The organism is Halalkalibacter kiskunsagensis, assembly GCF_037027555.1.
Taxonomy (GTDB): domain Bacteria; phylum Bacillota; class Bacilli; order Bacillales; family Bacillaceae_D; genus Halalkalibacter; species Halalkalibacter kiskunsagensis.
This window is the reverse complement of sequence record NZ_JAXBLX010000040.1, coordinates 1-41800: the sequence shown is the minus strand read 5'-3', so window position 1 is coordinate 41800 and position 41800 is coordinate 1. Positions and strand designations below refer to the sequence as shown.

General features: G+C 37.7%; 35 protein-coding genes, 2 pseudogenes and 2 riboswitches. Of the genes and pseudogenes, 32 read left to right on the top strand and 5 right to left on the bottom strand.

The features are described 5' to 3' along the window. Positions 1–1030: 1030 nt before the first annotated feature. From SLH51_RS19080 to SLH51_RS19015, 14 genes and pseudogenes are all read left to right on the top strand, one after another. Positions 1031–1180: pseudogene (locus SLH51_RS19080) on the top strand (NAD-dependent malic enzyme); the annotation flags it as partial. 123 nt (positions 1181–1303) lie between these two features. After that, positions 1304–2635, top strand: coding sequence for a 2-hydroxycarboxylate transporter family protein (locus tag SLH51_RS19075; RefSeq protein WP_335963069.1), 1332 nt, complete (start codon positions 1304–1306; stop codon positions 2633–2635). A 27-nt stretch (positions 2636–2662) separates the two neighbouring features. After that, positions 2663–2845: a YolD-like family protein gene (locus SLH51_RS19070; protein WP_335963068.1), complete on the top strand. Its 183-nt coding sequence runs from the start codon at positions 2663–2665 to the stop codon at positions 2843–2845. 91 nt (positions 2846–2936) lie between these two features. Next, the gene (locus SLH51_RS19065; RefSeq protein WP_335963067.1) at positions 2937–4136 is read left to right on the top strand and encodes an acetate kinase; all 1200 of its coding nucleotides are present in this window, start codon (positions 2937–2939) and stop codon (positions 4134–4136) included. A gap of 181 nt (positions 4137–4317) precedes the next feature. Continuing rightward, the gene (locus SLH51_RS19060; protein ID WP_335963066.1) at positions 4318–5346 is read left to right on the top strand and encodes a glyceraldehyde-3-phosphate dehydrogenase; all 1029 of its coding nucleotides are present in this window, start codon (positions 4318–4320) and stop codon (positions 5344–5346) included. A gap of 154 nt (positions 5347–5500) precedes the next feature. Continuing rightward, complete coding sequence (pckA, locus tag SLH51_RS19055; protein ID WP_335963065.1) at positions 5501–7087, top strand: phosphoenolpyruvate carboxykinase (ATP); 1587 nt, start codon at positions 5501–5503, stop codon at positions 7085–7087. A gap of 302 nt (positions 7088–7389) precedes the next feature. Further along, positions 7390–8892 (top strand): malate dehydrogenase (quinone), encoded by a 1503-nt coding sequence (mqo, locus tag SLH51_RS19050; RefSeq protein WP_335963064.1) that lies wholly within the window; start codon positions 7390–7392, stop codon positions 8890–8892. A 299-nt stretch (positions 8893–9191) separates the two neighbouring features. Beyond that, entirely contained in the window at positions 9192–10415 is a 1224-nt protein-coding gene (ystJ, locus tag SLH51_RS19045) for an NADP-dependent malic enzyme (RefSeq protein WP_335963063.1), read from the top strand. A 538-nt stretch (positions 10416–10953) separates the two neighbouring features. Next, complete coding sequence (gene dcuS / locus SLH51_RS19040) at positions 10954–12558, top strand: DcuS/MalK family sensor histidine kinase (RefSeq protein ID WP_390184032.1); 1605 nt, start codon at positions 10954–10956, stop codon at positions 12556–12558. After that, entirely contained in the window at positions 12551–13267 is a 717-nt protein-coding gene (locus SLH51_RS19035; protein ID WP_335963061.1) for a response regulator, read from the top strand. The genes dcuS and SLH51_RS19035 overlap by 8 nt, the downstream gene beginning before the upstream one ends. Before the next feature lie 193 nt (positions 13268–13460). Continuing rightward, positions 13461–14429, top strand: a pseudogene (locus SLH51_RS19030) (sugar ABC transporter substrate-binding protein). Positions 14430–14970: 541 nt separating this feature from the next. Next, entirely contained in the window at positions 14971–15675 is a 705-nt protein-coding gene (locus SLH51_RS19025; protein ID WP_335963060.1) for a response regulator, read from the top strand. A gap of 417 nt (positions 15676–16092) precedes the next feature. Further along, entirely contained in the window at positions 16093–17172 is a 1080-nt protein-coding gene (locus tag SLH51_RS19020; protein WP_335963058.1) for a TAXI family TRAP transporter solute-binding subunit, read from the top strand. 166 nt (positions 17173–17338) lie between these two features. After that, entirely contained in the window at positions 17339–19318 is a 1980-nt protein-coding gene (locus tag SLH51_RS19015; protein ID WP_335963057.1) for a TRAP transporter permease, read from the top strand. A gap of 329 nt (positions 19319–19647) precedes the next feature. Here SLH51_RS19015 and SLH51_RS19010 read toward each other — a convergent pair whose 3' ends face one another. Both SLH51_RS19010 and SLH51_RS19005 read right to left on the bottom strand, forming a co-directional pair. Next, on the bottom strand, positions 19648–20109 hold the full coding sequence (locus SLH51_RS19010; RefSeq protein WP_335963055.1) for a hypothetical protein: 462 nt from the start codon (positions 20107–20109) through the stop codon (positions 19648–19650). Between the two features lie 213 nt (positions 20110–20322). Next, complete coding sequence (locus tag SLH51_RS19005; protein WP_335963054.1) at positions 20323–20841, bottom strand: undecaprenyl-diphosphatase; 519 nt, start codon at positions 20839–20841, stop codon at positions 20323–20325. Positions 20842–21021: 180 nt separating this feature from the next. On the opposite strand from SLH51_RS19005, the gene SLH51_RS19000 reads away from it, so the two are divergent. From SLH51_RS19000 to SLH51_RS18960, 9 genes are all read left to right on the top strand, one after another. Further along, positions 21022–22506 carry an alkaline phosphatase family protein gene (locus tag SLH51_RS19000; RefSeq protein WP_390184033.1) on the top strand — a complete coding sequence of 495 codons (1485 nt, stop codon included), beginning with the start codon at positions 21022–21024 and terminating at the stop codon, positions 22504–22506. Between the two features lie 160 nt (positions 22507–22666). Then, positions 22667–22782: riboswitch (SAM riboswitch) on the top strand. A gap of 91 nt (positions 22783–22873) precedes the next feature. Further along, positions 22874–23251: a peptide-methionine (S)-S-oxide reductase gene (locus SLH51_RS18995; protein ID WP_335963052.1), complete on the top strand. Its 378-nt coding sequence runs from the start codon at positions 22874–22876 to the stop codon at positions 23249–23251. A gap of 130 nt (positions 23252–23381) precedes the next feature. After that, positions 23382–23494: riboswitch (TPP riboswitch) on the top strand. Positions 23495–23556: 62 nt separating this feature from the next. Further along, positions 23557–24336, top strand: coding sequence for an ABC transporter permease (locus SLH51_RS18990; protein ID WP_335963051.1), 780 nt, complete (start codon positions 23557–23559; stop codon positions 24334–24336). 17 nt (positions 24337–24353) lie between these two features. Then, positions 24354–25397, top strand: a complete 1044-nt coding sequence (locus tag SLH51_RS18985; RefSeq protein WP_335963050.1) for an ABC transporter substrate-binding protein — start codon at positions 24354–24356, stop codon at positions 25395–25397. 19 nt (positions 25398–25416) lie between these two features. Continuing rightward, positions 25417–26163 (top strand): ABC transporter ATP-binding protein, encoded by a 747-nt coding sequence (locus SLH51_RS18980; RefSeq protein WP_335963049.1) that lies wholly within the window; start codon positions 25417–25419, stop codon positions 26161–26163. Between the two features lie 55 nt (positions 26164–26218). After that, positions 26219–26887 carry a thiaminase II gene (gene tenA / locus SLH51_RS18975; protein WP_335963048.1) on the top strand — a complete coding sequence of 223 codons (669 nt, stop codon included), beginning with the start codon at positions 26219–26221 and terminating at the stop codon, positions 26885–26887. Further along, positions 26875–27042 carry a hypothetical protein gene (locus SLH51_RS18970; protein WP_335963047.1) on the top strand — a complete coding sequence of 56 codons (168 nt, stop codon included), beginning with the start codon at positions 26875–26877 and terminating at the stop codon, positions 27040–27042. Before tenA ends, SLH51_RS18970 begins: the two co-directional genes overlap by 13 nt. Positions 27043–27478: 436 nt before the next feature. Further along, positions 27479–27661, top strand: a complete 183-nt coding sequence (locus SLH51_RS18965; protein ID WP_332697872.1) for a hypothetical protein — start codon at positions 27479–27481, stop codon at positions 27659–27661. Positions 27662–28030: 369 nt separating this feature from the next. Beyond that, on the top strand, positions 28031–28525 hold the full coding sequence (locus SLH51_RS18960) for a fasciclin domain-containing protein (RefSeq protein ID WP_335963046.1): 495 nt from the start codon (positions 28031–28033) through the stop codon (positions 28523–28525). Between the two features lie 105 nt (positions 28526–28630). Here SLH51_RS18960 and SLH51_RS18955 read toward each other — a convergent pair whose 3' ends face one another. Continuing rightward, positions 28631–29197 (bottom strand): TetR/AcrR family transcriptional regulator, encoded by a 567-nt coding sequence (locus tag SLH51_RS18955; protein WP_335963045.1) that lies wholly within the window; start codon positions 29195–29197, stop codon positions 28631–28633. A gap of 146 nt (positions 29198–29343) precedes the next feature. On the opposite strand from SLH51_RS18955, the gene SLH51_RS24520 reads away from it, so the two are divergent. After that, positions 29344–29610 carry a hypothetical protein gene (locus SLH51_RS24520; protein ID WP_418770307.1) on the top strand — a complete coding sequence of 89 codons (267 nt, stop codon included), beginning with the start codon at positions 29344–29346 and terminating at the stop codon, positions 29608–29610. 519 nt (positions 29611–30129) lie between these two features. Next, complete coding sequence (locus SLH51_RS18950) at positions 30130–31629, top strand: malate:quinone oxidoreductase (protein WP_335963044.1); 1500 nt, start codon at positions 30130–30132, stop codon at positions 31627–31629. Between the two features lie 218 nt (positions 31630–31847). Here SLH51_RS18950 and SLH51_RS18945 read toward each other — a convergent pair whose 3' ends face one another. After that, positions 31848–32117 (bottom strand): hypothetical protein, encoded by a 270-nt coding sequence (locus tag SLH51_RS18945; RefSeq protein ID WP_335963043.1) that lies wholly within the window; start codon positions 32115–32117, stop codon positions 31848–31850. Between the two features lie 125 nt (positions 32118–32242). Here SLH51_RS18945 and larA point away from each other — a divergent pair, with 125 nt between their 5' ends. The 7 genes from larA to SLH51_RS18910 all read left to right on the top strand — a co-directional run bounded on the left by larA (position 32243) and on the right by SLH51_RS18910 (position 40896). Continuing rightward, positions 32243–33505 carry a nickel-dependent lactate racemase gene (gene larA / locus SLH51_RS18940; protein WP_335963042.1) on the top strand — a complete coding sequence of 421 codons (1263 nt, stop codon included), beginning with the start codon at positions 32243–32245 and terminating at the stop codon, positions 33503–33505. Between the two features lie 481 nt (positions 33506–33986). Beyond that, entirely contained in the window at positions 33987–34877 is an 891-nt protein-coding gene (locus SLH51_RS18935) for a nitrilase-related carbon-nitrogen hydrolase (protein WP_335963041.1), read from the top strand. Positions 34878–34930: 53 nt separating this feature from the next. After that, positions 34931–36301, top strand: a complete 1371-nt coding sequence (locus tag SLH51_RS18930; RefSeq protein ID WP_335963040.1) for an NAD(P)-dependent oxidoreductase — start codon at positions 34931–34933, stop codon at positions 36299–36301. A 26-nt stretch (positions 36302–36327) separates the two neighbouring features. Continuing rightward, the gene (gene preA, locus SLH51_RS18925; RefSeq protein WP_335963039.1) at positions 36328–37614 is read left to right on the top strand and encodes an NAD-dependent dihydropyrimidine dehydrogenase subunit PreA; all 1287 of its coding nucleotides are present in this window, start codon (positions 36328–36330) and stop codon (positions 37612–37614) included. Positions 37615–37631: 17 nt separating this feature from the next. Then, positions 37632–39053, top strand: coding sequence for a dihydropyrimidinase (gene hydA / locus SLH51_RS18920; protein ID WP_335963038.1), 1422 nt, complete (start codon positions 37632–37634; stop codon positions 39051–39053). Between the two features lie 124 nt (positions 39054–39177). Further along, positions 39178–40638: an NCS1 family transporter gene (locus SLH51_RS18915; RefSeq protein ID WP_335963037.1), complete on the top strand. Its 1461-nt coding sequence runs from the start codon at positions 39178–39180 to the stop codon at positions 40636–40638. Between the two features lie 18 nt (positions 40639–40656). Then, positions 40657–40896, top strand: coding sequence for a hypothetical protein (locus tag SLH51_RS18910; RefSeq protein WP_335963036.1), 240 nt, complete (start codon positions 40657–40659; stop codon positions 40894–40896). Between the two features lie 547 nt (positions 40897–41443). Here the strand turns inward: SLH51_RS18910 and SLH51_RS18905 are convergent. Next, a complete protein-coding gene (locus SLH51_RS18905) occupies positions 41444–41629 on the bottom strand; it encodes a hypothetical protein (protein ID WP_335963035.1) in 186 nt (61 codons plus the stop codon). Positions 41630–41800 lie beyond the last annotated feature (171 nt).

The following is a 41800-nucleotide window of genomic DNA, read 5'->3' as shown; positions in this document are numbered from 1 at the left end:
AACTACAACAATGGATTGCAGGCTTACCTAACTACATCAAGGTCTACCTGCCTATTTCAGTGTGCGAAAGTTGAGTATTTAATAAATAGAAGGGAGCATATCATCTTGCATGTGCTTCTTTTTATTTTAGTTTAAAAGTCAGAGCTCGGTATTGTTATTCGTTTATGTTTGAACTAGTGTTTGAGATTACCAAAGGAGAACAAGGATGGAAGAATATACTGGCTTTTGGTTTCAACGGCGAAGTGCCCTTATATCTGAACCCAAAAATATTTATTCCTTCGCTATTTTTCTTAATGCCCCAAATAGAGTTCATTGGGGCAGCCTCAATCGTATAAAACACCTTCTAAATCATATGAATATTATGTTCACATTATTTTGGTAGCTATTATACAGCGCCTATTGCTCCGTATCAATTTTCAAACTGGCTTGATCTGATCTTCCGAGCTCCAACTTCTGTTTTACGGAAGAGGTCAATGGAAATTAAAACAAAGGATGATATAACCCAGCAAAAATAATGAATTTAGTGGATAAACTAAATTCATTATTTTTGCTCCTGCTAGGAAAGAGACACAGGGATTAAAGTGATATGCTAATAAAGGTCGCCAATCGGTCGATGTTCTTTTTGTCGTTGTGATGGATATGAATGGGGTTCGTTATTCTCATCCGAATAGTGAGTTAGTTGGAAAGTCATTTAAAGCAAAACGGAGTTCTTGGTGAGAGAAAGACTTATGGGGCAATAGGAAAACCTGTTATATTTATACGTAAACAAATACTTAACTAACTCGACATTTTAGCGGCCTTAGGTCGCTTTTTTTAATTACAAATTGTTTATTAAGTTACATAAACTGTCGCGAATTGTCCAAATTTAATAAACTATGGATAGTTAATTTGAAAACGATTACAGCAGAAAGGGGTATGAAATGAATCATAATTATCTAAAAGAAGAAGCGATTCGCTTACATCGTCAACATATAGGAAAAATAGAGGTAGTTAGTAGTAGAGATTAATAGTGAAGCAGCAGTTGTGACGAGTTATGGAAGGGAAATGTATGTTATTTAAAAACTTTGCAGGAATCGATGCCTTTCCGATCTGGCGTGACACAAAAGATGTCGATGACATTGTCACAATTATGAAAGCGCTACAACCAACTTTCGCTGGAATAAACTTAGAGGATATTTCCTAACACACTTGATAAGGAAGTTCCGAAAGTAGTTGCGGAAGCGCTTACGAATACAGTGATGGAAAGCAAGAAGGCTTTATTAATAACGAGTTAATGCTACAAATATGAAGGAGAGTGAGAGAAATGGAACAAACAGCAAAAAAGTTCGAAAATACGGAGCCTATAAGGAATAAGGAAAAGCTGTATGAGTTAAATCAAAAAACTGAAATGAAAATCTTAGGATTGCCCATCGTTTGGTTTGCTATATTTTTAACGATAACGATTGTAACCGTTTATACGGGCAATTTACCTGCAGGAATGATTGGAAGCCTACTCGTGATGGTTGTGTTTGGGGAATTACTCGGTTGGATAGGTGACAGATTACCAATCGTCAAAACCTATTTGGGTGGAGGAGCGATTGTAGCGATTTTTGGATCGGCTTATATGGTCTATAGTGGCATTCTTCCAGAAACGGTTACGACCGGTGTCACTGATTTTATGACAACAGGTGGTTTCCTCGATTTCTACATTGCTGCATTAATTACGGGAAGTATTTTAGGAATGAATTCTAAAGTTCTTATGAAAATTGGGGTTCGGTATTTTGTTCCTATTTTTGGAGCCGTTCTCGGGGCGATGGCTATAGCCGCTTTAGTAGGATTTTTAATTGGATTCTCTATACAAGAAGCGGTTCTAGTTATTACACTTCCGATCCTAGGTGGTGGAATGGGAGCAGGAGCGATTCCAATGGCACAAGTTTACTCTGAATTCTTGGGTAACTCACCGAGTTATTACATTTCGATGCTCGTTCCTGCCTTAGCACTTGGTAATGTATTTGCCATTATCTTTGCAAGTCTTTTAAATACTCTCGGAAATAAAGTACCGTCATTATCGGGGAATGGTCAGCTTATTCCTGGATTCAAGATGGAACAACAAAAGTCGACTTTTGATATTTCGAAGATGGGGATTGGTTTACTAGCAGCTTTATTATTCTTTGCTTGTGGTCACTTACTAGGGGCAATCATTCCCCTGCACCCGTATGCAATCATGATTGTTCTCGTGGCTATAGCTAAAATTGTAAATGTCATTCCACAAAATGTAGTGGAAGGTGCGAGTCAGTGGTATCAATTTGTTGCTAAAACATGGACACTTGCTTTGCTTTTTGGAATTGGTGTAGCGTTCACCGATTTAAATGCGGTGTTAGCTGCTATGAGTGTACAATATATTCTTCTTGTTGCAGGTGTGGTATTTGGTGCGGTGATAGGAGCTGCTCTTTTGGGAAAAGCAGTCGGATTTTATCCTATTGAATCTGCTATTACAGCTGGATTGTGCATGGCAAACATGGGAGGAACAGGTGATGTAGCTGTATTGTCAGCATCAAAAAGAATGCAGTTAATGCCTTTTGCCCAAATTGCATCAAGACTGGGCGGAGCGATTATCCTTTTATTGGCAGGATTGATCATTCCACTCTTTATATAAAGGGATAGTGATTGAGGAGATAGATAGATGTTTTTAAAAGAATTAGCCAAAAATCGTTTTATTACCATTATTTATTTTCAGAATGGATCTTTAAAAACATGCAAAGGTCGAGTATATAAACTTGATTTTTACAAACAGACCGTTAATGTGAAAAACGAACAACAAAAGGCCATCTCCATTCGTTTATCTAGTATTAAGGAAATTCAATAGTACATGGAAATGTTTCATTTTTTTAAATCATTCCATTTAAATACCCATTTCTAAAACGAAATGGGTTAGACAAAAAGGAGCCGTAAATATCATGTCAAAAATAATAGCAATCAATGCAGGGAGCTCTTCTTTAAAGTTCCAATTATTTGAAATGCCAAGTGAAGAAGTACTTATAGCTGGATTAATAGAACGAATCGGTTTAGATAAGGGAGTATTCACTATTTTAGTGAACGGAGAAAAAGTAAAAGAAATAATAGACATTCCAGACCATGCTGTTGCTGTTAAGATGCTTCTTAATAAGCTTACACATTTTGGAATTGTTAAGTCTATAAATGAAATTGAAGGAATCGGTCATCGTATTGTACACGGTGGTGAGATTTTTCATAACTCTGTTTTACTTACAGATGAAACACTTCAAAAAATTGAGGAGTTATCAGATTTAGCCCCACTTCATAACCCAGCAAATGTTGTTGGAGTTAAAGCCTTCAAAGAAGTTTTGCCAAATGTAAAAGCAGTAGCTGTTTTTGATACGGCATTCCATCAAACAATGCCGGAACGATCATTCTTATATAGTTTACCTTATGAATATTATGAAAACTATGGAATTCGTAAATATGGTTTTCATGGTACCTCACATCAATATGTATCTGAAAGAGCAGCAGAATTATTAGGGCGTCCGATCGAACAATTGCGATTGATTTCTTGTCACTTAGGAAATGGAGCGAGTATAGCAGCAATTGAAGGTGGAAAATCGATTGATACTTCAATGGGCTTTACTCCACTTGCAGGTGTTGCAATGGGGACTCGCTCAGGGAATATTGACCCAGCGTTGATTCCATTCATTATGGAAAAAACAGGTCAATCAGAAATCGAAGTGTTAGATATTTTAAATAAAAAGAGTGGAATATTAGGCATTTCAGGGTTATCAAGCGATCTTCGCGACATCGAACAAGCTGCTGAAAAAGGAAATGATCGTGCAGAAACAGCTCTTGAAGTATTCTCTAGTAGAATTCATAAATATATTGGTTCATACGCAGCACAAATGTCTGGAGTAGATGCTATTATTTTTACTGCTGGAATTGGGGAAAACAGTGATATTATCCGTTCACGTGTATTACGTGGTTTGAAATTCATGGGTGTTTATTGGGATCCTGCACTTAATCAGGTCCGTGGTGAAGAAAGATGTATTAGCTATCCGCATTCTCCGGTAAAAGTGATGATTATTCCGACGAATGAAGAAGTTATGATTGCTCGTGATGTAGTAAAAATACCAGTACCCGTACATCATTAAGATAAGGACATTTAGAATACCTTAGTTTTAGTAAAACGAACTTTTAGGAATGGAATGTTAATAGAGTAATTAAATTAAAAAAAGTAAAAAAAAACGATGAAATTTTTCGTTAATGTGATACACTATTTATAGAATTTTAGTTAAATAGTATAACTTAATTGATTGAGGGGGACTTATTAATATGATTAGTGTTGCTATTAACGGGTTTGGTCGTATTGGAAGAATGGTGTTTCGTCAAGCGATAAAAGAAGGCTCATTCCGGGTCGTAGCCATTAATGCGAGCTATCCGGCAGAGACGTTAGCACACCTTATTAAGTACGACACCGTACACGGGAAGTTTGACGGTACTGTAGAAGTATCGCAAGATCATTTATTGGTGGATGGTAAGAAAGTTAAGCTTCTTAATCAACGTAATCCGCAAGAGCTGCCTTGGAAAGAGCTAGGAATAGAAGTTGTAATTGAAGCAACAGGAAAATTTAATGCAAAAGAAAAAGCAAGTCTGCACTTAGATGCTGGGGCAAAGAAGGTCATTTTAACCGCTCCAGGTAAAAATGAAGACGTTACGATAGTAGTTGGTGTAAATGATGATCAATTGGATATTACAAAACACGATGTGATCTCAAATGCCTCTTGTACAACAAATTGTCTTGCTCCAGTCGTCAAGCTGTTAGATGAACAATTCGGCATTGAGAATGGCTTAATGACTACTGTACATGCTTATACAAATGATCAAAATAACATTGATAATCCACATAAAGATTTACGTAGAGCTCGTGCTTGTGCACAATCTATTATTCCAACAACAACCGGTGCTGCTAAAGCTTTGGCAAAGGTACTACCACATTTAACTGGAAAATTACATGGAATGGCACTACGCGTTCCGACTCCAAATGTATCGCTTGTAGACCTTGTAGTAGACGTAAAAAGTGATGTGACAGTGGAACAAATTAATAATGCTTTCGAGAATGCGGCTCAAGGATCTATGAAGGGAATTATACAATTCTGTGATTCACCGCTTGTGTCAGTAGATTTCAATACAAATCCAAATTCGTCTATTATTGATGGTTTATCTACAATCGTTATGGGGACCCGTAAGGTAAAAGTTCTTGCCTGGTATGATAATGAGTGGGGCTACTCTTGTCGAGTAGTAGATCTTGTAAAGCTAGTTACAAATCAGTTAGTTAGCCCAAAAAATATACAATATATTTAAGTGGTTGATTGAATACTACCAACTTAAGGCACCAATATTTCAGAAGAATTAACAAACAAATCCTTATAAATAGTGTGAATCATTTAAATAGATGTTATGTACTATTTGCGGGGATTACGAGAAATTTCATAAAAAAGATAAAAGGATGGTACATATGAGTATTGTGGACGTTCAAATCGAATTACATGATTTACTAAATAGCAGTAATGCACAAGTTCAATTAAGTGTTTCGCAGTTAGTGGAAAAAGTAATAGAGAGAAAAGAAGGTAAATTAACTTCTACCGGTGCTGTTTCTGTTTCAACGGGTAAATACACAGGTCGTTCTCCTAAAGATAAATTCATTGTTAAGGAAGCATCTACTGCAGATAAAATTGATTGGGGTACTGTAAACAAGCCTATTTCTGAGCAGCATTTTGATAATCTGTACACAAAGGTTTTAGAATACTTAAAAGAAAAAGAAGAAATCTTCGTATTTAAAGGCTTTGCCGGAGCTGATCACAGCTCTCGTCTTTCAATTCAAGTCATAAATGAATTTGCTTGGCATAACTTATTTGCACATCAATTATTTATTCGTCCGACAGAGATTGATTCTTTGAATCATGATGAACCATTTACAATTGTATCTGCTCCAACATTCAAAGCTAATCCGGATATTGACGGTACAAATTCTGAGACGTTCATCATTGTTTCTTTTGAAAAGCGTGTTATTTTAATTGGCGGTACTGAGTATGCAGGTGAAATGAAGAAATCTATCTTCTCTATCATGAACTACTTGTTACCAGAACAAGACATTTTACCTATGCACTGTTCTGCAAACGTATCTGAAGAAAGTGATGTGGCATTGTTCTTTGGCTTATCCGGAACAGGAAAGACAACACTATCTGCAGATCCAAACCGTAAGTTAATCGGTGATGACGAGCATGGCTGGTCTGATAACGGCGTATTTAATATTGAGGGAGGTTGCTATGCAAAATGCGTGAATCTATCTCGGGAGAAGGAACCTCAAATCTTTGATGCGATTACATTCGGTTCTGTACTAGAAAATGTGGTCATTGATAAGAAGACTGGTCTAGCAAATTACGATGATGTATCTTTAACAGAAAATACACGAGCAGCATATTCAATTGACGCAATTGATAATATCATGCTTCCAAGTGTTGCTGGACACCCAAATACAATTGTGTTCTTAACAGCTGATGCATTTGGTGTTTTACCTCCAATCAGCAAGTTATCTAAAGAACAAGCCATGTACCATTTCTTAAGCGGCTATACTAGTAAGCTAGCAGGAACAGAGCGGGGGGTTACATCTCCGGAAGTAACGTTTTCTACATGCTTTGGTTCTCCATTCTTACCGCTTAACGCATTTCGTTATGCTGAAATGCTTGGAGAAAAAATTGAAAAGCACAATGCAAAAGTATTCTTAGTTAACACTGGCTGGACTGGCGGAGAATATGGTGTAGGTCAACGGATGAATCTTTCCTACACTCGCGCAATGGTGAGAGCAGCGCTTAACGGAGATTTAGACAACGTGGAAACCGAAAAGGACGAGATCTTCGGTCTGGAAATTCCACTTCATGTTCCAGGTGTTTCAGATAACGTATTAATTCCAGAAAAAACTTGGACTGACAAGGAAGCTTATAAAGCAAAAGCTGTAGACCTTGCCAGCAAGTTCAATGAAAACTTCAAAAAGTTCACCAGTGTATCAGAAGAGATTGTTAAGCTGGGCGGACCTCTAGTATAACAAAAGCGGAGCCGACTTTTTAGCTCTTACAGAGATATTTAGTTCAATGACAGCTTATGATGGAAACTCTAAACAACTTATATATGAATTTTGCATCATTTTGTACAAACTTCACCTGTTGGTGAAGTTGTCTTTTTTTATCTTATGCATCGCTTACTATAAATCAAACAAATAGGTTTATAGTATATTACTAAATTAGTTAATTGAACTTTTAAAGGAACAGACTCTCTCATTGCTTTTTCATAAATAGTTACTATATTCACTAAACCATACAGAACATTTATAAGAAAGGGGAGGTAAAAATGAGCAACAGTGAAACGAAAACAGACGTTATTTTAATTGGTGCTGGAATTATGAGTGCAACTTTGGGAACACTTCTGAAAGAATTAGCACCAGATTGGAAAATAAAGGTATTTGAAAAACTTGCAAACGCAGGAGAGGAAAGCTCTAACGAATGGAATAATGCGGGCACAGGGCATGCGGCACTGTGCGAGCTTAACTATACGGTCGAAAAACCGGATGGATCCATAGATATTAGCAAAGCGATAAATATTAATGAACAATTTCAGGTTTCAATGCAGTTTTGGACGTATCTTGTAAACAAGCTGAAACAAAACCCACATGATTTTATCATGCCATTGCCTCATATAAGTTTAGTTCAAGGGGAACAAAATGTAACATTTTTAAAGAAACGATTTGAAGCGCTATCAAAGAACCCATTATTTCATGGGATGGAATTTTCCGATGATCCTGAAAAACTAATGGAATGGATTCCGCTTATTATGCAAGATCGCGCATCGAATGAGCCTATAGCAGCAACCAAAATCGACTCTGGAACTGATGTCAATTTTGGCGCTTTAACGCGCATGATGTTTGACCATTTAGAGAGTGAAAATGTCAATACACACTTCAATCATAGTGTTAGTGACATTAAACGTACTAGTGATGGATTATGGGAATTGAAAGTGCGGAATTCGGGTAGCGCTTCGGTTGAACGTCATACTGCAAAGTTCGTCTTTGTCGGAGGCGGGGGAGGAAGCATTCATTTACTGCAAAAATCCGGTATTCCAGAAGGAAAACATATTGGAGGATTCCCGGTAAGTGGATTATTTATGGTGTGTAATAACCCTGAAGTCATAGAGCAGCATCATGCAAAAGTATACGGAAAAGCTAAGGTTGGTGCTCCCCCAATGTCTGTTCCGCATCTTGATACACGATTTATCAACAATAAAAAATCATTGCTATTTGGACCGTTTGCCGGCTTTTCACCAAAGTTTTTAAACAATGGTTCAATGTTTGATTTAGTAACTTCCGTAAAACCGGATAATCTTGTAACGATGTTGGCAGCAGGCGTAAAAAACATGTCATTGACAAAATACCTGATCCAACAAGTTATGTTATCAAAAGAACAGCGCATGGAAGAATTACGTGAATTTATCCCAAACGCCAAAAGCGAGGATTGGGATTTAGTAGTAGCAGGCCAGCGTGTACAAGTTATTAAAGATACTGAAGCTGGTAGGGGAACACTTCAATTTGGTACGGAAGTTGTTAGTGCTGCTGATGGTTCAATTGCAGCATTGCTTGGCGCTTCTCCTGGTGCTTCTACCGCCGTACACGTCATGCTTGAAGTACTAACAAAATGCTTTCCTGATTATATGATTGAGTGGGAACCAAAAATTAAAGAAATGATTCCTTCTTATGGCTTATCATTAATGGAAAATCCAGATCTTCTAAACGAAATTTATACTCAGGCAGCTCAAACACTTGGTCTAATTGAAAAAAAGCCCGAACTGGCCTTTAGTTAATTCTTTAGAGCGGTTTGACTGTAACATTCGTTGTGTATTTAGCAAAAGTATTTTTAAAGTTAAAAAATACTTAATAAAGTTACAAAAGCTATGAAGTTTTCTAAGAAACATTATAATTATTGTTAAAGAAGGAGGAGTAAAAATAAAGCAGTAAAAACAGAAAGCGCTTTTTTTCTCCTGATATATACTTTCTAAATTTCCATAGTTACCATCTAATACGATCAGTGATATACAAAGTAATATGCTAATTACCATTTTAATTTGTAATAAAAATTCAACAATGACAGGGAGATTTAGTTATGTCAACATTACGCGAAGAAGCATTAAAGATGCATAAAGAAAATCAAGGAAAACTTAGTGTCAATTCTAAAGTCAAAGTACGTGATGCGAAAGATTTAAGTCTTGCTTATTCACCTGGTGTAGCGGAGCCATGTTTGGCTATTCATGAGAATGAAAGCAAAGTATATGATTACACAATGAAGGGAAATCTTGTTGCTGTTGTTTCAAATGGAACCGCTGTCCTTGGGCTTGGAAATATCGGTCCGAAAGCAGCTATGCCGGTCATGGAAGGGAAGGCATTGTTATTTAAAGAATTTGCCAATGTCGATGCCTTTCCTCTATGCATAAATTCGACTGACACGGATAAAATTGTCGAGCACGTTAAAATGTTAGAGCCTACTTTTGGCGGAGTAAACTTAGAAGATATCGCTGCACCGCAATGCTTTGAAATTGAAGATCGTTTAAGAAAAGAGTGCGATATTCCTATTTTCCATGATGACCAACATGGAACGGCTATTGTGACAGCAGCAGGACTCATTAATGCTCTTAAACTCGTAAACAAAAACATTGAGGATATTCGTATTGTGGCAAATGGGGCTGGTGCTGCAGGGGTAGCAATTGTAAAACTGTTACTAAATATGGGTGTAGGAGATGTTATTTTATGTGATACAAAAGGAATCATTTATAAAGATCGTCCGGTTGGCATGAATAAATTTAAAGAAGAAATGGCAAGCATCACAAATAAAGAACAAAAGCAAGGGTCACTAGCAGATGCATTAGAAGGTACTGATGTTTTTGTTGGGGTTTCTGCGGCAGGATCAGTGACAAAAGAAATGGTTCGGTCGATGAATCAGGATCCAATTATTTTCGCAATGGCTAACCCGGTACCCGAAATTATGCCAGAAGAGGCAAAAGAAGCGGGAGCACTCGTAGTTGGAACAGGACGCTCTGATTTCCCGAACCAAGTTAATAATGTCCTTGCATTCCCGGGAATTTTCCGCGGTGCTTTAGATGTTCATGCGAAGGAAATTAATGAAGAAATGAAAATTGCTGCGGTTTATGCAATTTCTGGACTAATTAACAGTGAAGAGTTGCACGCTGATTATGTCATTCCAGATCCATTTGATCCAAGAGTAGCAAAACATGTAGCAGATGCTGTTGCAGCTGCAGCAATAAATACAGGGGTTGCCAGAAAGAAATTGAATGCACAAGAACCTAGTGAGGATCTACTAGTAGTTAAATAAGCTTAGTAATTTTTAATAGGGGTATAAGCTTATTAAGCCTTGAACATACTTTGATTCTATAAGGAGAGAAGGGTGTTAAAGGAAGGCAATATTTTTATCTCGATTTAAAAGGTATACACGAAAAAATGATTTCGGTTCTTTTTTCTGGTATTAACGAAATTGCTTCATCATGAATCCTGCAGATCAAATAATATTTAGTGAGAGATTTTCTATTTTTAGCCTTCCTAATAATCTGTTAGGTAAGGCTTTTTATTTTAGAGCGTGTTCAAGAAGTTGGCAATGGCTTCACTCGCTACGCGTCCGTGCGAGAACCCCACTCACACGGACTTAAGGGCATGTAGCGGCTTCGCTCATTGCTTCGAGGTTGTTCAAAAAGTGAAAAAACACCCCTTTTTGAACAACCTCTTTTACAGAAGCTGCTAAAGCTCATTATGGGTAGGATGTTGATTGGAGCGAATGATAAAGGTAAACTTACTTTATTTTCATGGTAGTGCATTAAATGAAAGAATAAGCAGAGAAATTTTTAGGAGTGGATTCATTGTCAAAACAAAAATATAAGCTGAGTACGGTTATTATTTTCTTTGTATGCTTGGTCGTTATTTTATCTTTGCTTTTTACTGATTTATTAATTAGTCATACAGTAAGTGAATCAATTCGTAACAACCAAGAAGAAAAAGCAAAGATTGTATCAAGAACAGTTGCCAAATCTGAAATCGTTAAAAATGGGCTTGAGAAAGAAGAGGATGATGGTGCAATCCAAGAATATACAGTCGATATTCAACAAGCAGCTGATGTTCTTTTTGTCGTAGTAATCGATATGAATGGAATTAGAAAATCTCATCCCGATCCAGAAAAAATTGGGAAACAATTTGCCGGAGGGGATGAAAAAACAGTACTAAATGGAAAAGAACATATCTCGATATCGAAAGGGACACTAGAGCAGTCATTACGTGCATTTACTCCTATTTATAATGAAAGTGAACAGATAGGAGCGGTTGTAGTTGGGATCTCTCTTACTAATGTTAAACAAGCACTTGAAAAAAGTCATAAAAATATTTTAATTGGATCTATCGTAGGGATATTAGTTGGTATCGTAGGAGCAGTTTTCCTAGCAAGATATATTAAAAAGGTTTTATTTGGTTTAGAGCCGTGTGCGATTGCTAAAATTCATGAAGAACGAAATACGATGCTTCATTCTGTGCATGAAGGGATTATTGCAGTTGACAAAAATTCAACAATAACACTAGTCAATAAATCAGCTTTACGAATATTTACGAATATCGGCTTATCGGATAATCCAGTAGGAATGAAACTTACCGATTATCTCTCATTTTCTAAATTGGAACGTGTGTTAAAAACAGGAAAGTCTGAAAAAGATGAAGAGATAATGGTCAATGGTGTGACCCTTTTAACGAATCGAGCTCCTTTGATTGTTAACAAAGAAATTGTTGGAGCCATTTCAACGTTTAGGGACAAAACGGAAGTTTATCAATTAGCAGAGCAATTAACAGGTGTTCGGATGTATGCTGAAGCATTGCGTGCCCAGTCACATGAGTATATGAATCGGCTCCATGTCATTCTTGGAATGGTTAAAATGGGATTTTACGATGAGTTAATGGATTTTATAAATGAAATTGTGGATCATCGTGTAAACGAAGTTAGTTATGTTACCAAAAATATTAAAGATCCGGTACTTGCTGGATTTATTATGGGAAAGCTAAGTACTGCAAGGGAAAATAAGGTAGTGATGAAAATAGATAATGAGACAATCATTCCAAAACCCATCGAAGACCATGTTACCCATGAATTAATTACCATTATCGGAAATGTAGTAGATAATGCGATAGAAGCCATGAGTGAAATGAAGGAAAAGAAGCTGCAGTTAAAGCTAAACTATAATAAAAATCAACTTCTAATTAAAGTCTGGGATTCAGGTCCGGGTCTTAAAAAGGAACAATTTACTCATATTTTTAAAAAGGGGTATTCGACAAAGGGTGAAAATCGTGGTTACGGATTCTATTTAGTGGGTAAAAGTATCGAAACTTTAGGAGGATCAATCCAACTAAACTTAAGTGTTGAAAAAGGTACAGAGTTTATCATTCAAGTTCCTTACAAGGGAGAGGAGGAGGGGGCAAATGATTAATGTTCTAATTATAGATGATGATCCGATGGTAGCAGAGTTTAATAAACGATACTTAAAAAAAATTGATGGTTTCATTTTAGTTGGTGTCGTACATTCGGTAAATGAAGCGACAAAAATCATCAATAATCAAAAAGTTGATCTAGTACTTTTAGATATCTACATGCCAGGCGAAAACGGGTTAACTTTATTAAGTAAAATAAGAAAAGAAAAAAGGAAAATAGATGTTATTCTCATTACAGCGGCCTCTAATGTAGATAAAATTCAGATAGCGTTAAGACATGGAGCTGTAGATTATTTAATTAAACCATTTGAATTTGAGCGATTCCACCAAGCACTTACTTCTTACCAGGAAAAATACGCAACTCTAAATCAACATAGTAAGATGAACCAGAAGGACTTAGACGAGCTTTTACTAGTGAAACAGGGTGAAATTGCTGTGGCTGAACCATTAAATCCTCTGCCAAAAGGATTATCTAGAAAGACTTTAAATATCGTTATTAATGCAATTAAAAAGCAAGGAAATACTTCATTTACGACAGATGAAATGGCAGAAATTACAAATATATCAAGAGTTTCCATTCGAAAGTATTTAAAGTTTTTAAATGAGATTCGTGTTATTGATGAAACATTAACCTATGGTATAGGTAGACCTCTTTATTCTTATATGTTTAATGAATCCAATCAATTTTTACTGGAACAGTATGAGTAATAAAACGCATTGAGGAGTTTTTCTCAATGCATTCTTTTTTAAAGTTTAAAACTTTAACAATAGTTACATAATCTATGAAATTTCTTTGAAAATGACTAAGATAAGGAAGAAATAATAAACGAGAAAATGATCGAAAACAACAATCTTCAAGGAATTTTACTTTTCACCTTGATCTAGTAAATAGAAAGAAAGCATGAGGAGGAAACGTATAGTGAAAAAGAAATTGATAGTTCCACTAGCCCTTTGCGTTTTTACCATGACTTTCATAAGTTTTACAGTTTGGTTTCTTAAGGAACAGGATAAGCCTAATATTATAATCGTTGCACAAAGATTGGATATTGAGTATTGGAAAATATTTGAGTCAGGGGCCAAAAAAGCCTTACAAGATTTTAAATTAGATGGTAAAGTAATAGCTCCTGAATCGTTCTTTCCTATTAGTAATAAGCCTAACATGTTAAAAGAGGTTCTTAATCAACAACCAGATGCGCTAATTGTAGCTCCTATTGACGAAGAGGTTACTATTCCTGTATTGATGGAATATAAGAAAAAAAATATTCCTGTGCTTCTTGTGTCTAGGGACATTGAATGGGAAGATAAAACCGCCTTTATCGGACCGGACCACTATGCATTGGGTGAAATGGCAGGTAAGGTGTTGGGTTCAATGCTGTAGCCAGGAGATCAAGTGGCTATCATTTTTGGGCTAGCGGATGATCAAGCTATGATTGATCGAACAAAAGGGGCAAAAAAGATGTTGGAGAATATCGGAGTAAAGGTTGTTGCAGAAAGATCAGGGTATGACGATTTGGCAAATCCAACACCAGTGATGGGAAGCATTTTGCAGTCCTATCCAAATATTAAAGGGGTAATTGCTACTTCTGATCGATTAGCTCTAGAGGTATTAGGAACGCTAGAGAAAGAAGGTGTAAAAATCCCAATTATCGGTACAGATGGGATAATAGAAATGACCGAATTTGTTGGAGTAGGAAAGGTAGACGCCACTATAGCGCAGAATCCTTATGATATGGGATATCTAAGCGTAGTACAAGCACAGAAAGCAATTAAAGGAGACAGTACCGAAAAGATAATTGATAGTGGAATTGACATCTTAACGGTGGATAATGCGCAAGATAGATTAAACTTCTTAAAAAAATTATTACGGTAAAGTAAATCTACTATTATTTATAGAATAAGTCGATTCCTATAATAAATTGCTATATTTTATTTATTACTGGCATTATATTAATAGGGTACCTTTTAAATGTAAATACCATATTTGTAACCGCTATCATTACCGCGCTTTTTGGAGTATGGAGAGTTTGGCTTTTAGCTACCCATATTAAAAGCCAAACATTTGAAATGGAGCCTGAAGAGTTAGCGCGTGTATTAGTTGAAAGGACAGAAAGCGGTTTTAAGTAATCGAATTCCAATTACAGTAGGGGGGATAAAACAGTTGGTGAAGTGCCTATTTTCCAAGACCGAATAGAGGTAAATCGATTAGCCTAGGAGCTAATGGGGGTACAAGCTTTTGTGGAGTCATTGCGCGTCAAAAATCATGAATATTCGAATAAACTACGATAGGTTGATTAATTCAATTAGAAGAAGGACAAGAGCCACTAGAATATATATTGACATTAATAGCGGTGTGGAATAACGGACAGAGTGTATCATTACATTGCCAATGATGAGAGGGGTTGAGGAGACAAGTGGGTAAAAAACTAATTGAGTCTATTCATGTTTTACTTGTTGAAGATGATCCAATGGTTCAACAAGTGAATCGGATGTTCATTGAGCAAATAGACGGATTCTTAGTCGTTGGCGCTGCTTCAACAGGATTAGAGGGAAAAAAGCAAATTGAACATCTTAAGCCTGATCTCGTCTTATTGGATATTTATATGCCTGACCAAGATGGACTCTCCTTAATTCAAGAGTTGCGGCAAGAGAAAATAGATGTTGATATCATTGCTATTACAGCGGCAAATGATACAACGACGGTTAAAACGTTATTGCGACATGGAGTGATCGATTATATCGTAAAGCCTTTTACTTTTGAACGTTTGAAGCAAGCGTTTCAACAATATAAAGATGTCTATAGACAACTGAATCAAGACGGGCTGATGTCTCAAGATAAATTAGATGCAGTTTTGTCATCACCTAAAAACAATGAGCAAAAACCCTCAGCTGATTTACCAAAAGGACTGCAAGAGCAGACGCTAAATCAAATCTATAACTATTTAAGCAAAATGAAAGAATCTAAGTCAGCAGAAGAAATAGGCAACAATGTTGGACTGGCGAGAGTGACGGCTAGAAGGTATTTGAATTATTTAGAATCGATTGGAAAAGTAGAAATGGACCTAACTTATGGTGCTATTGGTCGTCCAATTCAAATGTATCAGTTGAAAGGATTGTGAAGGGAGTATGAAAGGATTCATTGTAATTATGTCGTTTTTAATTATTGGAATCATTACGGCTTTTTACATTGAATTTGGTATTACGATTGTTAATAAGCCAACAGCATCCCAATTGATTATTTAACCGAAGAAGAAAAACATATGTGGAGAGAAAAATTAAAACCAGTTTATCAAAAACATTCTCAGGACATTGGGAAGGAAATTATTGAAATATAGATCAAAGGAGTAAAAGTCTTGATTAGACTTTTGCTCTTTTTGCATTGGGGGTATGGTACCCCCTTTTACAAAAGCATTGCTGATATTCTTAGTTCCGAGACCAAAAAGACCAAAAAGAATATTAAGTTCAAATCCAGACAAGCCTATGAAAGCGCTTTATAATCTGAATAGTTAGAAAAACATTATAAGGGGGAACAAGCAATGAAAAAATTTTTTAGGCGCTCAATGTTGACAGCGATTGCAAGCTTCGGATTAGTGTTTGTTACGGCATGTGGAGGTAGTGAATCAAGTGCACCAGCAGGTAACGATGACTCTGGTTCAGTTGGTGATGCAGGCGAAACTGTTGAATATCAGGATGCACCATCAACTGTTGTCATTGGTACAGCATCACAAGGTGGAGTGTACTATATTTACGGCGGCGGACTAGGTCATCTACTTGAAAGTAAGCTTGGCGTTACAGCAAATGTTGAGGTGACAGGTGGACCGGTTGATAACATTCGTTTAATTGAAGCTGGAGACCAAGACCTTGGGATGATTACAACTGGACCAGGATACGAAGCGATTAATGGTGTTGGTACTGAGTTTGAGGGAAATCCGCATGATGATATCCGTGTTGTATTCCCAATGTATTATACGCCGTTTCACTGGTGGGCTTTAGAATCAAGTGGTGTTGCGTCTCTTGATGATATGGCAGAAAAAGGGATTGGTCGTACAGGAGTAGGTCCTATGGGTGGTACTTCAGGTACGTACTTACCCCAAATTCATGAACTTCTTGGATTAAATGCTTCACCTGTTTACGCAGGTGCTGGTGATATGACCAGTCAACAACAAGATGGTCAACTTGACGTTATAGGTTTCGCTGCAGGTCTTCCAATTCCAGCTGTACAAGAGGTAGCAGCATTACGTGATATCAATTTGTTTGGTATTGACGGGGAGCAACGTGATCAAGTAATTGAGAACTTCCCATTCTTTACACCTTACACAATTGAAGCAGGAACATATGAAAATATTGAGCATGATGATATTGAGACAATCGCTCAATTTAACTTCGGTATCGTTCACAAAACAATGAACATTGACTTTGTCTATGATCTAGTAAAATCTTATCACGAAAATAATGATCTTTTAGTTACGACGCATTCATCGGCAAAAGAAGCAGTTGAGGAAGCAATCTTGCTTAACGAAGTAGTTCCATTACACCCTGGTGCAATTAAGTATTACGAAGAAATCGGTATTGATTTACCAGAAACTGTTTACCCAGCTGAGTACCAAAACGAATAATTAAGGAGTGGCTCAAAGGGGTCAGACCCCTCTGAGTCTCCTCTTTAATCAAAATGATATTCCAAAAGGTATCAAAAAGAACAAGCTGCTTTTTTGAATAAAATGATTCTGCATTATGGGAGGAATTCTTTTAAAGGTAGAAATATAAATGGGGGGGGTTATTCCTTTGAGCAAAGACAAAAACAACAATAAACTTAAAAAGGAAGAAGTTAAATCAATTGTCAGCGATGATAAAGCAAAAGAGCTTGAAGAAGCGGTTGAAGGTTCGAATATGAGGTTATTATCTGGATGGCTGAAATATACGTTTATGTCGATTGCCGTATTTGGGGCATTATTTCATCTATATATCTTAAATTTTCACCCAATTGACCCAATGATTTTTAGAAGTATTCACTTAGCTTTTGGGGCAGTATTAGGGTTCATTCTATTTAAAGGTTGGAAAACAAACTCAAACAAAGTTACGATTTTTGACTGGCTACTAATTGCGTCGATCCTTTATGTGACATTTTATATTTATACAAACCTGAATGCGGTATTAAGTCGTTTTGGTACAGTGCCACAAACGCATGATACGATCGTTGCGATACTAGGGTTCATCGTTGTATTGGAGTTAACTCGCCGTACAAGCGGCTGGACACTCCCAATACTCGCTAGTGTTTTCTCTTTATATGCATTTATCGGTCCTTATTTACCTGGTATTTTAAATCATAGAGGCTACAGCTTCGATCGTTTTGTCACATATATTTTTAAGGATAATGGAATTTTTGGTGTTACGTTAGACGTATCTTCGAAATATATTTTGCTCTTCATTGTCTTCGGTGCATTCTTACAAATGTCTGGTGTAGGTCGTTACTTTATCGACTTTGCCTTCTCACTAGCAGGGGGAATGCGAGGGGGACCAGCAAAAGTTTCTGTTATCTCTAGTGGGTTAATGGGTATGATGAACGGGACGTCTGCGGGTAATGCTGTGGCAACGGGTTCCCTAACAATTCCGTTGATGAGACGTGTTGGTTATAAAGGTCAATTTGCTGCCGCGACTGAAGCAACGGCATCTGCAGGGGGGCAAATTATGATTCCCATTATGGGTGCCGGTGCCTTTATTATGGCTGAGGTTACAGGAATAAAATATTCGGAGATTATTATTGCTGCTACGATCCCGGCATTGCTTTACTTCTTATCTGTTTACTTTATGGTTGATTTTCAAGCGATCAAAAACAATATGAGAGGGTTAAAGCGGAGTGAATTACCACCATTGAAAGGGATTATGAAGCAAGCTTACTTGTTCATTCCGATTATTATCTTAATTGGAGCGCTATTGATGGGCTTCTCTGTTATTCGCTCGGGTACAGTAGCGATCCTTGCTTGTTTACTAGTAAGCTGGGTTCAGCCAAGTACTCGAATGGGCTTGAAGAAAGTGTTACAAGCGCTTGAACTCGGTATGAAAAATACGATTCAGTTACTTGCTGTTTGTGCGTGTGCTGGTATTATCGTAGGAGTGATTGCATTAACAGGGGTAGGTCAGCGTTTCAGCTCAATGTTACTAGGTATTGCTGATAACAACATGCTTCTTGCTTTATTCTTTGCGATGTTAATCTCGATTATCTTAGGGATGGGAATGCCAACAACAGCAGCATATGCAGTTGCCGCTTCCGTTGTTGCTCCAGGCCTTATTCAAATGGGACTTGAGCCATTATCTGCTCATATGTTTGTCTTCTACTATGCAGTAATGTCAGCGATTACGCCGCCAGTTGCCCTAGCAGCCTACGCTGCAGCAGGTGTTGCAGGCACCGATCCATTTAAAACCGGTGTCACCGCGTTTCAGTTAGGGATTGCTGCGTTTATCGTCCCGTTCATGTTTATCTATAGCCCTGAAATCATGATGATTGGCTCAACTGGAAGTATCGCTCTAGCGGTTCTTACAGCATCGTTTGGAATTTACTTCTTAGCTGCATTGGTTCAAGGATGGTTTGCAGGTGCTAGCACAAACTGGATCGTTCGAGGTCTGTTGTTAGTTGCATCATTAACCTTGATCAATTCAAACGTCTATATGGATGTAGTTGCTATTGGTCTAGCTATCATTGCAGTCTTGATTCAAAGAGCTAAAAAAGGAACGGGTGCGGGTTTGCGAACAGATAAAGCCGTGTAAAAAAAGTGAGAAACTCAGCCCAGCGTTCTGTCGGGCTGAGTTGTTATTGTGTGCATAAATAGATTGCTTAAGGCACGAGAATCTTCTAAGACTAAGAGCCGTGACAACGATCATCTCTTTAGAAGACAAAAGGGTGAGACAGGATGTTGCCAGGCACCTTAAAAAAGTCAAAGGGGTAATCGTACTATATTCCAATTTATAGAAATAGATGTTCCCACTAACGGCAACAATCCCATCAATTTCACCTACAATAATTGCTAGTTGGAAGTCATAAATTCAAGCAACATCCATTGCTTTTATTTAACCTTGAATAGTAGATGTATCTTCTTCTAATAAGCATATTGACTATATTGGTTTTGATTTTGAATATCAAATCCCATTTGTCTTAAAAGCTGTTGAGCAGAAGACATACTTTGTTCAGTTTGTTGTTGCCAACTAATAACGTTTTGAATAAAGGGTTTAAATTCATTAGGGGCGTTGTCTCTCATGACGTGTAACCATCTCATTACTTCTTGATCTTCTCTAAGCGCACTGTTGACACATGAAATCAACGTATTAATAATTGAATCATGATATTCACCATTTTGTAATCGTTGTGCAGAACCTACCGCTGTTACTCGGTGGTAAGAAGCGGGAACAAGGTGCTCATGCATTTCGGGATTTCCTTTTAGGTTTTGTGTAGTTGGAATGTGAAATAATTGTGTACTCATTGAACAAACCATTTTTTCTGCGTATAAACTTTGGTCTAAAAGCTCTATAACAGAAGACCAATCTTGGCGATAATAATACATACATTCACCCACTTATTATGAAATTACGATATCATATGTTAGTTAGTGATATTTGCTGCAAGGGGATTTTGCTACAAATCTCTCATATCTATAAAAAGATGTTTTCTATACAGGGAAGGGATATTTCCCAATAACTGTTTTTAGATAGCGTAGAAAAATAGTTAAAAGAAGCCAGGGAATATGTGCTCCTCATAACTATAAAGTGAAATCCTATTATTTTAAGGGGTTATATTTTGAAGCGAACCGGTTAGAAGCTTTATCAGTGAAGATACTTGTGACGATACTAATGAAGGCACTTCCGATTATATCAGATGGAAAATGATGTCCTACCCAAATGCGTGAAAACCCCGTTAACATGGATAGCCCCAACATGATCGACCCGAGAATACGTTCCCGTAGAAAAATCGAAGTAGCTATAGCAAACACAAGCAGTGTATGTTTACTTGGAAAAGAAGAGTCTGTCTTTGAAGGAATAAGAATGCCTACACGGTGTTTCACAAAAGGGCGGGGTTTAAAATACACCAGCCTAATCAACCTATTGATGAACAAGGTAAATACTGCAGATTTAATTGCAGATAGTGCCACTTTTCTGTGTGAATTTTGAAACAACATTAGAATTAAAACAAATATAAATATATAGCGAACCTTGTTTGAAAAAAATATCATTAGTATATCTAATAAAGAATTTCTTCCTGCCAACTGATTGACCTCTCTAAATAGTTTGTAGTCCATTAACTAGTCCCCCTTTATACTGTCGAAGCATATTATTCCCTTTGTAATAAGAAACATGTAGGACACGGAAATGAGAGGGAAGTTAGCACGTAGTGAATTGATATTTTCCTTCATAATTTATTATTATTTTTGCATACTAAAAAATGAACAGTGGGTTTCTTAAGTGAAATTTTAATAAGGATGAAAGGGGTGACTTACATTACTACTTCCAATAAACCAGTTATTATGGTAATGCTTGATACATTGATGGATAAACCGTTACAGCTTGCGTTAAAAGAGGAAACCTTACCTGCTTTTACATACTTTATGGAACATGGGACATATTATTCAAGCGTTGTTGCTCCTTTCCCTACAATGTCAGTAAATGTGGAAAGCACATTGCTCACAGGACATTATTCAGATCAACATGGAATCCCTGCGCTTACATGGTATAGCGAAAAAGAAAATAGGATCATTAATTATGGGACGCACCTAATTGATCAAATGAAACTTGGACTTAGTAAATGCTTGAAAGATACTCTTTACCGATTAAATAATGAACATTTAAATACAAAAGTGAAAACAATTCATGAGGAGTTAAACGAGCAAGGGAAAAAAACTGCTTCTATCAATCCGCTTGTAAACAGAGGGAACGTTCCGCACCAATTAACCATTCCTAGTTTTATCCGGTTCTTCGTTACTATTGATAAGCATATTGAAACGCAGACTGCCACAAAGTATGTCTATGGTCGCTTATCTAGGCTGGATCCTAATGGGAAATACAGCAGTGTTTGGCATAAATATGGTTTTAATAATAAATTCTCCGCTCAAGAATTTACTCATTTAGTCAATAATCATGATATTCCTGATTTTTCCCTAGTCTATCTCCCTGATCATGATAAGAACGTTCATAAACGTGGACCTATGGATACGAAGGGGATTAAGGAAATGGATAAAAACTTACAGACGATGTTGGACTCCTTTCCGACATGGGAAGAGGCACTTGATAATTATATTTGGATTTTGATTGGAGATAATGGTCAATCGGGCATAAAGGATGACAAATCACAAGCCTTTGTTGACCTAAGGAAATTATTACAGCCATTAAAGGTTACAAAATTGAGTAAGGGTGTGCGAAAAGAAGATCAAGTAGTGTTAGCAAACAATTTGAGGTCATGTTTTATCTATTCATTAAATACAGACGATGTACCACTAACAGAGATTGTCGAGAAATTGAAAACAGAGGAACGCCTCGATATGATCTCCTGGAAGATAGATCAATGGATTCATGTTGCTGCGGGTGACAAAAAAGAAAGCTTTCAATTTAAAGAAGGTGGACAAGTAAAGGATGAATTCGATCAAACTTGGGAGATTAGGGGAGATCATTCTATTCTTGATTTAACTATAACGGGAAACGATGTCACTTTCGGTGATTTTCCTGATGCTCTAAAAAGGCTTCATAGCACTCTTCATTCTCATGAAGGAGACTTTGTAGTTATATCAGCAAAACCAGGGTATGAGTTAAGAGGGGAAGTTACTCCTTCTCATGCGGGAGGCGCTAGTCATGGAGGATTTCATAAAAATGATTCTTTGATTCCGATGCTGGTTACAGGGACAGAAACGACACCTGATTTTTTCCGTATGGTCGACTTGAAAAAGTGGATTTTAGACCTTACTAGTTCATAACTTAGCAATCAAAATAAATAACTATTAGGAACAAGAAAGAGCCAACAAAAAGGCAACTTTTATCATTATTTTTAAAATATTACTTGAATTTTAGCTAAGTGGTTGATAAGATTAGTATCAATAAAGTTGTTAAAGAATAAAAAATTAAATAGCGATAAACTTCTTATCCAGAGTGGTAGAGGGACAGGCCCTATGAAACCCGGCAACCATCAAGTCAAAATATTGACTTGAACGGTGCTAATTCCTGCAAAGGTGTTAACCTTTGAAAGATGAGAGCAATGTATTTAATCATACTAACCTCTCTTTAAATTAAAGAGAGGTTTTTTTGAATGGATGAGAGGCTTATCGCTCAGGAGGAGCGATAATAATGGAAAAAGCAGTGTTTGGTGCAAGTGAATTTTTCAGTCAAAAAGCGTTTATTACAGTTTTTCGTGGTATTGAATATGTTCAAATAGGGCATTTAAAACGGGCCAATGTAGATCTAGTAGAAATATGGTTTGATCCTTGGAAAGTATCCTATAACGAATTATTAGATTTGTTTTTTGACTTGCATGACCCAACAATTAGAGAAGGTCAGCAAGTTAAAAATCAATCATTCATTTTCTTTTCTACTATTAATCAATTAACTATAGCTAAACAAAAGAAAAACGAACTAAAACATATTTTAAAAGATGAAATTATTACAGAAATTACCCCAGTATGGGAACATATTAATAGCTTGGAAGAGATCCAACGAATATCTTAATTAAACTTCACATGAAAGAATATTTAAGTTAACTGTGAAGCATTACACGACGAGTAATCTTGTTCAGTTGGAAAGAACGGAATATTGCTGTAATTCAGAATGTGTGTTACGCTTTGAAAGGAAAAATTATGAAAATTAATAGGGGAGCTATGAGGCTGGCTGAGAGGATATCCCGATGAAGATATCGACCCTTTAAACCTGATCTGGGTAATGCCAGCGGAGGGATGTTTATTAGAATTACATGTGAAATGTAAGTCTACACGCCTCTGTGGTGTGTAGGTTTTTTTTTGCGAAAGGAGGTAAACATGGTTTCTTTACGTCAGTTTGTCCGTTCAGCTGCACCTGCGATCAGCGCTATTTTAATTTTTCTCGTGTTATGGGAAGTGGTTGTTAGGTTTTGGGAGATTGAAAACTGGATTTTACCAGCTCCCAGTTTGATTGTTCATACGTTGTTTCAAACGTGGCACCTATTACCGGAACATATTTGGATGACTACGAAAGAGGCGGTGCTTGGATTTTTATTAGGGATTGCAGTTGCGTTAGTGATGGCTTTTATATTAGATATCTCACCGTTTTTACGTAAAAGTTTTTATCCAATTCTCTTATTTTCGCAAACGATTCCTATTATTGCGATTGCACCTTTGCTAATTATTTGGTTTGGGTACGGAATCCTCCCTAAGGTGCTTGTCGTAGCTTTAGTGACTTTTTTTCCGGTTGTCGTTAGTGTAGTTGAGGGGCTGCAATCAAGTGATCGGGATATGATTCGGCTTGTTAGGTCAATGGGAGGGTCATTTTGGCAGGTATTTTATTCTGTTCGATTCCCACACGCGCTTCCTAATCTATTTACAGGGTTGAGAATCGGAGCGACTTATAGTGTGTTAGCAGCTGTTATTTCAGAGTGGGTTGGTGCAAGTTCTGGGTTAGGAATTTATTTAATAAAAGCTCAAAGCTCGTTTGCAACAGACAAAGTCTTCGTTGTTATTGTGATAATTTCACTATTAAGCTGCCTCTTATTTTTAGTTGTTGTTATCCTAGGTAGAGTTATGATGCCGTGGAAACATAAGTCTCACAAATATAAAAAATGAATTAAGGAGAGAATTCGATGTTAAAGAAAGTAAGTACCTTTTTGTTATTGATTATCATGCTCGTTTTAGTTGGTTGTAATCAAGTAGAAGAGCCGAATCAAAGTGAAGAAGTGGAGTCGGAAATCGAATCAGAAGCTGGGGGAGAGGTGCCGGTTGAATCTTCAGAATTAGTTGAAGCAACCTTTATGTTAGATTGGGTACCAAACACGAATCATACCGGTATTTATGTCGCCAAAGAAAAAGGGTTCTTTGAAGAAGAAGGAATTGATTTAACGATTATCGAACCGGCGATGGAAGGTGCTGTACCAATTGTTGCGGCAGGACAAGCCGATTTTGGGGTCGGATCCCAAACTGGTGTGACCATTGCTAGATCAAAAGATATTCCAGTCGTTTCGATCGCTGCTGTGATTCAGGAGCATACTTCTGGCTTTGCTTCTCCAGTTGAAAAAAAGATTACATCACCAGAGGATTTTGAAGGGAAAACATATGGCGGTTTTGGAGGTGCTGAGGAAGAGGCGATTTTGAACACTGTTTTAAATCAGCATCATGTTGATCCTTCTTCGGTAGAAAATGTCATTGTTGGATCAGCTGATTTTTTTGCAAATACGAAGAGAGACATTGATTTTCAATGGATTTTTTATGGTTGGACAGGAATTGAAGCGGAAATTCGCGGTGAAGACATTAATATGATTTATCTTAAAGATATTGATCCTGTCTTTAACTATTATTCTCCTGTTATTTTTAGCAGCGATGCTGTAATTAAAGAGAAGCCTGAACTCGTTGAAAAATTTGTAAGAGCTATGTCAAAAGGATATGAATTTGCGATAGAACAACCAGATGAAGCAGCGGAGATTTTAATTGCTGCTACCCCGGAAACAGATGAAGAACTTATTCGTGCGTCACAAAATTGGCTAAGCCCGCGTTATCAAGGGGGGGCAGAAAAGTGGGGCATTCAAAGTGAAGACATTTGGGATAATTTTTCCTCTTGGATGCTTGAGGCTGGACTAATTGAAATAGAAGTATCGACTGAAGAAGCGATGACAAATAAATTCTTACCTTAATGAGAAATTAGGAGTGTATATGGAACTAAGCATTCGCAATCTGCAGCATTCGTTTGGCGGGGAACCCGTTATTAAAGGAATAAACCTGTATCTTCAAAAAGGAGAGTTTGTTTCATTAATTGGACCAAGTGGCTGTGGCAAAAGTACATTATTTAATTTAATTACGGGCCTTGATATTCCGCATGAGGGAGAAATTTCACTAGATGGTCAGAATATAATTGGGAAACGTGGTTATAGCAGTTACATGATGCAAAAGGACTTATTATTCCCATGGAAAACCGTGCTAGAAAATGTTCTTTTAGGTCCAATGATAACGAAGCAACAAACAGAACAAGTTAAGGAAGAGGCGCTTTCTCTTTTTCCGCTGTTTGGATTAGAAGGATATGAGCATTCTTATCCGGACGTCTTGTCGGGAGGAATGAAACAAAGAGCTGCGTTGCTACGAACCTTTTTGCATAAAAAAGAACTATTGTTATTAGATGAACCTTTTGGCGCTCTGGATGCGTTAACTCGTGAGAAAATGCATAGTTGGCTGTTGCAAATATGGAGGAAAATGCAACGAACCGTCTTATTTATCACACATAGTATTGATGAAGCGATATTCTTATCAGACCGTATTTATGTGCTAGCCCCTCGTCCAACAGAGGTCATTCTAGAAGAGAAGGTGACATTGTCTCGGCCAAGGAAAACAGAAATGAAGGTCTCTCCCGAATTTTTAGAGTTGAAAGGCCGATTAATGAACGCATTATACGAAATGAACGAATGAAAGCTATTTAACTTATAAGTTTTGGGAATAGATTATTAAAGAGAGGATGAATGAAATGAAATTTTCAGAACAACTTCGAAAAAAGGCAGATTCCATTTGGAATGCAAGCTTTGAACATCCGTTTGTTAGAGGAGTAGCTGATGGGTCATTACCAATTGAGTGTTTTACATATTATGTACAGCAAGATTCCTTTTACCTTTCCAGGTTTGCTCAAGTACAAGCGATTGGGGCTGCAAAAGCATTAGACTTTCATACAACGTCGCAAATGGCGTTTCATGCTAAATCGACTTTTGATGCAGAGCATATGCTACATGAAGGATTTGCAAAAGACTTAGGACTAGAAAAGAATAGCGAAGGCCATATGGCTGAGGAACCTGCTCCGACTGCAGTTGCTTATACGAATCATTTGTTTTCTGTTGCCTATAAAGGCTCTCTAGGGGAAGTGATTGCGGCTATTCTTCCTTGCTATTGGTTGTACTGGGAAATCGGAGAGAAGTATAAAGGCTCTACTCCAGAGCATCCCGTCTATCAAAAGTGGATTGATACGTATGGTGACGAATGGTTTGCAACGTTAGTAAAGGAACAGATTAACCGTTTGGATGATTGCGCAAAAAAAGCTTCAGCAGAAGAGAAGCAACGAATGGAGTCTATTTTTATAACAAGCAGCAGGTATGAGTATATGTTTTGGGAGATGTCCTATACGTTAGAGAAGTGGCCAGTGTAGGTGAGCTACTGAAAAAGCCGTTGCCTTGTTTTAAAGCACGCTATGAGTGGGTTTCTCAATCCGCGGGCGCGCAACGTGCGGAGCCATTGCCGCTTCTCGATGGACTTTTTCAATGGCTTCGAGTAGGAGAGGTAGTTGCAGTTATTCATAACTAGTTGTATGACCCATCCAACTGTATTTTTTGATGTGTTTTAAAGTTACTAGTATTAATGACCTTTTGAAAAATCTCCAGTTAATAGCGTCAAGACATCCTTTCCCCGTAGAAGAGAAAGGGTGAGCCAGGACGTTGCCAGGCAAATAAAGCATAATCCAAAAGGGTTGTTTTTTTAGTTTACATAAACATAATTTTTAAGACGCAAAAGAACTTTGGTCACAACATCTCACATCACTTTTTCATAGTTTATTCTAAGAAAACATGATGCAAAAAGGGGCAGCGTGGTTACGACTGTCCCGAAAACGATCGAATACAACAGCAGTAGAAAGGTAAATTATTTTCCCCTAAGGACTGGTTTTTAAACAATATTAAGGAAAAAAGCAATCACGTATAATTCTCTTTTTAATTCTCAAAATAAAGAGAGAAGGGGTGATACTATGGCGAAACGAAATGGCAAAACGAACGCAGACCAAAAGAACAAACAAGGATTTGATTCAAGTAAAACTGATTCAGAGTTCTCTAAAGAACTTGGAAGTGCAGCAGCTAACAGGCAGCACAAAGAAAAAGCTAAAAAGCTAAAATCATCCAAAAACCAAGGGAAATGGAACGGGATGAATTAATTTATTTTTATCGTTTTGCACTACGGTATAAATAAAATAAGGTGATGAAAGGTTCGGCTTGTTTGCTGGACCTTTTTTATGGTGGGCCGCATGTCTTCAATTTCTTGTTTTGCAAATTAAGTTTACTGCAGGAAGGCTCTATATGGATCATCCACTCTTCATTAAAAGGGGGATGGACGATTGCATCTTTGTTTTTTTACTAAGGATCATAATAAGTTTTTTTATTGTTCACGTAAGGATAAAAGTGTCAAATAAACGAATAATACCTTTTGAGTTTACATAACGGGGGTGTGTACTTAAGAAAGTGTTAGAGCGAATGTTATTTCTTTAAAAATTGGATGATTACCGGAAAAAAAGGAGGATTTATTAATGGATAAGAAATGGTATGCTGTGGTTTTGTTGATTTTTATGTTGGTGATGTCATTCTCAGTCGGAGGATTTGCAGCAGAGAATTCAGGAAGTAAAAAGGACATTGTCGACACAGCGGTAGAAACAGGTGACTTTAATACGTTGGTGGCTGCTTTAGAGAAAGCTGGTTTGATCGAGACACTGAAAGGCGAAGGACCGTTTACTGTATTTGCTCCGACAGATGAGGCGTTTGAAAAGCTACTAAATGATCTAAATGTAACAGCAGAAGAATTATTAGCAAGAGAAGACTTAAAGGATATTCTGCTGTACCACGTCATACCTGGTAAAGTGATGTCTAGTGATCTGAAAGATGGGATGAAGGTGAAAACATTAGCTGAGAAAGAAGTAACCATTTCGCTTGACCCTGTACAAGTAAATAAAGCAAATGTCGTAAAATCAGACATAGAGGCTTCAAATGGTGTCATCCATGTCATTGATGCCGTGTTAGTGCCATAAGAATTAATAAAGTAAGCCAATTTGAACATCTATAAAATGGACAAGACTGAATTCCGATTGGGTTCAGTCTTTATTTTTAAAATCATGTCACTCCTAAAACTCCCTTTACCGCAACGAAGAAAGCACCTTATTACTAATGTTATTAATAATCTCCGCCATTTCCTTGGGGGATTTATCCATTCCATTATCTAACCAACTTTTGATCGCGTGAATGCTTCCACTAACGACAAATAGACTTATGTATTCTGAGATTTTTTGATCAAGGTTGTTGACGGTCATCCAGTTTTTCATCGTAAATTGATGGGTGAGAGACATGACTCTCTTTTGGAAGCTAGGATCACCGTGCTCACTTAAGAGCGTTTGACAGATATCACTGTTTGTAGCGATATACTCTAATATTTTTTTTGTCATCTGTAATGCTTCTTCTTCCTTCGTGAAATTGTAGCTACTAAGTGTTTTGTTCATATCCTCGATAATTTCTTCTTCCATTTTATAAAGAAGGTCATACTGGTCTGAGTAATGGGAATAGAAAGACGAGCGATTGATGTCGGCCAGTTCACAAATTTCCTTTACCGTAATCGTTGAAATCTGCTTTTCTTTTAACAATTTCATAAGGCTATCTTTCAACACCATCCGCGTATATTTCTTGCGTCTGTCCAATTTAGAAGTCAAGGTGAACCCTCCTTTTCTATTTTTTTTGCGTAATCCAACATAACTTCGTTTTATGTTGTGAACTGGACGAATGAAAGGAAACTGTTTGTTGAATAAGCAACACCGTGTTTATATAATGAGAAAGTGAAAAGGACAGGAACACAAGAATCGTCGAACTGTCTGGAGGAACGAATGAATTAGAAGATGGCGTTGCGAAGCTTCACAACGGGACAGGTGAATTATATCGAAAAACGAGTGATTTACCGGATCAAATTCAAAAGGAAATCGATCAAATGATCGCTGAGTATGATAAATCACATTTCGAAGCAGTATCCTTTGTCTCCACAAAAAACGAGAAAGTAAACTCTGTCCAGTTTGTCATCAAAACAGAAAGTATTAAAAAAGAAGACAAGAAACAAACGAAGAGGACGTAGAAGAAGAAAAAGGATTCTGGACTCGTCTGATGGGTTTGTTTTCTAAAGGTAGTTAGGACGGTTCTGGATTTGCATTTGCAACAATTAAATCGAAGAAGAAATAATTCAGAAAAGAAATAGTGCCCGTTAACTGTTACTGTTTCAATTTAGGAACAACAAATATCACCTCTTTTTAAAGATCATATCACATTGATATGGTCTCCTTCTTTTTGTTGTTAAATCAACGTTCTTAGAGGGTGGTGGTTCACAAGTAACGGCAAACCAAAGCCTTAATCCTTGCAAGAAGCTGGTAATGTCTTTGGTTTTTGTTTGTTCTTAGGCCTTGTGGACTGACTTTTAACTTTTTATCAGCTTTTAAATAATTTATAATTATCATATAATAGTAGATATGTTCATTTATAAATAATAGTAATACGCTATGATATTGTTAAAATGGAGATAGAAAAGGTGTATGATTAGGTCGCGCCTTAACTTGGTGGGACGCCTACATCTTTTCTGTAAATTTTAGGGGTGGTAAAAATGAGCAACAGAGAAACAAAAACAGACGTCATTTTAATTGGCGCCGGAACCATGAGCGCGACTTTAGGGACAATCTTGAAAGAATTAGTACCGGACTGGAACATTAAAGTGTTTGAGAAGCTCGCAAACGCGGGAGAGGAAAGCTCTAATGAATGGAATAATGCGGGAACGGGGCATGCGGCACTGTGCGAGCTTAATTACACGGTCGAAAAACCGGATGGATCTGTAGATATTAGTAAAGCTATAAAAATTAATGAACAGTTTCAAGTTTCAATGCAGTTTTGGTCTTATCTAGTAAACAGCAAACTGATAACTAATCCACAAGGCTTTATCAGGCAATTGCCTCATATGAGTTTAGTACAAGGAGAACAAAATGTGACGTTTTTAAAGAAACGTTTTGAAGCTCTGTCAAATAATCCCTTATTCGAAGGGATGGAATTTTCGGAAAATCCAGAAAAACTGATGGAATGGATTCCACTTATTATGCAAAATCGCGCTTCGAATGAACCTATAGCAGCAACAAAAATCGACTCTGGAACGGATGTCAACTTTGGTGCTTTAACGCGCATGTTGTTTGACCATTTAAATAGTAAAAATGTCGATATAAACTACAACCATACCGTGAATGATATTAAACGTACTAGCGTCGGCTTGTGGGAATTGAAAGTACGGAATCTTGAAAGCGGTACTGTCGAAAGTCATACTGCAAAATTCGTCTTTATCGGAGGCGGGGGAGGAAGTGTACATTTACTGCAAAAATCCGGTATTCCTGAAGGAAAACATATTGGCGGATTCCCGGTAAGCGGAATCTTTATGGTATGTAATAATCCGGATATTGTAGCACAGCATCATGCAAAAGTATACGGCAAAGCTAAGGTTGGTGCTCCTCCAATGTCTGTTCCGCATCTTGATACACGATTTATCGAAAATAAAAAATCGTTGCTATTTGGACCGTTTGCCGGCTTCTCACCAAAGTTTTTAAAATACGGTTCAATGTTTGATTTGTTAACTTCCGTAAAACCGGATAATCTCGTAACTATGTTGTCGGCAGGGGCCAAAAACATGTCATTGACAAAATACCTGATCGAGCAAGTTATGTTATCGAAAGAACAGCGCATGGAAGAGTTACGTGAATTTATCCCGAACGCGAAAAGTGAGGATTGGGATTTAGTAGTAGCCGGCCAGCGTGTGCAAGTAATCAAAGATACTGAAGACGGCAAAGGAACGCTTCAATTTGGTACGGAAGTGATTACTGCAGCTGATGGCTCGATCGCAGCATTACTAGGCGCTTCTCCGGGTGCTTCTACTGCTGTTCACGTCATGCTTGAAGTAATAACAAAATGCTTCCCGGAACATATGAAAGAGTGGGAACCGAAAATTAAAGAAATGATTCCTTCTTATGGTGTATCACTTATGGAAAACCCAGAGCTTATCCATGAAATTCATACTTCAACTGAGCAGACGCTTGCTCTAAGCGAAAAAGAGCTGGTATTAAGTTAATTCTTTGGATTAAGAAATCAAGGTATTGAATGAAAAAGTTTAAGCAACATTTGGCATTAATGGACAACCGTTTCTAATGATTGATAAAACAAAGATAAAATAAAAAGTTCACTTAAAGGAATTGAGTAAATAATAGAATATTATTGGAAATAAATCACAGAACCTTGATCTATCTTTGGATTGAAGGTTCTTTTTTTAAAAATTCTCAGTTAGAGAAGCTAAGGTGAACCGATCGTGTAACAAATGGCATGATAATCTATCTTCAAAGAAAGCATAGGTCGACCTATTTGCCTATCACAAGACAAACCAGATAAAAGAATAAATAGTTTGTTTACTTCTAGAAAGCCAACAAGTGATTGGTTTTTGTTAACGACTTCTTCAAATCTTTTTATTAGTAGTGAACCTCGAGCCTTGCCTTCTTTTAGTTCAATTAAAAACACATGAAAAGGAGGTGTTAGGTTTACTTCTAGTAAATCGAGTTTCTGCATAAGGAATTGGTCATGTTGTTCAGGATTGATTAAATCAGTGAAGATTTGTTTTTGGTCTCCTTAGGCGACTTTATTTAAGTATGTCCATAAAATGGTGTTAAAAAACAGTAAAGAGAGGTATAACGATGCAAACAACTTTGTTATATGGTAAGGAAGGGTTAACGATTCATGTCCCAGACGACGCGGTCATTGTTGAACCGAAAGATATTCAAGGTTTGGATAACGAGGAAGCCTCTGTTCAAGCTGCATTGCAAAATCCGATTGGAACTCCACCACTCCGTGAAATAGTCAAAGAGACAGATAAGGTAGCAATTGCTATTAGCGATATAACCCGTCCCACTCCCAATGAAAAGTTAATTCCTTGGTTACTTAAAGAGCTCCCTCATGTGCCATTGGAGAACTTTGTCATTATAAATGGAACTGGTACTCATCGTGATCAAACGAGAGAAGAATTTGTGCACATGTTAGGGGAATGGGTTGTTGATCATATTCGTGTAATTAACAACAACTGTCATGATAAAGATACTCTTGTAAATGTTGGACAAAGTAAATTTGGGTGTGATGTGTATTTAAATAAAGATTATGTTGAAGCAGATTTTCGCATCGTAACGGGATTTATTGAACCTCATTTTTTTGCAGGATTTTCAGGAGGTCCAAAGGGGATCATGCCTGGGATCGCAGGGATTGATACGATTATGACATTTCATAATGCTAGAATGATAGGAGATCCATTAGCGACATGGGGTAACATGACAAATAATCCTGTACAGGATATGACTCGTGAAGTAAACAGCCTATGTAAGCCAGATTTCATGTTAAACGTGACGTTAAATAAAGAAAAAGAGATTACAGAAGTGTTTGCAGGTGAGTTGTACCAAGCCCATGATGAAGGATGTGCCTTTGTAAAAGAGCATACAATGATCAAATCAGATCATCGTTTTGATGTAGTCATTACATCGAACTCAGGGTACCCATTAGACCAAAATTTGTACCAAGCTGTTAAAGGGATGAGTGCGGCTCATAAAATCGTTAAAAAAGGCGGAACGATTATTTGTGCAGCTGAATGTTCAGATGGCTTGCCGAACCATGGAAATTACGCTCAAATTCTGCAAATGCGAAAGTCACCACAAGAAATTTTGGATATGATCAATGACCCAGAATTTAAAATGTTTGATCAATGGCAAGTGCAAAAACAAGCTGTGATCCAAGTGTGGGCAGACGTATTTGTGTATTCGACTTTATCTGAAGAAGTGGTAAACAAAGCGTTGTTTAAACCAACAAAAGATATTGAACAAACATTAGAAGAGTTAAGGAAAAAGTATGGTGAAAATATGACTGTAGCCGTTCTACCTCTTGGACCTTTAACGATTCCATACGTCGAAGGATAAAGAAATGGAACGAGCGCTAGAATAAGATTTTTTGAACCTCACCTGCATTGGTGAGGTTATTTCACAATAATTTTTAAAACAGGTCCCATATTTTTGCAATTTTCGCAAAAGTTCTATGTTATAACTGTAGTAGCTTTTCCGATCTAGCTAATCATTATAGAGTTCTGTTACTGAAAGATATTTTACATATTGATAAATAATTGAATACGACTATTTAACACTATGTATAGTGTAATAGTGAAAAATTAAAAGTACAATTAACTAAACTTTTGTACAAAAGGTACATAGTAAGGACGTTGCTAGGAGGAAATCTGTATTGAGCTCAATGTGTGTAAACGCTTACAATTTACGTTTTTTAATGTAGTGGTCAAAGAAAGGGAATTATGTGGCATCGGTGATAAACTCACTTTTAGTAAGAGATGTTAGTGCTTACTATCGAGTTTCTTCTATAAATATATTGAAATTTTAAGGAGGAATTATTATGTCAGATACCGTTAAAATCGGACTTATTCAAGCTTCTAATGATGTACACGGGGATGAGCCTGTTGAGGTTCATAAGGAGAAAGCGATTGAGAAACATATTAAGTTAGTAAATGATGCCAAAAACAAAGGGGCTCAAATCGTTTGTCTGCAGGAAATTTTCTATGGTCCATATTTTTGCTCTGAGCAAAAATCAAAATGGTATGATGCAGCAGAAGAAATTCCGAATGGCCCTACTACAAGACGATTTCAAGACTTGGCTAAAGAATTAGAGATTGTCATTGTTCTCCCGATATATGAGCGTGAAGGAATTGCAACGTATTATAATACAGCAGCTGTTATTGATGCAGATGGATCTTATCTAGGTAAATACCGTAAGCAACATATTCCCCAAGTTGGAGTTGGGAATGAAGGGCATGGCTTCTGGGAGAAATACTATTTCAAACCAGGAAACTTAGGCTATCCAGTTTTTGATACGGCATTTGCCAAAGTGGGTGTCTATATTTGTTATGATCGGCATTTTCCAGAGGGGGCTAGACTACTAGGATTAAAAGGAGCTGAAATTGTATTCAATCCTTCCGCAACAGTTGCTGGTTTATCAGAGTATCTTTGGAAGCTAGAGCAACCGGCACATGCAGTAGCAAATGGTTATTATGTCGGAGCCATTAATCGTGTAGGAGTAGAAGCACCTTGGAACATGGGTGAGTTCTATGGACAGTCGTATTTAGTTGATCCGAAAGGAAGTTTTGTCTCGATCGGAAGTAGGGATGAAGATGAAATTATTATCGGTGAAATGAATAAAAAACTCATACGAGAAGTAAGGGACACTTGGCAATTCTATCGTGACCGCCGTCCAGAAACGTATGAAGAAATGACTTCACTTCTTCCATAAAAGTGAAATTCACTTTTTAATAAAATGATTTATATCGTAAAGGAGGCTTTCTATTGAATAAAAACAGCGCATCCCATAAATCATTAGTAGATTTGAAGAAAAACTTTGAAGAAGCTCATCTCGGTCTATCCAAACAAGAAGCAATTGAAGAAGCGAACCGTTGTCTTTATTGCTATGACGCCCCCTGTATAACCGCTTGCCCTACTGGAATAGATATCCCAACTTTTATTAAAAAAATTGCATCAGGAAATGTAAAAGGCTCAGCCAAAACGATTATGACATCAAACCCAATAGGTGCAAGCTGCGCAAGAGTCTGTCCAACAGAAGAGCTTTGTGAAGGGGCTTGTGTTCTCAATCATTCTACGAAACCAATTATGATTGGAAACCTCCAGCGGTATGCAACCGATTGGGCGATAAAAAATGAACAAGTCTTATTTAAAGCTGGTGAGAAAAATGGAAAAGCAGTAGCAATCGTAGGTGGTGGACCTGCTGGGTTATCTGCTGCTCGGGAGTTAGCGTTACTAGGCTACAAGGTCACCATTTTTGAAGCGGAAAAAGAAGCGGGCGGGTTAAATACGTATGGGATTGTCTCTTTCCGCTTACCTCAATCGATTTCTTTCTGGGAAGTAGACCAGGTGAAACAACTAGATGTAGAAGTCCGGACGAACACAAGGGTCGGAAAAGATGTTTCCGTAAATGAGTTAACGGAAAACTATGATGCTGTCGTTCTCGCAATTGGAATGTCTAGTGTGCCAAACCTTGGCATTGACGGTGAAGAGTTAGATGGAGTGTATGATGCTATTGATTTTGTAAAAGCAACAAAGACAGAGGAACTCTCCCATCATTTAGTTGGAAAGCGTGTCGTTGTCATTGGAGCTGGAAATACGGCAATTGACGGTGCTACATGTTCGGTTCGCCTTGGGGCTGAAAATGTAAAAATCCTATATCGCCGAACGGAAGCAGAGATGACCGCTTATGATTTTGAGTATGAATTTGCGAAACAAGATGGTGTGGAATTCCGCTTTTTGACAGCACCGAAACGAGTGATCGGAGAAAACGGAAAAGTCCGAGCGATTGAGTGCATGAAAATGGAGCTAGCTGAAGCGAGTGAAGATGGCCGTCGGCGTCCAGTTCCAGTAGAAGGTTCTGAGTTTACTTTAGAAGTTGACGCGGTGGTTAAAGCGATTGGTCAATCCCGTTACATTCAGTTAATCGAACAATTTGGCTTGGAACATGATGGTGGTGTTGTAAAAATCAATGCAGAGACCTTCCAAACATCGAATGAACAAGTTTTTGCATGTGGAGACGTTATTTTTGGCAAAGGACAAGGAGAGGCAATGGTTGTTTCTGCTGCACAACAAGGAAAAGAAACAGCCTATTCGATCCATAAGCAATTGTGTAAAAAAGTAACTGAATCTGCGTAATCGAGCGATAAATAAGGAGGGACCATATGGCTGATCTACGAATAAACTTTGCAGGAATTGAATCACCGAATCCGTTTTGGCTGGCTTCGGCTCCCCCAACTAATTCTGGCTACCAAGTTCAACGAGCATTTGAAGCTGGTTGGGGAGGGGCGGTTTGGAAAACACTGGGAGATCCCATTTTGAATGTATCCTCTCGATTTGCTGCAGTTAGTTTTAATGGGCAAAAAGTAGCGGGGTTTAACAATATCGAGCTAATTACAGACCGCCCGCTCGAAGTTAACTTAAAAGAGATTTATGAAACAAAAAAGAAATTTCCAAATCACGCGATTATTGCATCTTTAATGGTTGATCCAAAACAGGAAAAATGGCATGAGATTGTCAAACGAGTTGAGGATGTAGGGGTTGATGGTCTTGAGCTTAATTTCGGCTGTCCACATGGAATGGCAGAGCGTGGCATGGGGTCAGCTTCTGGTCAGGTTCCAGAATTAGTAGAAAAGCAAACATATTGGGTAAAAGAAGTAGCACAAACGCCTGTTATCGTAAAACTTACGCCAAATATTACGGATATTACGGTCACTGCAGAAGCCGCGGTTCAAGGCGGAGCCGATGCAATTAGTATGATTAACACTATTAACAGTTTAGCAGGTGTCGACATTGATACATGGAATACCATTCCGCATGTTGCTGGAAAGGGTTCTCATGGTGGCTATTGTGGACCAGCAGTGAAGCCAATCGCGCTTAACATGGTTGCAGAATGTGCACGGAACTCGCGTATAAATGTACCAATCTCAGGGATTGGAGGTATCTCAAATTGGAAAGATACCGTCGAATACTTATTGATGGGAGCATCAGGAGTGCAAGTGTGTACAGCAGCGATGCATCATGGATTCCGTATCGTAGAAGACATGATCGAAGGTCTTTCAAACTATTTGGATGAAAAAGGGATCGACACGATTGACGGAATTGTCGGGAAATCTGTTCCCAGGTACTCGGATTGGGGCAATCTTGATTTAAATTATAAAATTGTCGCTAGAATTAACACGGATGTCTGTATTAATTGTAATAAGTGTCATATTGCTTGTGAAGATACATCGCATCAATGTATCGATATGTTGAAGGATGAAAACGGCAAAGGCTATTTAAAAGTAGATGAAGATAATTGTGTCGGTTGTAATCTCTGTTCGATCGTTTGCCCGGTTGATGGTGCCATTGATATGGTTGAACTTCCTAATGAACAACCGCCGATGACATGGAATGAACGCCAAGCAGTAATTGGGTCAATACAAAGCAGTAAAGTCGATGTAGGAAAGTAAGAGGGGGACTATTCATAATGAAGAAAGTGATTAAAAATGGAACCATTGTCACAGCTACAGATACGTATCAAGCGGATGTACTGATTGAAAACGGGAAAATTTCATGTATTGGCCAAAATTTAGCCGTAGGCGGGGCTGAGGTCATTGATGCAAAAGGGCGCTATATTTTTCCGGGGGGGATTGATCCTCATACCCATCTTGAAATGCCTTTTGGAGGAACGGTTTCAAAGGATGATTTTGAAACAGGGACGATCGCTGCAGCATTTGGTGGAACCACAACCGTTATTGATTTCTGTTTAACAAATAAAGGAGAGCCGTTAAAAAATGCAATTCAAACGTGGCATGCCAAGTCAAAGGATAAAGCAGTCATTGACTACGGGTTTCATCTGATGATTGGTGAAATGAATGAGGATGTTCTCGAAGAATTACCAGTCGTTATGGATGAAGAGGGGATTACATCCTTTAAAGTCTTTATGGCCTATAAAAATGTCTTTCAAGCTGATGATGGAACGCTGTTTCGGACATTAGTGGCAGCAAAAGAGCTAGGTGGATTGGTGATGGTTCACGCTGAAAATGGCGACGTCATTGAATATTTAATAAACGAGGCATTAGAAAAAGGCAATACAGATCCAATCTACCATGCCCTTACTAGACCGCCGGAAGTTGAAGGGGAAGCAACAGGAAGAGCAGCGCAATTAACCGGGCTGGCCAATTCTCAGTTATACGTCGTTCACGTCTCCTGTGCTGAAGCCGTTGAAAAAATTACGGAAGCAAGAAGGAAAGGCTATGATGTCTGGGGTGAAACGTGTCCGCAGTATCTAGTCCTTGACCAAACCTATTTAGAAAAGCCTGATTTTGAGGGGGCGAAGTACGTATGGTCACCTCCTCTTAGAGAGAAATGGCATCAAGACGTGTTATGGAACGCCCTAAAAAATGGAGACTTGCAAACATTAGGATCAGACCAATGCTCCTTTGATTTTAACGGACAAAAGGATTTAGGAAAAGGAGACTTTACGAAGATACCAAATGGCGGACCCATTATTGAAGATAGAGTTAGTATTCTTTTTTCAGAGGGAGTGAAAAAAGGGCGGATCACATTAAACCAATTTGTTGATATTATGTCTACACGAAATGCCAAGTTATTTGGATTATATCCACAAAAGGGCACGATTGCTGTTGGAACCGATGCAGACCTAGTGGTTTTCGATCCAAATGTAGAGAGAACCATTTCTGCAAACACCCATCATATGGCAGCTGATTATAACCCTTTTGAAGGAATACAAGTAACAGGAGAAGCAGTAACGGTACTATCTCGCGGTGAATTTGTCATTCGTGATAAGCAGTTCGTCGGTACACTGGGGCAAGGTCAATATCTCAAACGAGCTAAATATCAGTCAAAGCCAACTGAAACAGGTAAAAGCCAAGAACTAACGATTTAGTTGATATGCAATTGCTTGATCAAAGGTGAGAAGGTCAAGCAATTGCCTTACTTAACAAGAAAGATGGTCATCCAACTCCAATTAACTGAATTTACCGAAAATAATAGGTAAAGGGTGATATCATTTGAAAGAAAAACAGAGTCACTTGAAGTCTCCAGATTTATTGCCAATTCCACATAGTGGAAAGAAGATTGGTTCATTTGGGTTTGCGTTCATTTGGATTGGGATGGCCGTTGTGTTAGCTGCTTTTGCGATTGGTGGGTCTGGGGTACAAAGTCTTTCTCTCGGTTGGGTCGTTCTTGCAACAGTTATTGGCTCAGTTGCAATCGGTCTGTTCATGACAATGACTGGTGATATTGGGGTTGAACATGGCTTATCCTTCCCTGTTTATTTAAGGGCTCCATTTGGTACAATTGGTACTCATATTCCATCTGTGATTCGTGGATTTGTTGCATCCTGTTGGTTTGGGATTAATACGTACTTTGGGTCGACAGCTATGAATGGAATCTTATTTGTTTTGTTTGGCTTTGATAATTGGTTTGTCTGTTTCTTACTTTTTGCGACCTTGCAAATCGTGAACACATCTTTAGGTATTAAAGCCGTTGAGCGATTCGCGGATTTAGCAGCACCTATTATCATTATTATTTCAGGTTGGATGTATGTAACGTTATCAGATAAAGCATTAGCAGAAGGTCGTGATGTGTGGGCTTGGATTGAAAGTCCTGTTACTGGAGGTGCTGCGATCACGGCATTTATCGTTGTGATTATGAGTAATATGGGTTTTTGGGGAACATTAGCAGCGGATATGCCGTCGATTTCACGCTTTATTAAAGCACCTAGACATGAAAGAAGCTGGATTAAGAGAAATCAATCACAAATTGTTGGAAGTCTCATTGCACTTCCGTTAACACAAACATTTATGGTGATTATAGGTGCTGTCTCCTATATTGCCGTTTCTAATTACGATCCAGTTGTTGCCCTTCAGCAAGCAGCAAGCGGGCTAATATTAGGGGTATTGTTACTGATGATCGTTTTTGCCCAATGGTCAACGAATATTTCTGCTAATTTAATTCCTGCTGCAACCATTTTTTCTAATGTCGGTGGACCAAAAGTGCCATTCTGGGCAGGAGTGGTAGCTGCAGGACTAATCGGCTCTCTTGTTCAACCGTGGAGTTTGTTTGGAATCATTATTCCAGCTCTGCTCATTGTCGGAGGGATTCTATCGGCAATTGTAGGTATTTTAATCGCAGATTACTATCTTCTTCGTAAGAGAAGAGTCAATGTTCCCGATTTATATGAGAAAGAAGGGCAATTTAAATATTTGAAAGGGTTTAATCTAGCGGGTTATATTGCCTTTTTTGTAGGAGGGGTAGCTTCTTACTTATTATCTAATTACTCATTTATTGTTGGGTTTCTTGTCGGGATGACAGCTTACTATTTTCTTGCAAAGTATTGGTGGTTCGTCAAATACAAGCAGGCTGAAATTGAAGACCCTAGTGATGATAAATATTTAGGGATTACGGTTGGAAGAGATTGGGATATTACCGAGGGGAATGAAGTGATGGTTGAGGAAAAAATTCAATAACGGGTAGGGAGGAAATCGATGTCTGAATATCAGCAATTTCTGGCCGAAAGAGAGAAAATTGATTTTTTACTTGAACAAGGCTATCAAATTAAGGCGGTAACGGAAAATTTTAGCGGTGCGTTTGTTGATTTTGAACTTAGGAATCCTGACAAAGCAGGTCACAAAAATGCAGTTGAAAGATTACACATTGTAACAGCGGAAGCCAGGAAATATTTTAGTTCTATTATTATTCAGCAACATTCAAGAGATGTAAGCTAAGAGCAGGGGGAGACTTATATGTAATTCCATCAAACGAACTTTGGAATTGTATTATAAGAGGTTTCTTATATGATGTTCCACATTTATAGAGAGAAAAACAAAGGGATAGAAATCTTACCAGGTTCGGTTTTGAGGTGCAAACAGTATAATTAGCAGTATATTTAGAAGGCGAAATCGCAAAGATTTCGTCTTTTTATTTTTAAACCAACGTTTGAGGCGAATTGGTGTATAAATTAGCACTGGAATTGGCATACTATTTAATGGAGTGACAATTTTTATTGTCACTTGAAATATTGTTGTATTAAAACCATTGTTATTTCTTATACCAAAAAGATTGCTAATTTGAGAAAGGAGAAAAATAATGAAATTCATTAAACCTAAGAACAAGGACGCAAAAAAAGTAGATTGGGAAATCTCTGAATGGACAAGAGCAATCGTGAAACATTACTTGGAGTATACGGAATACAACGAGAGCAAAAACGTAGATATGTTTCTCCGAAGTATCTTGGAGGATAAAGATTTCAATTTTCCCAAATGTTTACGCTAACTAATTGGACTTCTTTTTATAAAACCATTTATCAGCAATGAATAGGAACAGTGTTAAAACAAACGCGTATAAAAGATTATCACCCAGTCTCAATTCAATTCCCCGAATGAAATCTACAATTACGATTACCAAAAGAGCGGATATGAAAAAAGAAGGATAATACCAATATTCACGAAAAATATTCACGTAAACACCTCCGATTAGAAATTTATTCCATAGTTCAATAGCATCTGTCCTCACCTCCGAATGTAAGTTTGTAGGTTTATTATACAAAATATGCTCTTTAAACTGGCACCTATGTCAAGGACACAATAAAAAAAGAGATTAAGCAACTAGAAGATGATTCCTATATTGAAT

Bases quoted from the DNA above. Each gene is read 5' to 3' on its own strand.
- SLH51_RS18990 (WP_335963051.1), top strand. From the start codon at position 23,557: ATGGTTTCTTTACGTCAGTTTGTCCGTTCAGCTGCACCTGCGATCAGC.
- SLH51_RS19075 (WP_335963069.1), top strand. From the start codon at position 1,304: ATGGAACAAACAGCAAAAAAGTTCGAAAATACGGAGCCTATAAGGAAT.
- tenA (WP_335963048.1), top strand. From the start codon at position 26,219: ATGAAATTTTCAGAACAACTTCGAAAAAAGGCAGATTCCATTTGGAAT.
- SLH51_RS19000 (WP_390184033.1), top strand. From the start codon at position 21,022: ATGAAAGGGGTGACTTACATTACTACTTCCAATAAACCAGTTATTATG.
- SLH51_RS18950 (WP_335963044.1), top strand. From the start codon at position 30,130: ATGAGCAACAGAGAAACAAAAACAGACGTCATTTTAATTGGCGCCGGA.
- SLH51_RS19065 (WP_335963067.1), top strand. From the start codon at position 2,937: ATGTCAAAAATAATAGCAATCAATGCAGGGAGCTCTTCTTTAAAGTTC.
- mqo (WP_335963064.1), top strand. From the start codon at position 7,390: ATGAGCAACAGTGAAACGAAAACAGACGTTATTTTAATTGGTGCTGGA.
- SLH51_RS19070 (WP_335963068.1), top strand. From the start codon at position 2,663: ATGTTTTTAAAAGAATTAGCCAAAAATCGTTTTATTACCATTATTTAT.
- SLH51_RS19060 (WP_335963066.1), top strand. From the start codon at position 4,318: ATGATTAGTGTTGCTATTAACGGGTTTGGTCGTATTGGAAGAATGGTG.
- SLH51_RS18910 (WP_335963036.1), top strand. From the start codon at position 40,657: ATGTCTGAATATCAGCAATTTCTGGCCGAAAGAGAGAAAATTGATTTT.
- SLH51_RS18980 (WP_335963049.1), top strand. From the start codon at position 25,417: ATGGAACTAAGCATTCGCAATCTGCAGCATTCGTTTGGCGGGGAACCC.
- SLH51_RS19005 (WP_335963054.1), bottom strand. From the start codon at position 20,841: ATGGACTACAAACTATTTAGAGAGGTCAATCAGTTGGCAGGAAGAAAT.
- SLH51_RS19010 (WP_335963055.1), bottom strand. From the start codon at position 20,109: ATGTATTATTATCGCCAAGATTGGTCTTCTGTTATAGAGCTTTTAGAC.
- SLH51_RS19020 (WP_335963058.1), top strand. From the start codon at position 16,093: ATGAAAAAATTTTTTAGGCGCTCAATGTTGACAGCGATTGCAAGCTTC.
- SLH51_RS19035 (WP_335963061.1), top strand. From the start codon at position 12,551: ATGATTAATGTTCTAATTATAGATGATGATCCGATGGTAGCAGAGTTT.
- pckA (WP_335963065.1), top strand. From the start codon at position 5,501: ATGAGTATTGTGGACGTTCAAATCGAATTACATGATTTACTAAATAGC.
- SLH51_RS18965 (WP_332697872.1), top strand. From the start codon at position 27,479: ATGGCGAAACGAAATGGCAAAACGAACGCAGACCAAAAGAACAAACAA.
- SLH51_RS18935 (WP_335963041.1), top strand. From the start codon at position 33,987: ATGTCAGATACCGTTAAAATCGGACTTATTCAAGCTTCTAATGATGTA.
- ystJ (WP_335963063.1), top strand. From the start codon at position 9,192: ATGTCAACATTACGCGAAGAAGCATTAAAGATGCATAAAGAAAATCAA.
- SLH51_RS18945 (WP_335963043.1), bottom strand. From the start codon at position 32,117: ATGCAGAAACTCGATTTACTAGAAGTAAACCTAACACCTCCTTTTCAT.
- larA (WP_335963042.1), top strand. From the start codon at position 32,243: ATGCAAACAACTTTGTTATATGGTAAGGAAGGGTTAACGATTCATGTC.
- hydA (WP_335963038.1), top strand. From the start codon at position 37,632: ATGAAGAAAGTGATTAAAAATGGAACCATTGTCACAGCTACAGATACG.
- SLH51_RS18960 (WP_335963046.1), top strand. From the start codon at position 28,031: ATGGATAAGAAATGGTATGCTGTGGTTTTGTTGATTTTTATGTTGGTG.
- SLH51_RS18985 (WP_335963050.1), top strand. From the start codon at position 24,354: ATGTTAAAGAAAGTAAGTACCTTTTTGTTATTGATTATCATGCTCGTT.
- SLH51_RS18995 (WP_335963052.1), top strand. From the start codon at position 22,874: ATGGAAAAAGCAGTGTTTGGTGCAAGTGAATTTTTCAGTCAAAAAGCG.
- preA (WP_335963039.1), top strand. From the start codon at position 36,328: ATGGCTGATCTACGAATAAACTTTGCAGGAATTGAATCACCGAATCCG.